Raw genomic sequence first — 57,671 nt, 5'->3', positions numbered from 1 at the left:
CCGCACCAACCAGATTAATCCGATAACCGAAGCGTGGGGCCTTTGCCCTTCCCTGATTTGAAACAGAAGCAGTCATGATTATCGCAGCCTCGGATTAGAAAGGATAGCAATCAGATCCGCTATCGTGATGAGCAGGAGATAGCCAAAGCAGAAGATCATCGCGCAGGTCTGGATCAGAGGCAGGTCGCGCGTTGCAACCGCATCAAGCATGAGCTTGGCTATGCCGGGATAATTGAAGATGGTTTCGACAATAATCACGCCACCCAGCAGATAGGACAGCGACAGAGCAACCGCATTGACGATGGGACCGAGAGCATTGGGGAGCGCATGGACAACAACCATTCGGCTACGCGAAGCACCTTTGAGCAATGCCATTTCAACATAAGGGGTGTTGAGTGTCTCAAGGACTGCTGCGCGAGTCATACGGATCATCTGTGCCGAGATCACAAAACTCAGCGTGATGACCGGCATCGCAAAAACCTTGAGAAGCCCCCAGAACGATGTAACTTCATTGGCCATGGAAAGCGCTGGTAACCAGCCAAGATAGACCGCAAACACAATCACTGCGATGGTAGCAACCATGAACTCTGGCACTGAGATAACCGAAATTGTGATGATGGATACAACACGGTCATAAAACGTGCCGCGCATGATTGCCGCTGTAATACCAAGAAACAATGCAATGGGCACTGATATTGCAGCTGTAATACCCGCGAGCTTCAAAGAATTTACGAGTCGATTGCCGATGAGATCCGAAATCGGCACGTTGTTGACGTATGACACACCAAGATCGCCGCGCAGCAAATTACCGAGCCAGTAGAGAAACCGCAAAAAAGCTGGCTGATCGAGGTTCATCGCATGACGAAGTCCGGCAACGGCCTCAGGTGTAGCCGCCTGCCCCAGAAGAATTTCAGCCACATCACCAGGAAGCATCGCTGTTGCAAAGAAAATCGTAAACGCAACAATCAGAAGCGTAACAAAAGCAACGACAAGGCGTTTGGCGACGAGATTCAGCAGAGGCGACTTCATGGTCATGCGCAGCCCAATAATGGGGGGAAACGATCAGTTCGGGCAAAAACTATACTTTCGCCCGAACCCGAAAAGCGAGACTACCTGACGAAAGGTCAGGCTTCCAGCCATGCATGCTCGGCAAATGTATAACCCATCATGCCACCCAGCGGATTTGGCTCAAGACCATTCAGCTTCGGCGAGATCGCATCAACATTGGACATAAAGACAGGAATGACCGTTCCGGCTTCATTGGAAATCATAGCCTGCATATCACCATAGATTGCCTTGCGCTTTGCTTCATCAAGCGAACCACGGGCTTCGAGCAGCATTGAGTCAAACTTCTCCGACTTGTACTGGCTTTCATTCCATGGCGCATCCGCCTTGTAGAGCAGTGAGAACAAGATATCCGGTGTTGGGCGGGCATTGATGTTGCCGTAATGGACCGGATCTTTTAGCCAATGGTTTGACCAATAACCATCCGACGGCACACGATCGATAGTGATTTTCTGGCCGATTGTCGAAGCTGCCTGCTGGAGAACCATGGCATAATCGAGCGATGACGATGCCGCTTCTGCCGCAGTGATGCGGATTTCCTGATTAAGCATACCGGCTTTTTCAAGCAGCGACTTTGCACGTTCTGGATCAAACTCGCGCTGCTTCAGCTCTGCATTGTGATATTTGCTGGTAGCTGGAACCGGATGATCATTCGCAATTTCAGCAAGACCGCGTAGTACGGATTTCTGGATAACTTCGCGATTGGTCAGATATTTCAGCGCTTCAGCCACGCCAGCCTTATCGCCCGGTGTAAGGTCTAGACGAACATTAAGATTGGTATAGGTACCGAGCTTCGAGATGAAGAGCTTGGCAGCTGGGTTGTTTTCAAGCACGCGCAGCGAGCGAGGGTTGAGGTTTGCACCAAGGTGAATATCGCCCGATAGCACCGCATTCATACGTGCACTTTCGTCGGAAATTGCAAAGAACTCAAACGAGTCGAGATGCGGGCCGTTGTTCTTCCAGTAGTTCTCGTTACGCGCAGCCATTGAGCGCACGCCCGGCTGGAATTCCTTGCATACAAATGGACCTGTGCCATTACCCTTGGAGAAATCGGTCGTGCCATCTGCAACGATCATGAAATGATGCATCGCGAGAATTGTTGGCAAATCGGCATTGGCGCTTTCAAGCGTAATTTCTGCCGTCGTGTCATCAATCTTCTTGACACTCTTGATCTGCTTGGCAAGCGCATTCACCTTGGAACCAACGGCTGGATCAAGGTGGCGATTAAGCGAGAAAACGACGTCGTCTGCCGTTAGTGACTTGCCGTCATGGAAGGTCACCCCCTTGCGCAGCTTGACTGTCCAGACCTTTGCATCTGGGCTTTCCACGCTTTCGGCCAGTTCCATCTCAGTTTCGCCCTGACCATTCAGAAATGTCAGGCGGTTATAGAATGCGCAGCAGCGAACATAATCGGTCGCATTGGAGGCCTTCGCAGGGTCAAGCGTATCGGCAGTGGAAGCGCTGAAACCAGCCGCCTTGATGAAACCGCCTTTAACCGGGGTCGCAGCATGTGCGGAGGTTGCGCGACCTAGAATCGTCGAACCCGCCGCAACCGCTACTCCACCCATAAGCATCATCTGCAACAATTCACGCCGGGTTGCCCCGCGACGAATTGCATCTTCAATCATCCGGTCGTCGGAAGAAGTCCAGTTGGTTATCTTCTCGCTCATGGCAGTTCCCCTTATTATAATTGCATCTGGTGCTCCGGTTTATAGTCACCGGTTTCACCTTGGCTTCATTGCAGTTTCAGAATTACGGTCGTTAACAACACCTCTTTGCAGTGTGAGTTAAAAAAGACTTTGAGGAGAGCGAACAAAACCAGCATTTGGCCGGTAATTATTCGATAATCTCAACCCAATCCCGTGGATTTGCCTTTTATCCTCACCATTGGCAGTTCTGACAGTGTGTTACAAAGATGCGGGTAAATTGCGCTGAATTGGTGAAAAGCAACAGCATAATATTGCGAATATCATAAAGTTACGAAATTCTTGCTTGCAGCTGAGCTGCTGCTCTTCAAACTCATCCCTTCATCGCTATACGCACATCCTCATCAGCAAGCGTCTGATCAAGCGTTATGCGCGTGCGCTCGATGATTGCGTCGATATCATCATCAGTGCAGCAAAGCGGCGGTGCATAGCCAAGAACGCCATTCGCAAAGGCGCGAATGACAAGACCATTATCCCATGCACGATCAAAAATGCGACGTGCCGGATCAACTGCTGCCGGAAGCGGTGTCTTCTTATCCTTGTCTGTTACAAGCTCGATTGCTGCAAGCATGCCACGACCACGTATATCGCCAACCAGCGGATGATCTGCCAAAGCATGCAAACCAGCCATAAGACGCTGACCAGCCTTGCGACCATTTTCAAGCAACCCACCTTCATAAAGACGCAAACATTCAAGGCCAACTGCTGCACTTACGGGGTGTGCCGAATAGGTATAGCCGTGACCGACTGCGGACTTGCCTGCGCCATCTGCGATTGTGTTGTAGACGTGATCGGACATGAATACAGCACCCATCGGCACATAGCCCGATGTCAAACCTTTGGCAGCCGTGATGAAATCCGGCACAACATCATCTTCCGAACAGGCGAAAAGCGGACCAGTACGGCCAAAGCCGGTGATCACTTCATCGACGATGAACAGAACATTATATTTCTTGCAAACTTCATGCATCGCCTTGAGCCAGCCGGCTGGCGGCACGAGCACACCGCCCGATCCCTGAATAGGCTCAACATAAAATGCCGCAACACGTTCAGCACCAAGCTCTTCGATTTTAGCACGAAGCGCTTCAACCGATGCATTGATGATTGCCTGCGGATCGGAGCCAACCGGATTGCGATAGGCATAATGCGATGGAATTTTATGCTGCCAGTCATATGGAACACCAAAGCCCGCATGAAATGCCGGAAGTGCAGTCAGACCAGAACCAGCTGTCGAGGAGCCATGATAACCATATTCAACCGAAATAAATTGGTCTTTCTGCGGCGTACCCTTCGCATGGTAATAATAGCGAATGAAGCGGATTGTGCTGTCGATCGCATCCGAACCGCCAAGCGTGAAATAGACGTGGTTGAGATCACCCGGCGCACGATCTGCCAGTTCAGCCGCCAATCGAATGGCAGGCTCTGAACCAAGGCCAAAATAGCCTGTCGCATATGGAAGCTCTTGCAACTGCTTTGTTGCCGCTTCCACGATACTATCCTGACCATAGCCAACATTTACGCACCAAAGACCGGCAAAACCATCAAGCAGCTTATGGCCCGATGCATCGGTTACAGTCGCCCCTTTGCCCGACTTGAGCACACGGACACCAGCGGCTTCGTGGCTGCGGAATGATGATACCGGATGCACCAGATGGGCGCGATCAAGTTCGATCAGCGAATTGCTCAGCATAATATTCTCCAAATCAACCTAGTGCCTGATTTACAAGCGCATATGTGCGGTATTCAGTGCCGCTTTGTTCATCAATTGGTCCAACAGCGCGGCGCATCGGTATTCCGCCACCAACATGCACCAGTCCGCGTTCGGTCAACCAATCGGCAAGACCTGTTGCAATATTCGTATCCACGCGGACAAACTCACCCGTATGTTTTGAGAGTAGAAAATCGATCAACGTACACGCATCATCAATAGTCTTTGCGACCACGGGGCCAATAACAAGACCACGACCAAAGGGGCGAATGCCGGCAAATGCCTCAACTTTATTATTCTTGCGAATGACTGCAAACTGCGCACTCTCATTTAACAACTGCATGATATTCGACCGATTGTGGCCAGTCGCCGCATGATCCAGTTCAATCAAACTTGGAAAATCATTGCTTTGTGCCCAGGATATATCGCCCTGTGCATCCACCTTTGCAGCAATACCCTGATGCTGAATAATTTCACCAGTCTTAACAAAGCCTAGCTTTTCATAAAGCGGCAAACCATCCTGTGTGGCAACAAGCAAACATGTACGCCCGCTTGCAGCATCAAGGGCTGCCTGCATCAGCTTGCGACCAAGCCCGCGTCCACGCATCGCTTCATCAACAATAACCATATTGACGGCTGCAACATCATCGCCCAATGGCGTTGACATCGCGGTGCCAACAACATGTCCACTTTCCAGTGCAACGACACCATTGCTGAGCGTGAGCACAAAGGCCCAGTCTTCTCGACGATGTGGCCAGCCTGCCTGTTGAGACAAAGCAACAGCACCATCAAGATGATCAGATGTCATCGTTTCAAGAGTGATTGGCGATGCAGTCATGACTGTTTCCGAGCACGGTTCTTCATTGACTCAGATTAGAATGAGGCTCGCAGCAGTTCATCCCGACCAGCATCCATATACCGATGGTTTTCACTGTCCTTTGACACCGCCGCCGCATCTTATGCCGCGAGGTATGACGAACCACTGCTCAAACCAATAGTCTACCCCTACTCCAAGGCCAGCCTGACGAAACTCTCTGCCAAAGCTTCGTTGAGATACGAAACAATCTGCTTTGCGCGGATAGGAATGCAGTGATTAGTCTATTCGCGGCTCATTATGATGTATGACAATGGCACAGCAGTGCCTGCACGCCTTGGAAGGATCAAATCATGGCCCAGTTCAGACCAAAATACATCACCTTCGATTGCTACGGCACGCTGACCAATTTTCAGATGGCGGAAGCCGCACGCGATCTTTACGGCGAACAGCTGAATGAAGAACAGATGCAGCAGTTTATCAAGAATTTTGCCGCTTATCGCCTGGATGAAATCCTCGGTGACTGGAAGCCTTATAATGAAGTCGTGCACAATGCGATTGAACGCACCTGCAAGAAGAACAACGTAACCTTCAAAGCTGAAGATGCACGCACAGTCTATGAACGCGTACCAACTTGGGGACCGCATGCAGACGTGCCGGCCGGTCTTTCCAAGGTCGCCAAGGAAATCCCGCTCGTCATTCTTTCAAACGCGATGAACGAGCAGATCCACCACAATGTCGACAAGCTCGGCGCACCATTTCATGCCGTTTATACAGCGCAGCAGGCACAAGCATATAAGCCACGCTTCAAAGCGTTTGAATATATGCTCGATCAGCTCAACGCCAATCCGGAAGACATTCTGCATGTCTCCTCATCGTTCCGCTATGACCTGATGTCGGCGCATGATCTTGGTATCAGGAACAAGGTCTGGGTCAATCGCGGTCACGAGCCAGCGAACCCCTATTACGGCTATACCGAAATCAAGGATATTTCTGGTCTGGCCGGCGTCGTTGGACTGTAAATAAGGCTTAGCAAGATGCAATTTAAACCCTACTGGCACGATACGACACCGCCTTTCACTGCTGGCGAAAAGAACCCACCAGAAGGGCATTATGATATTGCCATTATCGGCGGTGGTTTCACCGGCCTTTCAGCTGCATTGCATCTTGCCAAAGCAGGCAGCCGTGTCGCGGTGTTTGAAACAGGGCTTGTCGGCTCCGGCGCTTCAGGGCGCAATGGGGGACACCTCAACAATGGCCTCGCGCACAGCTATATCGATGCAAAACAACAGCTTGGCGCAGAACGTGCCAAGGCTCTTTACAAAGCTTTTGATCATTCCGTCGATACGATAGAACGCATCGTCGCCGAAGAAAATATCGACTGCTCATTCCGTCGTGCGGGCAAGCTGAAACTTGCTTCCAAGCCTGCACATTTCGACAGTCTTGCACGCAATTTTGAAGCCATCCATGCAGAGGTCGACTCCGACACCGCCTTGTTGCGCGCCGATCAGCTCTCGGGCGAAGTCGGCTCATATGATTTTCACGGAGCTATGCTTTCCAAAAAAAGCGCCATGATGCATATGGGGCGTTATGTGACTGGTTTAGCTGCGGCAGCGGCGCGTCATGGTGCATTGATTTTTGAAAACACAACAGTTCAGGAGCGCAAAAAGCTCGGTAACCAGCACCAGATCGTCACATCACGCGGCACGGTGACTGCAGACGCTATAATTCTGGCAACCGGCGCCTATACGACAGACAGTTTTTCCTATTTCCGCAAACGCATCATTCCGGTTGGCAGCTTTATCATTGCAACCCGACCGCTGACAGGCAGCGAAATTGCTGACACCATGCCCGGCAATCGCACCTATGTCACGTCGATGAATATCGGCAATTATTTCCGGCTTGCACCGGATAATCGTATGATTTTCGGCGGCCGCGCTCGCTTTTCAACAACCTCGGACCAGCGCTCCGACAACAAAAGCGGCGCAATTTTACGCGTAAACCTCGTCAAAATGTTCCCGCATCTTGCTAAGGTAGAAATCGATTATTGCTGGGGTGGGCTTGTCGATATGACCCGGGACCGCTATCCGCGTGCAGGTTTTGCCGATGGCGTCTGGTATGCGATGGGCTATTCCGGCCATGGCGCACAAATGTCCACGCAGATGGGGATTTATCTCGCAGACGCAATCCTCGGACGCAGCGACAACAGTCCAATCTCCGGCCTCGAATGGCCAACTATTCCCGGTTATTCCGGCAAGCCTTGGTTTCTGCCTATGGTGGGTTTCTATTACAAAATGCTCGACAAGTTTCAGTAATAGTAAAAAGGGCGGTTTAACCGCCCTTTTCTTTCGTCTTAAAGCCCGCCAACATGCAGCGTTTTAACTTCCAGATATTCCTCAATACCCAGTTTTGAACCCTCACGGCCCAGCCCAGACTGTTTGACGCCGCCAAAAGGCGCAACTTCGGTTGAAATCAGACCCGTGTTAAGCCCAACCATGCCGAATTCCAGCGCTTCAGCCACACGCCATGACCGTTTGAGGTTCTCGGTAAAGAAATACGCGGCCAGACCAAAAGGCGTTGCGTTGGCAATTTCAATCGCTTCCTCTTCCGTCTCAAATCGGAAAAGTGGCGCAACAGGGCCAAAGGTTTCTTCCGATGCAAGCAGCATATCCGTTGTAGCATCACCCAGCACAATCGGACGCGCATATTGCCGACCTTCCGGCATGCTTTCGCTTTGTGCAAGAATTTTTGCACCGCGCCCCAAAGCATCGCTCACATGGCGTTCGATCTTTTCGATCGCTGCGTGATTGATCATAGGACCAATCGCGACACCTTCATCTGTACCGGCACCAACTTTCATTTTTAAAACGCGAGCCGAGAGCTTTTCTGCGAAAGCATCGTAAATGCCTGCCTGCACCAGAATACGGTTTGAGCAAACGCAGGTCTGGCCACCATTGCGGAATTTTGAAGCAATCGCGCCTTCCACAGCCTGATCAAGATCAGCATCGTCAAATATGATAAATGGTGCATTGCCGCCAAGTTCAAGACTCAAACGCTTAATGCTGTCGGCAGCACCCTTCATCAGAAGCGAACCAACGCGTGTTGAACCCGTAAACGAAATTTTGCGCACGGTTTCATTAGCCATCAATTCATTGCCAATTTCGCTTGGCATGCCGGTAACGATGTTTATGACACCGGCAGGAATGCCTGCCCTCTCAGCAAGAACACCAAGTGCCAGCGCTGAAAACGGTGTAAATTCAGACGGCTTGATCACAACTGTACAGCCTGCCGCAAGCGCTGGAGCAACCTTACGGGTAATCATCGCGTTCGGAAAGTTCCATGGTGTGATTATCGCGCAAACACCAACGGCTTCTTTTAACACCAGAATGCGGCGATCAGCCGTTGGCGAAGGGATGCTGCCTCCATCAATGCGACGCGCTTCTTCAGCGAACCATTTAACAAAGGATGCACCATAGCGAATTTCACCCAGTGCTTCATTGAGTGGTTTTCCCTGCTCCAATGTGAGCAAAAGAGCAAGATCCTGTTCATGCTCGACCATCAGTGCAAACCAGCTCTCAAGCAACGCTGCACGCTCGGCATGCGTTTTCTTTTTCCATGGCTTGAAAGCTTTCGCTGCAGCATTAATTGCCGCGCGGGTTTCCTTGCCGCCCATATCCGGGATCGTGCCCAAAGTGCTAAGGCTTGCAGGATTGGTAACATCAACAGTTGCGCCAGATGTGGCATCCTGCCAGACGCCACCAATAAGTCCCTGTTGGCGGAAAAGTGCGTGATCTTTCAAAGTATGCATGACTTCCTCTTTATGCCAGAGCTGTGAGCACGGCCTGCGTAATTGCATCCGTCTTGTCTTTACCCGCGACAGTTCCAATACTCTGAGCCGTCACCGTTTCAATTGCTGTCATCACATCTTTTGCAGCCTGATGCTCGCCAAGATGCTCAAGCATCATTGCGCCCGACCAGATCGCTGCAATAGGATTGGCAATGCCAAAATGCGCAATGTCAGGCGCTGAACCATGAACCGGCTCAAACATGGAAGGTGCTGTGCGATCAGGATTAATGTTGGCAGATGCCGCATAGCCTAGACCGCCCTGAATGGCTGCCCCCAGATCAGTCAGAATATCACCAAAGAGGTTTGAAGCCACGATCACGTCAAGGCTTTCCGGCGCCATAACCATACGTGCTGCCATAGCATCAATATGATAATGCGAGACTTCGACATCAGGATATTCCTTGGCAACATCCTTTGTCACTTCGTCCCAGAAAACCATCGAATATTTCTGAGCATTCGATTTTGTTACCGAAGCAAGCTTCTTACGGCGTGCCCGTGCCTGTTCAAAACCAAAGCGGATGATGCGTTCAACGCCCGTTCGGGTAAAAATCGCAGTTTCTACCGCGACCTCATTTTTCGTGCCCGAATGCACACGTCCACCAGCACCCGAATATTCGCCCTCGGTATTCTCACGAACACAAATAATATCAAACCCTTCAGAACGAAGCGGACCGGTTACACCCGGCAACAGGCGATGCGGGCGGATATTGGCATATTGTACAAAGGCTTTGCGGATCGGCAGCAGTAATCCGTGCAGGGATACTGAATCTGGTACTTCCGCAGGCCAGCCAATGGCACCGAGATAAATCGCATCAAACTTACGCAGCGTCTCGATGCCATCTGCTGGCATCATCGCGCCGGTCTCAAGATAATATTCGCATGACCACGGAAAGCTGGTGCCTTCCAGCGAGAATCCATTGCGTTTTGACGCCTGTTGCAAAACCAGCCACGTGGAATCAGTTACGCTTTTGCCGATACCGTCACCCGGAATGAGTGCAATCGAATAGGTTTTCATTGCTTGTTCCCTTAAAAACGCATCCTGAAAAGTGTGAGGACAAGATGCGCGTTAAAATGAATATCTAAAGATCTATGAGCACGCTTTTGGATTTGCGGTTCGCAAGATAGGCGTCGCGCCCGAGATCTTTACCAATTCCTGAGCTTTTATAGCCACCAGTCGGCAGGATATGATCCCTCGAACGCCCATAGCGATTGACCCAGATAGTGCCTGCCTGCAGAGCCTTGGTGACACGAAGCGCACGAGACAGATCCCGCGTAAAAAGACCTGCCGCCAACCCATAGGTCGGATGATCGGCGAGAGTTAATGCCTCATCTTCGTCTCTGAATGTCTGAAGTGTCAGCACAGGCCCGAAGATTTCTTCGGTCACAGCGGGAGAGTTTTCATCGACACCGCGAAGTAAAGTTGGCTCATAAAAATAGCCTTCACGATCCATCCGCTTGCCACCAACAACACTTTGTGCGCCAAGGTTGACAGCCTTCTGCACAATTTCGTCAATGCGGCACATCTGGCGCTCGGAGATGATCGGAGAATATTGGGTATTCTCATCCCACGTCACACCCGGCTTGATATTCGCCATATGACGCGCAATGGCTTCGCTCAATGCATCGGCAATTTCTTCTGCAACAATCAGACGCGAACCAGCAACACATGCCTGTCCGGCATTGCTGAGAATTCCGCGCGTAATAGCGGCTGCTGCCAATTCGAGATCCGCATCGGCAAACACCACTTGCGGACTTTTTCCGCCAAGCTCAAGCGTCATGGGCTTGATGCCGGTGCGTGCAATATTCGCCATGATCGCCGCCCCTGCTGCCGTCGACCCGGTAAAGCTCACTTTGGAAATATCATAATGACCTGTAATGGCATTGCCAGTCGTTGGCCCATCCCCAAGAACAATATTGATAAGGCCTGCGGGAATGCCGGCTTTTACAGCGAGTTCAGCAATTAAAAGCGTGGTGAAAGGCGTGATTTCAGACGGTTTGAGCACCACAGCATTGCCTGCGGCCAATGCCGGTCCGAGCTTCCAGCCAGCCATAGAGATCGGAAAGTTCCACGGTGTAATCGCACCAATCACACCATAAGGCTCGCTCAGCGTCATGCCAAATGTGCTGGCGCTGGTCGGCACAACTTCGCTGCCTTCCTTGTCAGCAAACTCTGCAAAAAAGCGGATTTGCTCCGCGGTGACAGCAATATCGCCTTCGATAAGATGTGCGATTGGACGCGTCGATGAAACAGCTTCCATGCGCGCCAACGTCAACGCTTCCTGCTCGATCAGGTCGGCCCAACGATGCATCGCATTAAGTCGTTCGCGTGGACGGCTATCAGCCCAGCCGCTTGTTTTCAAACTGGCCTTGGCATTTTCTACGGCACGATCAACCAGCGCATCATCAGCAATCGGACAATCGCCATAGGCTTTACCGTCCGATGGCCGGTGCATTTCCATTGCGCCCGCTGCATCGACACGCTCCCCGCCAATATAATGATAAAACGGCAGTTTAAGCGTTTCAGGATCAAAGCTTAATGTCATCGCGCACCTCGCACTTTCTATGGTGAAAGATTAGAGCCGGACGCGCCGCATTATTGATTGAGAATAACCCGGCTGACGGTTTTGAATCGCGTCAGACGGGTTTAAAGCGGCGGATTATTCTGGATACTCAATGCTTATTCATAAACGCAGAGATAAACCTTACGTACAGTTTCAATTGTTCGCCATACACCGACAAAACCCGGCTTCATGACAAAGCTGTCACCTGCGCGATAAGTCTTGGTTTCGCCGCCCTTCTCTTCAATTTCAACAAGACCCGACAAAATATGGCAAAACTCTAATGTTGTGCCCTTGATCGAGTGAGTTTCGCCCGGTGTCGCTTCCCAAACGCCTGTCAGAACCTTGTCATTCTTCGACGCATCCTGCGCCCAGGTCTTAAAGGATGGCGTGCCAGAAATCAGGCGATCTTCGGTCGGCAGTGCCTCTTTCGGCGCGAAATCTGGATTGGGATCGATAGTAATCAGAAGTGACATAGCATTCCTCTTTGGTTAATAACCGAGTGTGCGATCGATCAGGCCAATCAGTTTTTCACCAGCCAAATGACGCTGAATATTTTCAATGACGGATTTCGCAGCCGTATGCGGTTGCGTGACAGATGCAATATGCGGCGTAATCAGTACTTTGGGATGCGACCACAGCGGATGCCCGGATGGAAGCGGTTCGGGATCAGTCACATCGATCATAGCCGCTGCGAGATGACCGCTATCAAGCGCATTAATAAGTGCGCTTGGATCAAGCTGCGGTCCGCGTCCCGTATGCAACAAGCGTGCGCCCTTCGGCAGCAAGGCAAACAAGTCTGCATTCAGAATGCCGCGCGTTTCATCGGTCAGCGGCAGCAAGCAAATCAGAATATCCGTCTGGCGCAGGAAGCTCGCAAACTGGTCTTCCCCGTAAAAGCAGGTAACACCTTCAATGTCTTTCTGGCTGCGACTCCAGCCTGAAAGTGGAAACTGAAATGGCTTAAGGCGTTTGATTGCAGCTTGTGCAAGCATACCCAGCCCTAAAAAACCAATTCGTCGTTCCGACGCCTGTGTGGTTGCAATGACCTGCCATGTTTCTGACTGTTGCTGTTGGCGATATGCGATTGCGTCACGATGAAGAGTCAGTACTCCAAGCGCCACATATTCCTGCATCATACGAATGATGCCGTCCTCAACCATACGAACAAGTTTCACATGCTCAGGCACACTGCCGGGCTTGAACTGATCAACGCCCGCACCAATGGAGAAAAGGACTTCGAGATTCCGATATCGCGCAATATCGTCTGGTGCGACCCAGCTGATTAGATAGCGGATTTTATCTGGATCAATTTCATCTCCGGCCTGAAAAAACTCAACATCAGGCAGTGCTTTTGCAAACGCCTCACGGAAAACGGCGCCGCGGACTGCATCAGAATTGAAGAGAAACGCCATAATTGTTTCCAATTAACAGGTAAGGCGTGCAGCAAGATTTTCGATCATCTTCTGGCACGCATGCAACTCATTGATTTCGATATATTCGTTGGGGCGATGGGCGCGGCTGATATCACCGGGACCGCAGATAATTGCATCAATGCCTGCTTGCTGGAACAGTCCCGCCTCCGTGCCATAGCTCACAGCAGCAAGCGTATCCTGCCCCGTCAGCTCGACCATCAAGCGAGAAAGTGCACAGTCCTTTGAGAGGGAAAGAGCAGGATAAGAGCTTAATTCATGCCATATCACCTCAAACCCGCGATCACGCAGAGCGAATAATTCTGCTTTTACAGGCTCCAGCAATTCGGTTGGTGATATGCCGGAAATTGCACGCACCTCAATGTCGGCTGTGCAACGATCAGGAATGATATTGACCGCCTGTCCGCCAGAGATGACGCCAAATTGCAACGACGAATAAGACGGCTCAAAATTGGTATCGAACGGACCAGCTTCAAGCGTTTGGCCATAAGCCGTTGCTTTTGCAATCACACAAGCCATGGCGTGGACAGCATTCAACCCGAGATCAGGGCGCGATGAATGGCCCGAGCGCCCAATGACTTCCAGCCGCGCAGCAGCTTTGCCTTTATGCACGCGCACAGCTTGCATGCGGCTTGGCTCACCGATAATGGCGCCCAGCGGCTTGGCACAAAGATCAGGAATCGCTGCAAGCAAATGCGGCACACCACGACAACCGGCTTCTTCATCGTAGGAAAAGGCCAGATGAACAGGCCGTTTCAACGAACTTGAGGCAAACATCGGCAGAGCAGCAAGCGCACAAGCCAGAAAGCCCTTCATGTCTGTCGTGCCGCGCCCATAAAGTCTGTTGCCATCTTTTTGTAGCTTAAACGGATCAGTCACCCATTCTGCTTCTCCGGCGGGAACCACATCTGTGTGGCCAGAAAGAATGTAACCCGGCACATCGCGGGGACCGATAGTGATAAAAAGATTTGCTCTGTCACCTTCAGGTCCGGGCAAAACCGATACGTCAGCGCCCGCAGACTTGGCGTAAGAACTGATCCATCCAACAATCGCATCATTGGGTTTACCGACAACGGATGGAAAGCCGATCAGAGCTGCGAGAATTTCTTCGACGTTCATAAATACCACATTCAAAGTCAGACCTTCAGATTTCTATCAGAATATGGTGTTGGTGCAGTGTTCCGTGCCGAATATGCTGCTGCTTCAAACAAAGATTGCGAATAGCGGCGATCAAGCAGCGAATTATGCGGAGGTATTTGTGAAAGGATGCGGCAAAATACGCCTGCCGAACGCATTGCATTGCGTGGCAGGATCAAAAACACTGGATCTTGAGGGCTGAAAGTCCGCAGGTTGAGCTTGGCAGCGGGTAGGAATCGGATTGGCTGATATGCAAAAATCAGTACGGCTGAAATCTTTTGAATTGATCGCGCATGACATAGCGGATGTAGACAAGAGCCTGCTTCATGGCCTTTCGATGGGTGTTCGGTGGCCACATCGTCCCAATGACTGGGATCTCATGTTGAAAACCGGGCAAGGGTTGGTTGCTATTGACGGAATCGGCCGGGTATTCGGTAGCGCTATGTGGTTTCCATATGGTGACGATTTCGCAACCATTGGCATGGTCATCACCTCCCCTCGTACACAAGCACAGGGCAATGGTCGCTGGTTGATGGAACAGGTGATGGAGCGATGCAAAGGGCGCAATCTTAGCCTCAATGCGACCCAAGCCGCTTATAATCTCTATCTATCGCTTGGCTTTACCGATGAAGCGACAGTTTATCAGCATCAGGGAGAAGTCGGACTTGAGCTTCCAGCCATACCAGAGCCCAATGGCAAGCTTGTAGCCCTTTCAGCAGAAGAGCTCGAAACTATCTCCGAGCTCGACTGCAAGGCTTTTGGCACAAACCGCATGCATTTGCTTCAACTCATCTGTGACACGGCTGAAATCTATGGCTTGATGAGAAATGGGCAAATGGTCGGTTATTCCTTCTGCCGCGAATTTGGACGCGGGAAAGTTCTGGGCCCCATCGTCGCAAGCAATGACGAAGACGCCATTCAATTAACCGCAGTCCACTTGAAAAATCTGAAAGGCAAGTTTGTGCGCGTTGATACGCGTGAAAAAACTGGCGCATTCGCCGACTTCCTAGTGCAATGCCGCCTCGGTATGCACAGCACGGTAACAACCATGTCAAAGGGCAAACCGTTTTTAAACAGACAGACTGACAAACCTTGGATCTACGGGCTATCGGCCCATGGCTGGGGCTGATTTCCCGTTCAGGTAGCTTGACTAGACTGCAAGGCCTCTTCAAGCCCCAGCGATGGATACATTGCTATAATAGCACTGATGTCATCCATCAACTCAGTGATGAGCCAATCCCGAACCTGCGCCACGATAGGGCGAACAGGCTTGTCTCGCAGACGAACCAGATGACATTTACGATGGGCTGGTAAAAGCCGATTTTGGGCTGGGATCAATGCGCTTGTCCGTAACCAGTGCGCTACAACATTCAGCCAACCAATTGCCACTCCTTGCCCCAGCAATGCGGCCTGAACAACAATGGCATAATCAGAGAACAGCATTTCATCATGAGCTGCTCGACCACGTGCGGGCAGAAAAAAATCCGGCCAGTTCGGCTGCGCTTCACTCAAATTGATAAGTGTTGTCACAGGCTGATCATGTTCTCTTTGATAGGTGGGGCTACAAATAGGCACAAGAATTTCGGGCATAACGAAAGTGGCTTCGTGATTATCATCGCCACCTTCCACAAACCTCATACCGAGATCAACGTCGTTCACTGGCCCTGCCAGTGGTCCCATGATTAACTCAAACCGCAAATCAACGCCGGGAAAAGTCTTCTTAAAAGCGGCCATGCGCGGCATCACCCAATGCGTTGTGAAGCCAGTTGAAAGCGAGAGCGTTACCGTTTGAACACCCTGTTTGCGGTCGCTGATTTCTCTTAATGCCTGTTCAATGCCAGCGAACCCTCGGTCAATGGCATCGTGCAAAATTTTACCATACTCCGTCAGCGTGACACCACTCGTCGTGCGGATGAAAAGCTGCACATCCAGATGCTCTTCAAGGCGCCCGATCATACGACTGATAGCAGCAGGCGTCACATTGAGTTCTTGTGCCGTTTTGGAAAAATTTCCGTGCCTTGCTGCTGCCTCTAGTGTGAAAAGGCCGTTCATGGAAGGAAGAGTACGTCGCAAAATCGTCATTACATTTTGTAACATCGTATCAAGCTTTTTTCAATTGCGCCTTTCGCCGTTATTTGTTCTCCTACTAATCAAGAAAGGAGAAAATCCTTCACCGTCGTCAGGGGAACAAAACATTTGTAAGCGCTTAATACCAAAGTGGTTACGCGCAAAACTCATGTTTAGCTCTTCCATTGAATGCAGCATGTCGAGCCTGACAATATTTGATCAGTCGATAAAATATTTAGTGGAATCAAATGACTGAAACCAAAAAATCGACAAGTGTTGGAGTTTCCATTCGTAGGGCGACGAAGACCTATGGAGCTTTCTGTGCACTTGATTCAGTCAGCCTTGATGTTGCACCCGGTGAATTTGTTTCAATCCTGGGTCCATCTGGCTCTGGCAAAACAACATTTCTTGGCATTCTTGGTGGATTCGTTCAGCCAACATCCGGATCCATCTGGTTAGGTGATCGCGATATTACATTAGAGCCACCGCACAAACGTGACATTGGCATTGTTTTCCAGAACTATGCCCTGTTTCCGCATATGAATGTCGCCGATAATATCACATTTCCACTGCGCGCGCGCCGAATGCCAAAATCAGGTTGGCCGGAAAAACTGCGCGATGCATTGGCAATGGTTGAACTGTCAGGACTTGAAGGACGCAAGATTGACGAGTTATCGGGGGGGCAGAGACAACGCGTTGCTCTTGCACGAGCAATGATCTTCGAGCCACGCCTCATCTTAATGGATGAGCCACTTTCGGCACTCGACAAACAGCTTCGTGAAAATATGCAGATCGAGCTCAAACAGTTGCATCGCAAGCTTGGTGCAACAATTGTCTATGTGACACATGACCAGCGGGAAGCTCTCACGATGAGTGATCGTGTTGCCATTATGAACAAGGGCAAAATCGTACAGATTGACACGCCAGAAATGTTACACGACAGGCCAATAAACTCATTCGTCGCAGGCTTTATCGGTGAAGCCACGCTTCTACCAGTCACAAGAAATGGTAACAATAGTGTAAGCCTAGCAGGCACAACGCTTCGATCAACTTACCCGATTCCGCACGGCGAAAACCTCTATCTCGCACTGCATTCCGAAAAGCTGACTGTCAACGATCACCCCGGAAGCGATCACATAAATCGTCTGCGGGGTACGGTCATCGATGCGCTTTATCAAGGTGAAAGCATCCGAGTTTTCATGCAGTTACCGTCTGGTGAAAAACTGAGTTTCCGACTGCCGTCTAATCATGCAGGGAGAGCAAAGTTACGCGCTCCAGGTGAAGAAATTGATATTGCACTTCACCCGGAAGACACGGTGATTGTGCCACAAACCAACTAACGATCACGCATGAGTATTATGAGGAAAACAGCAATGAAGATCACAGATTTTAAAGTGATGACATTTGACGTCGTGGGCACTTTGATCGACTTTGAAAGCGGCGTTTTAAATGCAACACGCAAAATTGGTGGTGAAAAAGCTGCCAAACTGACGGACGATGAAATTTTCGGTCCGTACATTCGTGGGCGCGATAAGTTCTACGGCCGTTCTTCGTCGGCAATGAAAGACGTTTATCTTCACATGGCAACAGAACTCGGCATCAACAACGACCAAGCTTCAGCGGATCTATTCCAGTTCGCTATCCTGCATCATCCCGCTTTTGAGGATTCAATTGCAGCACTCAAGCGTCTTCGCAAAAACTTCCGCCTCGTCGCCATGACCAATGCAGACCGCACCACGTTCTCAGCCTACTCAGAAACGCTCGAAAACCCGTTTCATGACAGCGTGACCTGCGATGAAACCGGATATGCAAAGCCAGATCCGAATTTTTTTACTTATAACAAAGGTCGCCAATCGGCTTTCGGCTTCAAGCCATCGGAAATCCTCCACGTAGCCCAGAGCCAATACCATGATATAGGGATTGCTAAAGAGCTTGGCTATACAACATGTTGGATCGAACGCCGTCAGGGGCAAAAAGGTTTTGGCGGCACACCGACGCCAAAAGGCGTAACAAAGCCGGATTTTCACTTTTCAACACTCAAACAACTTGCAGACGCAATTGATGCTGAACTCCTTTCAGTTTCAGTCGCAAACGCGGCATAAGACCGGAGCGTCACCCGCCATGAGGATACGCCCTCCCTTCAATGACATCAATTCCCTATGGCAGGCAACAGCCGTTGAACGCCCACAATTTTCAACGGTTGCAGGCGGAGATCAATATGATGTCGCAATCATCGGAGGCGGTTATACGGGTCTGTCAACAGCACGATATCTGGCACGCAAAGGCCTGTCAGTCATCGTGCTGGAAGCAAGTCGTATCGGATGGGGAGCAAGCGGGCGCAATGGCGGGGTCGTTTCTGCAAAATTCCGATTGGCATATCGCGATATTGCCAATCGTTTTGGCATTGATGTCGCGCGGCGTATGCACAACATCAGCATTGAAGCCGTAGAACATGTCGGCGAAATGGTCAGCGATTATTCCATTGAAGGCGCTAATTATCACGCCACAGGCTCTTTACGTTGTGCGCACAACCAGGTTTCATTTGATGCCATCAAGGCGGAATGCGCCTGGCTGAATGAAGCGCTCGGCGACACAGCCTGTTCGATGCAATCTGCTGAACAAGTGGCGTATGAAACAGGCTCCGATGACTTCTTTGGAGGTATGCTCAACACTCACGGCGGCGTTATTCACCCACTCAACTTTGTCTTGGGATTGGCGCGCGGTGTACAGTCCGATGGCATCTCAATCTGTGAAAATACGCCAGTAATGAGCATAAATCGCCAATCAAACATCGTTATTGTCGAAACACAGAATGCTGCCATTCGTGCAAAGACGGTCGTCATTGCGACCAACTCTTATTCTGATTTGACTGGTGCTACTACGCCCGTAAAAAAGACAATCATCCCGTTCCGATCGGCAATGATCGCAACACAACAACTGACAGGCACAGCAGGTGAAAAACTTCTTAAAAATGGGCGCAGCTATACCGAAACCCGGCGCATGATGCGCTGGTTCCGCAAGTCCGGCGACCGACTTATTTATGGCGGGCGCGGTGCGTTTGGAAAAACAGATTCAGAAGCAGCATTCGCTGCTTTGCAAAAAGCGATGGTGAAACAATTTCCTGAACTTCAGTCCGTTCAAGTCACGCATCGCTGGTCAGGACTTGTTGCCATGACACTCGATAGTCTTCCCCATGTCGGACGTCTCAATGACAGAATTATATATGCGCTAGGTTATAATGGAACAGGCGTCGCCATGTCGTCATATATTGGCAAGCATTTAGCTGAAATTGTCACCGGTAACCGTGTTGATCTTGGTTTGCTCACACAATTACCGCTTACACAAATTCCTTTTTATGGTTTGCACGCACCAGCCGTTCGTATGGTAGCAGGCTGGTATCAGTTTCTCGACGCAATCGGTCGTTGAGGGAGATCAACGCTGCGCGCCGGAGCAGCTTCTTTATCAAGCCGGTAGACAAGAATGGACTCTAAAAGTCCACATAGAGGAGAACAAACATGCGCATACCAACTCTCGCATTCCTCCTGTCCTCAGCGACTTTTACTACTGGTATCAGCCAGGCATCTGCTAAGCAGATCACTTTCGTTTCACAAGGTGGCGCCTATCAGGAAGCACAGACCAAGGCCATTCTAGAGCCAGTTGCGGAACAGCTCGGCATCACGATCAATCAGGATAGTTCGCCAGATGCATGGCCCGTGATCAAAACACAGACTGAAACCGGAAAACCAGTTTGGGATGTCATTGATACACCTACAAAGGACTGCATTCGCGGTGGCGAACAAGGAATGATCGAAAAGCTCGATTTCTCTAAACTGCCGAATGTCAAAGATATGCCTGACGAATATAAGTCGCCATATTCGGTCGCTTATGAATTTTACTCGAGCGTGCTTGCCTATAATAAAGACACGTTTGGAGATAATGCACCAAAGACATGGGTCGATTTCTGGGACGTCAAGAAATTTCCCGGCACTCGCGCCTTACGCAATCACCCATTGGCAACGCTGGAAGCTGCTCTGATTGCAGATGGCGTTCCACTTGACAAACTCTATCCACTCGATGTTGATCGTGCTTTCAAAAAGCTAGAAAAAATCAAGCCATTTGTCACCGTCTGGTGGACATCCGGTGCCCAATCGGCACAACTTCTAGCCGATGGCGAAGTGGATATGACAATGGCATGGAATGGTCGTGTTTCCGCTGTGATCAAAGAAGGCTTGCCTATCGGCTACACCTTCAATCAAGGCTTCCTGCAATACACATCGCTTTGCATTCTGAAAGGTGCGCCTAATCTCGATACCGGAGTGAAATTTATTAACGCAGCGCTTGATCCTGTAATCCAGGCCAACTTCCCTGCTTATATCGATTATGGCCCAGCAAATCCGGCCGCTTATAAAACAGGCAAAATCTCACCTGAACGCGCGGCAGAAATGCCAAGTTCACCGGATAACGCAGCTAAACAGGTTCTCGTTTCCGATAAATGGTGGAGTTCCCCAGCTGGTGAAGATGCCCAGAAGCGCTGGGCCGAATTTATCCAGAAATAACATCAGCAAGCGCGCATGTTACTATTGCGTGTGCGCTTCTCGTAGTTGAGCGATACAGCATTTAACGGTGATATTGATGAGCAGTCTGGCCTTAAATCCAAGTGAGCTTTATCGACGCAAAGAAATGCGACTGATGCTGTTTCTTCTGGCGCCCGCGTTGGCAGTCGTCACAGCTTTACTGATCGTGCCGCTTGGCTGGCTCGCATGGCAATCCATCTGGCAAGATGGCGGCTTTACTGCGGTTCACTATCAGCGTTTTCTTACCGACAACGTCTATTGGATGACATTTCTGCAAACTTTTAAAATTGCATTTATAGTCACGATAGCAGCCCTTCTGCTCGGTTACCCGATTGCTTATCTTGCGGCAACCGTCCCGCACAAATGGAGCATCTTCATTCTGGCAATGGTCATTTTACCATTCTGGACCAGCGTACTCGTGCGTGCTTATGCATGGCTGATCCTTTTGCAACGAACCGGGCTGGTTAACTCGGCCCTAAAGTCGCTTGGGTTGATTGATGCTCCACTGCTTCTAGTAAATAACGAATTTGGAACAGTCGTGGCAACAATCCATATTCTGCTACCGTTTATGGTCCTACCACTTTACGCAACCATGCAGAAAATACCGCGTGAACTTTCAATGGCTGGTTCAAGCCTCGGCGGTACACCTTTCTATGTTTTTACGCGGGTTTTTCTGCCCCTATCCCTGCCGGGAATGATTGCGGGCATGGTACTGGTCTTTGTACTTACACTCGGCTTCTACATTACGCCAGAGCTGCTTGGCGGTGGACGGACCTATATGGTTTCAATGCTCGTTTCCCGCAACATCGAGGTTTATCATGAATGGGGTGCTGCATCGTCAATCAGCGTTATACTATTAATCTGTGTGTTCCTGATCTTCCGTTTGACCAGCCTGGTGATCCCTTTTGAACGCATTATGGGGACGAAGTAAGACCATGTCAGTTTCTCGCGCAATTCTCATCACAGTCGTTTCTCTTATCCTGATCTGGCTGATCATCCCGATCCTGATTATTGTACCCATGTCTTTTTCAGGAACACGATTTCTAACCTTTCCGCCACCAAGCTGGTCGTTTCGCTGGTATGAAGCCTATCTTGCAAGCAGCGCATGGATGCAAGCAACCAAGGTTAGTCTGATAGTTGCAATAGCAAGCGCGATCCTTGCGACAATTATAGGAACCGCAGCAGCTTACGCGCTCAATCTGACTTCCTCCCGACTCGTCCGCAGTATGCAGGTAGTCTTGCTGCTTCCACTTGTTGTGCCAATCGTTATCACTGCGGTTGGCGTGTTCTTTGTCTTTGCGAAAGTCGGATTGCTGGCAACACTTTCAGGTCTCATCCTTGCCAACGTGATGCTCGGCCTTCCTTATGTCGTTACGTCAGTATTAGTCGGCTTGCGCAAATTCGATCCGACACAAGAAATGGTAGCTCGTAGCCTTGGCATGAACCGCTTTAGAGCCTTCTTTGCGGTCACGCTGCCACAAATCAAACCAAGCATTATCTCAGGCCTGCTGTTCGCATTCATTTCAGCTATCGATGAAACCGTCGTATCGCTGTTTATTTCCGGTGGGCAATATCAGACGCTTACAAAGCGCATGTTCACAGCGCTACGTGATGAGATTGATCCAACCATTGCATCGATCAGTTCTCTCCTGACCGCCGTATCCTTTATAGTCGTCATGCTCGCTGCCTTGAGTAGCGGCCGCCAGCGCAAGGAGCATGCGCTAGCATGATTGCCGATCACCTCATACTTGGCGGCGGTTCTGCGGGTTGCGTTCTGGCTGCTCGGCTTTCAGAAGACCCAAACCGGCGCGTGATACTTGTCGAGGCAGGCCGTGACATCAGTGCATCTGATATGCCCGATGCCATTCGCAGCCGTTATCCAGGACGCGCTTATCTCGACACAAACAACATCTGGGCGAAACTTAAGGCATTTATGGGTGCTTTTAGTCATAATGACGATAAGCGCGCCTCGCGCAGCTATGAACAAGCTAAAATTCTTGGTGGAGGCTCAGCAATTAATGCACTGATGGCTAATCGTGGTGCACCTGCGGACTACGACGAGTGGGAAAGGCTCGGTGCCCATGGGTGGGACTGGGAAAGTTGTCTTCCATACTTTCGTAAGATTGAATCAGATCGTGATTTTTCTGGCCCTCTACATGGCAAAGATGGGCCAATTTTAATCCGCCGCATTGATGATAAGCGCATATCGCCATTCGTTGATCGGGTGATGCGCACAATAGACAGAAATGGCTGGTCTATCGGTGAGGATCAAAATGGTGAATGGCGCGATGGAACCTATCGCGGGGCTATCGCCGTCAGCGATCAGGGTGAACGACTACCAACTTCTGTCGCGTATCTCACCGACGATGTCCGCAAACGGCCCAATCTGAAAATCATGAGCAGCTTTACAGCCGTAAAGATCATGTTTGACGGCAAAAAAGTTACCGGCGCGATTGTCAGAAGCACGGCACAAAACACCCCCGACATCACGCTCAATGCATATGAGGTCATTGTTTCGGCAGGTGCAATTCATTCACCTGCCCTGCTGATGCGTTCCGGAATCGGCCCCGGTCAACATCTGAAAAACCTTGAAATTCCTGTCGTCCATGCGCTTGCAGGCGTGGGACAAAACCTGATGGAACATCCTTCCATCGCGGTGGCTGCCTATTTGCCACCAGCAGCCCGTAACCGGGACGCATTTGAACACCATGAACAAGCAATCTGGCGCTATTCGTCGTACCTAGCTGGTGCGCCATCTGGTGATATGCATGCAGCGATTCTTGCTCGCTCTGGATGGCACTGCGTGGGTAATCGCATTGGCAGTCTGTTCTTCTGGGTCAACAAATCCTATTCTCGCGGCGCCATTTCACTATCATCTTCCAATGTAGACGTAGAACCAGATGTCGATTTTAGCATGTTGAGCGACGAGCGCGATCTTATCCGATTGAAAGATGCTGTACGAAAAGGTGCCGCAATCCTGTCTGATCCAAACATGCGTGATTTTGCTGGCACGGTTTTCCCCTCAAGCTACACGCCACGTGTGGCAAGTGTTGCCAAGCCCGGAGCATGGAACGCATTTCAACGCGGCACGCTTTCAGCCATGCTGGATGCGACAGGACCATTACGAACAGCACTCGTTCATGCTGCCATTACATCTGGTGTCAGCATCAGATCGCTCTTGGAAGATGATACGGAACTTACAAATTTTGTTCGCCAGCATGTCGGCGGCACATGGCACCCATCCGGCACATGCCGCATGGGTGCAACCGATGATCCATTTTCTGTCACAGACGCGCAAGGTAGAGTTCACGGCATTCAAAGGCTTCGCGTTTGCGATGCATCACTCATGCCTGCAATTCCTTGTGCTAACACCAATATGCCAACGATAATGATCGCGGAAAAGATATCAGATGAAATAAGAAAATGAGGCCATATTGGCGATTTTAAATCCCCTTCAGAATATAAGTTCTGGAATACACGTTTGAGTGACAGAATAGACAGCGTAAACCAGCTAAAAACTTCGGAGAAGCAATTTCTTCTTAAAAAAACAGATTATAATCCGAAAATATCATATGTAAAACTAAACAAATAAAAGCCGAATATAGAGATGCCTTGCACCTTCAGCCAAATGACGTAACGCCACAATCCAATACGAGTGGTTACGGTCTTTAGGCGACAGACGATAGCGTTATCCAACTGGGGTCTGGGAAACATTTCGACATCTAGCAGCAGCGCAAATTTACAAAAGAGTTCAAACGCGAAACCGTTCGGATTTTAACCCCGAACGAGGAAGCATTGCATCAGTTGCCAACAACCTAGAGCCGGGCATAATCGCCAAAGCGTCAGCCACCACCTGGCACAGTCTGATCAACCTTGTCCATTTTCGATCATTCCGGCTGAGCCCATTTCAACTCAAAAGAGCAACTGAACGACTGGACGCAGTTATATAATGAGTTCGATACCAGCGAGCATGATAACGGTATTGTAAGCCAGATACCATTGAACACACAGAAGAATGACGGACTTATTAAAATGGCGGGCTTTAAACATCTAAAATACTCAGCTGATAAAAAGCTTGCAAAATAACCCAGCTATATCCGGAAGAAAGCCGCCTGACCCGCCAGCGCATCGGCCGCCCGCTTAAAGATCACCGCGTCGGGGACTGAAAGGCGGTGCGCCGCCTGACGCAGGATGGCACAGGACCGTTCAGGCGCCGTTGCCAGGCGCTGCAACCGTCCGAGAGCAGTTTCCAATACTCGCCGCTCGCCACGGGTGATGTCAGACCGGGCCAAGAGTTCATGGCTGTGTATCACTGCATGACCAAGATCGAGAAGAGCGAGGCAACCGTCCAGCACCGGCAAGTCATTGCGCCCTGAGCGCTCGGCCATACGCACCAGCCGCAACATCCGGTGATAGAGCCGCGCCCGCCAGAGGCTTCGGCGGCCAAGTGCGCCGGGATCGGCAGCGAGATCCTGCACGTCATGCACCATCATGGTCATCAGCGTGGCAATACGGCGCTGCAATCCGGCAGGATAGATCATCCGATAGGCGAACATCGCAATGACGGGTGCGGCCACGATCGACAGGCCGATCAACACCGAACTGCCAAAACTGCCGACAAGCGGCCACGACGGCTGCAACATCAACAGAAGAACCATATTATAGTCGAGGCTCCTGGTCACCGTCCTGCGGTGTCCGGCCAGCAAGGCACCCAGCAGGATGAAGGGCATGGTCAAAGCAATCATTCCCGCCTCCGTCTCTGCCAGCGGCCAAACCAGCCAGCGGCAGGACAACGCACCTATCACACCAAGCCCCTGCCCCATGAACACTGAACGCATCATGGTCGCCGGGCTGTCAAAGGTCGAGAACATCGAAAGCATCAACGAGAGGCCGAGCAGTATATAAGCCCCCGCGCTCCAGCCGGTGACAAGCCAAAGCGCACCGGACATGCCGATCGTGGCCATAGCGCGCAGCATCGCTTCACGTGCGCCGATCCAGTCGCGATGCAGCACCACCGGCTCAGGAGCACCCGTTGGCGCGGCCTCTGCACGCTCCCAGTCGCCGAGCTGTGCAGCCAGCGGCCCCAGAACGCCAGCCAGGTCGGAACCGGGCACCGCCGCCCGCCCCCGCTCCATCGCTTCACGGGCGGCGGCGAGATCAGCGCTGTGCAGTGCGATGACGGCCTGCTCGAGTTGCTCCACACACGCTTCCGACTGGTCAGGCGCCGCACTGCGCAGTCGTATTAGAACCGGGATCATCGCGCCCAGAAGTCGCCGCGTCTGACGCGCCTCGCGGCGTGCGCGCAAGGATCCGGCCCCGTGCTGATCCAGTATCTCTTCGATCATCGACATATCCGCGAGCAGACGTTGTGCAGCATGGTGTTCAGCTCCATCGCCCCTGCAATGATCAACCAAAGCCTGCATCAGATCCGCCAGGACCTCGCGCACACGCACCTGCAGCATTGTGCCCGCCGAAGCAGGTGCGAACAGCAGGCCGACAAGCAGAGCAACAACCACACCGGTCAGCACGGTCGCCATCCGGTCGGCGCCCAGATGCAGCACCCTTTCCGGATGGCCCGTGTCGATTAGCGCCACCATAGCGGCGGTGATCCCGGCCATAATCGTGCCATAGGAAACGAAACCGCGCTGAAGATTGCCGATCCCCGCGCATAGGCCCACCCAAAGAGCGAGCCCTGCAACCAGCAGCCCCGGGTGGATGTTTGAGGCCAGCACCAGCAGGATGCCCACAATCGTGCCGCTGATCGTTCCCGCGAATCGGAAGAAGCTTTTTTCAAGCAACTGTCCCCGTGTCGGCTGCGAGGCGGCCCAGACCGTCATACCCGCCCATTGCGGATGTTCAAGCCCAAGAAGCCAGGCGATCATGAAAGCCAGACATGCAGCCAGCGCAGTCCGCCCGGCATAGGCCAGACGCGGTAGATCAAACCCATAACGTGCGAGCCTGGAAATGCTCATTTCGATGCCCCGGGCCGAAGGGTCTCGATTCGCTGTGCGATCCTGTCAAGGACGCGCAACAGGTCGGCAATTTCGTCATCCGAACTGTCCGAGAGCAACTCGGCTTCGGCGGCAAGCAACAGCCGACGGATGCGTGTCACTTCGGCTTTTCCCGCCGGGGTCAGATGCAGGCGTCTTGCACGACGGTCATTGGAATCGACCCGACGTTCGACCAGACCGCGCGCACAAAGAATGTCGAGCAGTCGCACGAGGCTTGAAGTATCCAGCCCGATGCGGGCGGCCAGCTCGGTCTGGGTGATGCCGTCTTCAACCCCGTCCAGATGGACCAGCGGCGTCCACGTTGCATCGGAGAGACCGGATTTTGCCAGACGATCATCGACAAAGCGTCGCCAGCGGCGGGCCAGAACAACGAAGCGGAACCCGAATTCATCACGGGGGTACATGGCAGGGCGGGAGAAGGGATCATCTGTTGACATGTGTGCTACATAGCCAAAATATAATTTGAATACAAATGATTGTTATCAAAATAATTATCGGCAATTAGAGTGCGTTGCACGCTATCGGGACATGGGCCTGCGCAAGAAGACAAGCCGGCGCAGCTTGTTCAGGTGAAACGGCGTCCGCACCAAAAGTGGAATATTCAACTACAAATCAGAAAGCACATTCAGTTTTCTTAAGCCAAAAAAGCAATAACCCGCCGCAGTTGCGGAGGGTTATTAAGTCTTGCGATCATTCGCATAGACCTTATTCGGGCAAAGTGAAGGCCATCAGATAGTCGCCAGCTGCCGAATGCGCTGCACCCCCAACCGAGAGCACGACATATTCCTTGCCGTTCTCGGGCGAGATGAAGACCATCGGCGTAGCACTCGCACCGACCGGCAGCGGAACCTTCACGAGTTCCTCGCCGGTCGCGGCATCATAGGCACGCAGATAGAAATCCTGCGTCCCGGCGAAGAACACGATCCCTCCGGCTGTGACCGAGGTACCGGCATAGGTCGGCATTCCAAGCGTCAATGGCAGGCCTAGCTTGATATTCAGCGGGCCAAGCTGTTCGGCTGTGCCTCCGGGCATTTGCCAGGCGATGGAACGAGTATCGAGGTCGATTGCCGTGACCGTGCCGAGAGGCGGTTGCTGGCAGGGCACACCAAGCGGCGAATACCAGTTGCCGTTTTCAATGGCATAGGGCGTGCCGTCCATCGGAGCGAGTCCGTGACCATCTGCCGAAGGGGTACGGGTTTCCAGTGCCTTGTCGTATTCAGGCCTTGTCATCATCCGTTTCACATCGCCCAGTCGGATATCATTGACGAACAACCGGCGATTGAGCGGATCGTAAGACGCACTGCCCCAGTTCTGGCCACCCAGAACCCCTGGACTGCTGAGGGTCCAGTCAAGGCCGGGTAAGGTGAAGTCGCCGTCATAACGCATCTGCTTATAGCTGATGCGGCACAATAGCTGATCGAACATCGTCATGCCCCAGGAAGAAGCCTCGGTAAAGCGCTCCGAATTGATCACCGGCATATCGACACTGTAGGGCTGCGTCGGCGATACGCGGTTCTCTGGAACGGTACCCGTCGTCGGCACCGGCAGCTCTTCTACCTTGCTGATGGGCGTCCCGTCGCGCCGGTCCAGCGCAAATATCTGCCCACGCTTGGTAAAGATCAGAACAGCGGGAACCATCTCGCCCGCATCGTTTTTCATATCAAGCAATGCAGGCTGTGACGGTATGTCATAATCCCACAAATCATCATGCACGGTCTGGAAAGACCATTTCGGTTTGCCGGTGTTTACGTCGAGCGCCACCAGCGCCGCGTTGTACTCAAGCGAGTGTTCAGGGCGCTTGGCATTGTAATAATCAGTGCCGGCATTACCCATCGGGGCATAGACCACGCCAAGCGCCGGATCGAAGGCCGCATGGGTCCACATGTTCGGCGTACCGGCGGTGTATTCTCCATCATTCAGCGGGTCGCGCGCCACATCAGGGTTGCCGGGATCCCAGGTCCAGACCAGGGTACCGGTCAGCGCATCGAATGCACGGATCGCACCGGAAGGCTCGCTGAGGTTTTGGTTATCCGAAACCCAACCGCCGACGATGATCTTGTCTCCGGCGACCAGCGGGGCCGAGTTCTGGTAGTAATATCCCGGACCCATCACGCCCATATTCGCACGAAGATCAACTTCTCCATTGGTGCCGAACTGCGGGCAAAGCGCACCGGTCTCGGCATCCAACTCATAGAGGCGGCCATCAACGGTATTGCCGACAATCCGCTTCGCGCATATTTCGCCTGATACAGCGGCGGTGTTTTCATAATAACCAAGTCCCCGGCAACGCGCCCAGGTGTAGGATTTGGCCTTAGCCTCATAGAGCCATTTTCGCTCACCCGTGGTGGCATTGATCGCGTGAACGGCATTCTCTGGCGTGCAGGCGTAGAGCGTATTGCCAATCTGGAGCGGAGTGTTCTGATCGACCGAGTTCGCATTCGAGAAGTCGCGGCCAGTCCGGTAGGTCCAGGCGACCTTCAGATCCTTGACGTTGTCACGGTTGATCTGGGTAAAGGGCGAAAAGCGGATACCCATCGTGTCGCGGCTATAGGCCGTCCAGTCGATCGGCTTGTTGTCGGACTGGGCGATCTTGTAATCATCGCCGTTGGTAGCGGCGACATAGGGAACGTTGATGAAGGCACGAGCAAAAACCGCGGCAAAGCAGACAGCGCCGAGGGCTGCAGCGCCCAAACAGGCCTTTCCTGCCTTGTCCCTGAAAGAGGCGAACAGAAGAGCGGCCACAATAGCAAAGCCAAGCGGCACCATCAGGCGCGCCAGCCAGCCCCAATAAGCACCGATCCCATGGACTTCCCATGCCGACCACAGAACCGTGATCAGTAATACCGCGCTGATCAGCCAGACCGAGCGACGATCCTGCTTCCACATCAGCCAGACTGCGACAACATAGATGATGCCGACCAGCAGGTAATAAGGAGACCCACCAAGGAACAGCAGCCTGCCCCCCAAAACAACCAGATAGATCCCTGCAACAGCAAGGATTATCGAGAATGCGCGTCGCAAATTCTCCATCACGCTCCTCCTTTCTTTCAAAGCTGAGTTACGCCGGATGGAGGGAACACAAAACCGCTCCTGCCGTCCGGTATGTGTCTGAACGCATAGCGCCGACAGCCGACTTTCTGTAGAGAATGATATGCAGAAGTACGTTCAGGGCCGGAAGACGATAGTCGAAGCCGGAAGAAAAGATTGATATGCGGCAACATGAAGTATCGGACAGGCTGTCATATCTTCGGTTGCGGCAAATCCACCGTGTGAGTGTGGACGGTCCTACACCAAGGTCTTCAGCAACTTCACGTCGCGTCCGACCGCTCGTCTCGGCCAGACGGACAGCCTTACGTTCAAATTCCTCCTAAAGGCAATCGCTTCGTCATAAAGGTTTCCTTTCATCTTATGAAAACCTCTCCGCTTGTCCGAAGCAAATCCAGCCAATGGACGGGCGCGAGAAGTCATCCAGCCACTGCGCCAAGCATCAAGAGAAGAAAATTCGTCGCCTACTATAAAGCGGTATGAGCCTTCATTTGGTCCACGCCACAATTGCAGCCATTTTCATGACCTTTAATGAAAAAAGGAAGATCAATGAAACTCGATCAAAAAACATTTTACTGTTATGATTGCCATATCCATTGAAATTATCATTTTGTCGATGATCATAAAAGCCGCTTTGCCCCTTAACGCGATATATTTGCGCTTAAAAATCCCTGACGCGGCTTATCTCGACGATGGAATCGGATGGAGGGACATGGTCCGCAAAGACCGATTAGCAAATGATGACCGCGCGCCATTCAAGGTTTTTGCGGAGCCCGCGGATAATTACGTCCATAGATATGGCCGCTCTTAAACCCCTGATTTTTTCGACATAACCACTCTAATGAAGAGAATTCGTAATGGATCATTTGTTTTTTAGTGAATAATCAATATCCATTGCCTGATCGCGATCCAGCTTGATACGGATAATGGAAGGGTGCTTCATAAGTATTTTTCCGGCTCCCATATCCCCGCGCAGATTTTGCAGCTTTCCGAATAGCTGCCGTGGTATTAATGCTGGAGGCAGTGAATACACTTGGTCATATGAAATGACTGGATGAACACCAGCTTTTGTGATGATTTTTTTTAAATGTTTGTGTGTGATGTTTGGCATATCGCCTAGTACCAGTAAGGCGTGGCTCGCTCCACGTTTTTTAACATACTGAAGTCCGGCTTTTAATGTCTGGCTTTGAGTGGACGTGCTTTTAGGGAACAGGGAGCGTAAACGAGTTTTCGTAAATAAGCCTGCTACTGAAGGGTTACGTGCTACCACAACTCCGAATGCAAATGGTACGCCCTGAAGCGATGCCGCAACATGTGATGCCAGCGGTTTACCGGAATAATGCGATAGTAGCTTATCACGTGCACCGAAGCGACGTGACTGGCCAGCAGCAAGAACTATGACAGCAATTTTTGCAGTTCCGCTCATTGTACTGATGTTGTTTCTTGATTTTTCGCGGTCATTTTTTCCACGTTTCCCAAAATATGTGCCAGCACTGAAACGCCAAGTGTTTGCGCATCGCGGGTGGATGGAATTAGCCCCAGAGGAAAGGTAAGCCGCTCAATATCATTTTCAGAACAGCTGTGTGCACGCAAAGTCTCGCAGCGTGATGTATGTGCACGCAGGCTACCCTGTGCTCCTATAAAAAAAGCCGGGCTGCCTAATGCCGTTTTCAAAATTTCAGGCTCACGATCATGATCATGATCATGAAAGAACGTCACAATTGCACTACGGTCATCAATTAAAACATTAGAAGGCCAGTTATTGGTGACAAGTGGCGTGGCCCACGAAAATCGTGTTAGCACATCCGGGTCAGGAGAAAAAAGTTCCACCTTGCAACCTGCTGCCATCGCCAGTTCTGCAAAGCAGATCGTTTCCATCCCTGTTCCAAAAACCAGAACTCTGATCTGAGGCAGGATAGTCAGGTGCAGTCCCATTCCCGTTGGATAAGGAGCCAGCAATCCATCTTCCTGTAGGGTCAGCATCGCGGGTCTGCGTGCCTTTAGATTGGTTGCAATGGAGTTAAGCAGTATTTTATCCGGAAATGGAAATATCTGAATGTCAAGTGCACCGCCGCAAGGCAACGGAACATCCCAATAAGGTGAGCCTTTACCGTAGCGTACGCGCATGGTTTGGCCAGTTTCCATGGCTTTACGAGCATTTAGCGCGACATTCTTATCGATGCATCCCGAGGACAGATTACCCCAACTCCGGCCTGCTGCATCAATGACCATAGCGGCACCACAGCGACGATAGGACGGGCCTTCAACCGCAACAATAATGGCTAGAGCACATGTTTCTGTTGATATGGCCGGCATGAAAGGAAAATCATTCTCATTGATTGTCGCAGTACATACCGGGTATTGCGTTTGTGCCGGGTCAATTGTCTCAGATCGTTTCATGAACTGTACCGTTGATTTGAGTCATGCGCATCATCATTCCTGTTCCAGAGCCTGCTTGATCTTATCGGGCGTCACAGGAAGACGATAAAAGCGTTTACCGATTGCATGCGTAATGGCATTGCCAGTCGCTGCAACAATCGGAATCATCACTACTTCAGCCAAGCCTTTGGGCGGAGAAGTCTGCGACAAAGGGTCGAGATATTCAGCAGTTTGAGTCCAGACTGCGACGTCCTTGCTGCGTGGGAGTGTATAACGGTTGAAATTCCAGGTGCCATTTCCCGGTCCGTCTTCATAAAGCGGTAGCTCTTCCATCAGGGCATGGCCAATTCCCATGGCCAGACCGCCCTGTTGCTGCCCGGAAACCAGTTCGGGAACAATAATATTCCCCGGGTCAAGAATACTGTGGTGCTTCATGATTTCAACTTCGCCGGTGAATGTATTTACATTGAGTTCGACGATACAGGCCGCTGGCGTATAGGTTGTGACACCGGCATTGTTGCGTTGAACGGGTGGGAAATTCACGCTCTCACGTTTGATGAAATCATATCCAGCCGTTGTCATGCGGTTTTTCAGTTCCGCCGGGGCGCCATCACCATAACGAAGGGCTAAAAGATCAATGGGCAGTTCGCGCAGACCAATACCGGGTATATCGAATTTAGCTGTTGCCCATTCCCAGCGACTGAAACAATGGATGGAAACTCCCGTGACTAACCCCATTTTATGGGCTTTGCGTGCGAGGCGCTCAAAGGAAAGCGTTTCCATTCCGCCTCCACCAATACCACCTGCCACAACACGCAGATCGCTCAATGTGACAACACCGCTGGCAATTTGCCCACCGGATGCGCCTTCACTCCAGATCGCTTTCGCAGCGGGCCAAAGGGTATTTTCAAAAAGAAAACGTGCGGCTTGTTGTGTTCCGAAGCCGAGAAAATAAGCGCTGTTGGATGCACTCATTGGCGGGAGTGTGTTGGGCACCCAATATGGGTCTTTTTGTAGCTCGTCCTGCTGTTCTTGCGTGGTGGTGTAAGGAGACCAGTTGCTGACCATTGGTAATTCAGGGAAATCAGTCACTCCGAATTCAACGACATCCGGCACTTTTCCCAACAGGTTTCGTACCATTACCTGCTGTGCAGTTGTCGCTCCGGTACCGATTTCCTGCACGCAATGGCGCATGGTCAGTTTGCCATTTGCGTCAAATTCAAGCGCGAGTGCAGAGGTATCAGCCCCGGATCCATAATCTTTTTGAACCTGTGCAACGCCAACACCATAGGCACGCCCTGGATTGACTTTATCATAGTCGGATTTTGCTTTTTCACGGTTGAGCCATATTGGATTTTTCGCCACCCGTTCGAGCATTTCGACATTGCGCAAATCGCCTAAAGGTTGCGCACCTTGCGTATTTTCATCACCGGCACGCATGGCATTGCGAAGACGAAGTTCAATCGGATCAATACCTAGCTCGGTTGCGATTTCATCGACCATCAGTTCTGTAATACTCATCACCTGAATGGTGCCATAGCCACGCATTGAACCCGCTTCCACGGCGGATGTTGCAAGGGCGATGGATGTCAGATCCGACTTCGGGAAATAGTAGATTGACTGTGCAGCCGTTGCCGCAACCTGCGCCACCGAGAATGAGAAATTGGCTCGTCCGCCGCCATTACAATTATAAAAACCTTTCATGATCTCGAATTTGCCGGTTTTGCGATCGGCAACGATACAGACATCCATCTCAATGGAGTGCCGCTTCAATCCAAGCTGGAACTGTTCATAGCGGTCATTTGCCAGACGCACTGGCAATCCGCCCCCATAAAAACAGGCCGCAATCGCATAAAATGGATAGATCGAGTGATCTTTTGATCCATAACCAACGGTTGTTCCGGTCAAGAGTTTGATCGTTTCAACGGGGAAACGTTTATTGTCCTTGACCATAACTGCTGCAACACGTGCAACTTCGTAAGGTGACTGAGCGGCAACAATCAGATGCAGCGTTTTTGACTTTTCATCATACCATGCATTGCCGTTATCCGGCTCCATGGCACTTGGATCGATGGATTGTGAAAAGCCCTGCCGCCTCAGAACAAACTTGCTGTTGTCCTTGCCTGCGTCTTCAATGGCTTTTTCGATCTCATCAGCTGCGTTCATACCGCGTCGCATCGGCTCATAAGTTTCGCGTGCGACCTCTAGTGGATCACGTACCCCGCCGCCGCCGCGGTGCTTGGTCAACACGGATGCCGGAACAAAAACACCAGTCGAGCTATCTGAGGGCCATGTGGGGGTATCGCCATCAAAGCCGCCAAATATAACGGCATCCTGTATCGGTGAGTAAACCGATGACGCGGATGGCATGTCGCCTCCGATACGCACATAGCGCGCCGCACCATAATTGGCTGGTGGTTTCAGTCCGGTTTCAGTTCCATATTTCACAACTTTGGTTTCAAAACGCAAAAGACGCTTCGCGGCTTCAAAGCGGTCAAAATCATGATAGACGAGCAATGCGACCGGTTGGCCCAGCAAGGGTGCTGTCTGTCCTTTCGGCAATAGAATGTTTTTACCGTAAAACTCGTCAGCCAGTCCTTCGGGCTGAGGTGCGGATATGCCGTCTGCTGCAAAATCTTCATGCAGAACCAGACGGTCCGGCTGAAGATCAGGGCCTAAAATGCCAAGATCAACGCCCTCAAATGACCGTTTTGCATCGGTCGCCTTGATAAAAAACGCATGTGCCTGTTCTTTTGGCCAACCTTCGAGATCACGTGCACGATAATCTCGGGAAAAAGTCTTTTCGCCGGTGACTTTACGAATGGCATCCCATCTGAAACGAGCATGACCATCGGCACCCATCCAGTCTGATGAGCTTGGCCCTGAGTGAACTTCCAATGCTCGAGCTGAAGGCAGCTTTCCAAGCATGACAGTAATACCGGCAATTGTTCCCAGCTTCATGAAATTGCGACGTGAAATATTTGAACTCATCATTCCCCCCGGGGGTTGATCCAATTATGACTGAAATAAAAATACGCGCTCATTCATCATTCAAATTATGAAGCCGGACCAAGTTACCTTGGTCCGGCTTATTACTTTCAATCAACGGCGCTTTCCTGAGCGCTGACCTGCTCGGTTGTAATAGCTGTTGTCTGTCCGCCCCATTCCGCTCTGATCCAGCTGATGAGCGCTGCGATTTCAGGGTCCTCAATGACATGTGCAAATGGTGGCATCGCATACATGCGCTGGCCATTGGTAAATGTCTGTGTCGGAATACCGTTGAGCACAACCTTGATCAAGGTTTGCGGATTATCCATTGCAAGCGTGGCATTGCCCTTCATAGCAGGTGCTACATTCGGGATGCCTTCACCATTTACACCATGACACCCTGAACAGGCAGAAATATAGGCCAGACGGCCTGTATCCATGGTACTTCCTGGTTGCGGATTGTGTGCTTCAGGCATGGGTGCTGGCGGCGGTGCTGCCCGCGCAATATTGCCGTCTTCATCTGTCAACAGATAGGTTGCGACCGCTTTCACGTCTTCCGGTTCCATGACGCTGGTTGAGAAATGCGTCACCGTATTCATACCAGCAAAGGATGTACCTTGAGGTGCAATGCCTGTTGAAAGGTACTGGCTCAATGTTTCCACATCAAAACCGTGCTTGGTGAGGGCTGCCGGAGTAATATTAGGAATGGCCATTCCATCCACTTCGCCACCTTGTAGCGAGCGGAAAAAATCAACACCCATCATAATATTGCGCGGTGAATGACATGCGCCGCAGTGAGCAAGACCTTCAACGAGATAGGCGCCACGGTTCCATTCGGCGGAGCGCAACTCATTATGCGGAACCTCTCTGTTGGGGAAATTCAGCATTGTCCAGAAATTCATGAATGGTCGCACTGGCAGCATGAACACTCCAGTATTATTCTTGTTGGCAACCGGAATAGGGGGGATGCTCATCATATAGGCATAAAGAGCGTCCAGATCATCGGGCGTGGTGATATGTGTGTAGACATAGGGCATGGCCGGATAAAGATTGCCTTTGCCAGCAGCAATCCCATCCCGCAGTGCACGATGAAAATCAGCACGCGAATAATTGCCGATACCGTATTGCTTATCCGGTGTAATATTCGTCGAGTATACCGTACCAAAAGGGGTTGCAATCGGTACGCCACCGGCAGCCATAGGGCCTTCCGGCAGAGAATGGCAACCGAAACAATCCCCAGCCAGTGCAAGCTCGCGTCCACGCGGAATAAGGCTCTGCATTTGTTCAGGTGATAAAGCCTGCTGGGCTTGCGGTGCTACACTGTTTTCACGAAAAAGACCAAACAGGATGGGTAGCGCAATCAATGCTCCCAGCACGATGATGGCTAAGATCGAGTTTCGCAATCTATGGCTTTTCATCGCTGTTCCCCCTATCCGATGACGCAGCCGGGTGTGGCAAGTGCCACATCGCGAATAGCTTCGTAATAGCGCACATAGCCTGTGCAGCGGCAAATATGGACATCGAGTGCTTCTTCAATGGCAGTTTCAAGCTCTGCACGCTTGACGGGCTGACGCTTGAGCTGATCGATAAAAACCGTCGCTCCTGCAACAAATCCCGGTGTGCAATAGCCACACTGGAACGAGAAATTATCGATGAAAGCCTGCTGGATCGGTGTCAGTTGGATGACTTTACCATCGGCATCGGTTTCAGCCTGACCTTCGATTGTAATAATTGATTTTCCGTTGAAGAAATGGGCATCATAGATGCATGTCCGGCTTTCAGTTCGCGTGCCGTCTTTTTGCACTTCGACAATCGTGCAGGCATGACAGATACCCTGTCCGCAGCCAAAATGTGTGCCCGTTAGATTAAGATATTCATGAAGAAAATCAATCATCGGCATTCCAACCGGAACGTCGACTGGACCGATTGCCTTGCCATTTATGGTCAGGGAAAGTGGGCGTTTTTCGATGCTCATGATAAGGCCCTTTTTATTTTTTCCGGGGTGATCGGAAATTCATAGAAACGTTTTCCAGTAGCGTGTGTAATCGCATTACTGGTTGCCGGCAGGATCGGGATCATCCCCAGTTCCGCCATACCTTTTGGTGGTGATGTTTCTGAAAGTGGTGGCAGATAATCGGTTGTCTGATTCCAAACCGCGACATCTTTGGCGCGCGGCAGCGTATAACGGTTGAAGTTCCATGTGCCATTGCCAGGTCCATCTTCATAAAGTGGCATTTCTTCCATCAGCGCATGACCGATGCCCATTGCGGTGCCACCTTGTATCTGGCCGGAAACAAGCTGCGGTACGACCACCGTGCCCGGTGCCATAATCATGTGATGACGCATAATCTGAACATGCCCCGTGAATGTATTCACATTCAATTCGACAAGACATGCAGCCGGCGTAACGGTAGTGGGATCCGCGCCACCGCGTTTTGTCGGTGGATAATAAGCAATCTTACGTTTGATGAAATCATAGCCTGCCGTGGTCATGCGGCTTTTCAGCTCATCAGAAGCGCCATCCCCATATTTGACGGCAATCGCATCAAGCGGCAGATTTCGCTCGCCGACAGTTGGAATATCAAACTCCGCACGCGACCATTGCCAGCTGCTATAGGCATGAACGGCAACGCCAGTAATCAATCCCATTTCATGGGCTTTATTCGCAAGGCGTTCAAACGGGATCGGCGTCATGCCGCCACCGCCAATGCCATCAGACCCGACACGAATATCGGAGAGTTCGACATTCAGGCTTGCAATGGCTCCGCCACCAACACCCTCGCTCCATAATGCTTTGGCTGCTGGCCACAGGCTGTTTTCCAGCAAAAAACGGCCAGCCTGTCGCGTGCCGAAACCGATATAATAAACACCGCTCGACGAACTCATGTCCGGTATCAGCGCTGGCGTCCAATAAGGATCGGTTTTTGACAGCTCATCCTGCTTCTTCTGGTCGGCATAGCTTGTGTGAAGGGGCAGTTGCTCAAATTCCGTGACGCCGAAATCCACGACATCAGGCGCTTTGCCGAGTGCCTGCCAGATCATGACCTGTTGTGCTGTTGTGCCACCAGTGCCAATCTCCTGCACGCAATGGCGCATAGTCAGCTTGCCATTGGCATCAAATTCCAGAACCAAGGCTGTGGGAACACCACTTGAACCATAAACCTGTTGAACCTGTGAGAAACCAACACCGTAAAGTTTGCCGGGATTGGCCGCTTCAAATTCAGCTTTGGCTGTTTCACGGTTTTGCCAGATTGGGTGTTTTTCTGCGAGGTCGAGCATTTCAACATTGCGTGGATCGCCCGCAATAATACCGCCTTGCGTATTCGGATAGCCTTCCAGAATGGCGTTGCGGCGGCGTAGCTCAATAGGATCAATTTTCAACTCATTGGCCAGCTCATCGACAATCAGTTCGGTGATAGCCATGGATTGCAGCGAACCAAAACCACGCATCGAACCCGCTTCAACAGCAGGGGTTGCCATGGCGAGAGCTGTCAAATCAGACTTTGGAAAATAATAGATCGATTGCGCACCGCGTGCTGCCACATGCGAAACCGCAACGGACAGATTTTCTCGTCCGCCGCCGTTACAGTTATAAAATCCTTTGAGAATTTCAAATTTTCCAGTCTTGCGGTCAGCCGTAATCGATACATCCATTTCAACGGAATGGCGTTTCATACCCATCTGGAATTGTTCATAGCGATCATTAGCCATGCGCACGGCAAGGCCTTCGCCATAAAAACATGCTGCCATCGCGTAGAACGGAAAGACCGAATAGTCTTTTGATCCATAACCAACTGTCGACCCTGTTAGCAGAACGATATTTTCAACCGGAAACAGCTTGTTGTTTTTGGCAAGCATTGCCACTGCATTGACAATACCTGTCGGCGATTGTGTCGCCGTCATGACATGCATGGTTTTTGTCGATGCATCATACCAGGCATTGCAATTGTCTGGTTCTAGTGCACATGGATCGATGGATTGAGAAAAGCCGTGACGCTCAAGCACGATTTTGTCCGGGTTGTTGCGCGCGGCTTCAACCTCGTCAGAAATGCTCTTCGCATAGTCCATTGCTATGCCTTGGGTATCAGGCTTTTCTTCGGCCCGATGCAAGGCTTCAATAAAGCCACCGCCACGATCCTTGCGGATGATTGGCGGAAGAGCTATTGCCTTATCAGGCGCATAGGGGGGCCAGACAGGGGTATTGCCGTCAAATCCACCTTTAATGCCAGCATCCTGATAGGGCGAAAACACCGATGGATCATAGGGTGTTTCACCGCCGATACGCACATAACGCGCAGCGCCATAATTTGCAGGAGGCTTGGGGCCAGTTTCTTTGCCATAGATAACGACATTATCTTCAAAACGCAGACGGCGTTTTGCGGCATCAAACCGATCAAAATCCTTGTAAATCAGGATCGCAACAGGGTGTCCAAGAATGGGAGGAGTTTCACCTTTGGGCACAAGAATATTATAGCCGTAGAAACCTTTGCCCATATTGGTGTCTTGCGGAATGTTCAGCCCGTCGCGGCTCAAGTCTTCCTGTAACAACAATTTGTCAGGTTGGAGATCTGTACCCAATACCGACAAATCCACACCTTCAAAAGTCCGGTCTGCTCTTGTCGCCTTAATCATGAAAGCATTGCTTTGTTGCTTTGGCCAACCCGGAATATCGCGAGCACGATAATCTCGTGCGAAGTTCTTTTGTCCGCTTACTTTTCGAACGCCATCCCAGCGAAAGCGTGCTTTTCCGTCTTTGCTGATCCAATCGGTGGATGTTGGACCTGAATGTACTTCCAAAGCCTCTGCGGTCGGAACGCGTCCAAGCATTACCGTGATGCCTGCAAAGGTGCCAAGCTTGATAAAATTCCGACGTGAAATACCCGAAGCCATTGGCTGTTCTCCTCAAAGCAAAATTCAGCACCTTGAAAGGTGATCTGAAAGAATGCCTCATAAAAATAATGACCGGAGGCGGAGCCGCTGCCCGTATTGATGGAAAAATATCACATCAACTTCCTCACACAGCCCATACGAAGCGGTGCACCGTATGGTATTTTCAGAGTTTAAGACGCAGTCTCAATATTCGAGTTGTCTTTGTGGTGCTCTTGATTTCTGCGTATCTGCCTCATTGCTTTTTTGCAGGGCTGCCTCTTCCTGTTCTTCAAACAGGATACCGCCAAGTGCTGCAACAAGGATCATGAAGCCTGTTCCCAGAAGCCATGAAAGATACCAAGGGCCATAGTCACCCAGGATGATGGCAACAAGAATCGCAATTACAGCTATGATGATCGCAAGCACAAAACGCCAGAATATACTCATCCCGCTCTCCTTAAAATGCGTGGTGCGACGTTTCGACATGATCGGGGTCGACCTTGCCGCGCATCACCCAGAAAGCCCAGCTCGTATAGATGACGATCAGAGGCATGAAAACGATTGTAAAGCCAAGCATCCATAGTAGTGTCAGCTCACTTGAGCCGGAATTCCAGACTGTCAGACTATGTGATGGGTTGGTGCTTGATGGCATCATGAACGGGAACATGGCAACGCCAGCAGTGCCGATAACGCCAATCCAGGCAATGGCTCCCAGCCACCATCCAAGCAATGCTTTGCGTGCAGCAAGTGCCACAAGACCAAGCAAAATGCCGAAATAAGTCAGTGCCGGAATAATCCACAATGCGGAATATTCGTGGAAGTTGGATAAAAGGGCACCTGGTGTCCGCTCGACAACCTGATGCAGCGGGGTTTGTGGAACGCCGGGGTTTGGTCCCTGTACGATCTGATAACCGTCCATGCCCGACACCCAGAAGCCACCAATCGTGAACAGGATCAATGCCAATATGCCACCAAACAGCGACGCCTTGCGTGCGCGATCCGCCAGATTGCCGACCCCGCCGCTCATCAGTATCGCACCGCCCATATAGATTGATAACGAAACAGACAGTAGACCACAAAGGATTGCAAACGGATTGAACAGTTCAATGAAGCTGCCAGTGTAATAGGATGTCATGCGCCAATCGAAATTAAATGGCACCCCTTGAATGATATTGCCAAAAGCCGCGCCAAACACCAACATGGGCACAAAACCGGAAATGAACAATGTCCAGTCCCACGCATTTCTCCAGCGTGTAGAGGGCAGCTTGCTGCGATATTCAAAGCCCAGCGGCCTGACGATCATACTAAACAACAGGACCAGCATTACGATGTAAAAGCCGGAGAATGCTGTCGCATAGACCAAGGGCCATGCGGCAAAGATTGCACCGCCACCAAGAATAAACCAGACCTGATTACCATCCCAATGTGGCCCGATAATATTGAGCGCAACGCGCCGTTCTGTATCTGATCGACCAACATAGCGTAGCAATGTGCCCACGCCCATATCCATGCCGACCATTATGCCAAGTCCCATCAGCAGAACGCCAAGCAGCAACCACCAGATAAGCTGAAGTACGAGATAAATATCCATAACAGGATCTCCCGATTAATAAGCCGCAGCCGGAGCTGGCGCAGTTGCAGGATCTGTTTCCTCCAGTGCTTCTGGTCCCTTGCGGATGAAATGCAGCATGAGGAACAGCTCAACGATAGCGAAGATTGTGTAGAGCAGGATGAAGCCCGACAAGGATACAATCATATAAGTAACTGTATGGGTGGATGCAGAAAGCCATGTCGGCAGAACTTCATAGACCGTCCACGGTTGTCGTCCGACCTCAGCTACCAACCAACCCATTTCACACGCAATGAACGGCACGGGAATCATCCAGACGGAGGCTCGCAGGAACCACCGATAATGATGGACTGAATTGGACAGCGTCAGAATGAACGACAGGACGAAGTAACCCAGCATCAACAGGCCAAGCCCCACCATGGCGCGAAATGCCCAGAAGACGATCCAGACTTCAGGAATGGTGTCTTTGGCGGCCTTGTCGATCTCGGCATCTGTTATACGTGTCATGTCACCATCAGGTGCATAACGCTGAACAAGGAAGCCATAGCCCAGATCATCCTTGTGCAAATCAAACTTGGCCAGCGCTGCAGCATCTGTCGGGTTTGCACTGAGTACCTGCATGGCCTCAATGGCCGGAATTCCGTTTCGGATACGCGTTTTGGCACGTTCTTCCAATACATCGGCTGCCGGCACAGTCCCATCAAGAGAATGGGTTACGAGAATAGACAGCATGGCCGGTATTTTGATAGCGAACAGGTTTTGCTGCTCGCTTTGTGAAGGAAAAGCTATCGCATTGAAAGACATCGGTGCTTCTTCAGTTTTCCAAAGCGCTTCCATCGCCACAAGCTTGGTTGGCTGTGCATGGGCACCAACGAAGCCGAGCGCATCGCCGAGGGTAAGTACACCACCTGTTCCAAGAACGCCGAATAGAGCCGCAATACGGAATGAGCGCTTGGCAATATCCATATGACGGTTGCGAAGCATGTAGAATGCACTGATGCCGCAGACGAAAATTGCCGCCGTGACATAGCCCGCAAGCACTGTATGCACAAACTTTGCCTGAGCATCTGGATTGAAGAACATGTCGAAGAAACTGCTCAATTCCATGCGCATGGTGACAGGGTTGAAATCTGCACCTTTAGGGCTTTGCATGAAGCTGTTTGCAACAAGAATCCATAAAGCCGACAGGTTCGAACCAAGGGCCACCAGATAAGTGACAATCAGATGCTGCATTTTGGTGAGGCGATCCCAGCCGAAAACCATCAGCCCCAGGAATGTCGATTCCATGAAAAAGGCCATCAAACCTTCAATGGCTAGCGCTGTACCAAAAGCGTCACCTACAAAACTGGAATAAAATGACCAGTTCATACCGAACTGGAATTCCATGGTGAGGCCGGTTGCGACACCAAGTGCAAAGTTAATTAGCAGCAATTTTGCCCAAAACTGGGTCATGCGACGATAAACTTCGCGGCCCGTTGTTACATAAACGGTCTCCATAATGGCAACTAGAATGGTCAAACCCAAAGTTAAAGGGACAAAGAGAAAATGATATAGTGCCGTTGCGGCAAACTGAATTCGTGAAAGATCGACTACTAGATCATTAACCACGATTAATCCCCTATACTACGTATGATCTATCGCAAAGCCCCGTAAGCTCTATCTCTGACTAATTGAGGGTTCGAGAAATAGAGAATAATTTTTTAAGACCTATTTATGTATATGGAATATCTATTTCTAATCAAAATATAATTTTAGATGCTTCTAAAAGCCGCACCTTAAAAAGGTGTATTCTGTGTCTGTTACATAAACTATACTAAATAACTCATAATAACACTCGCTTCACTATCAATCGTCGAATGATTTAAGACTTTACGAACGTGATGGTTCAAGCAGGCTGCTAGCATTGTTACATTAACGAGAATGCCAACGTAACGCATCATTTGACGCATCTGTTATGCGGGTTTCAGGCAGGTGATTTCACATCACGTGTCCGAGGGGGTATTGCCAAGTTGTTTGAGGTAGGCCGCACGAATGCGTTAGCGCATTCATTTGCGATTGCCGTATGGTGTCCCGAGTTAGCCAGCATATTGAGAACGGCGACGTTTGATAACGGTGGCAATCGCAATGCCAAGGGGAATCAGAGCTACGAGAACGGCAATAATGGCCCGTACCGCACCGATCCGATAATTGTCAGTCGCCATCAAACCGATCACGATTCCCGCGCCGAGCGATCCCCCGCCTGTCACAAGTATAATGAGGGTTTTCAGATCACTCGGCCTGTTCAGCTTCGCGGCAAGTACATGGCGAAGAAACAGAGTTGCGGCCATGCCTATTGCAATGATCAGGAACACGATCATGATGAAGCGAAACCAGTTCGGCCCGACACCACCAAAAAGGAAGAAACCGACCAACCCCACGATTGCAAAGCCGAACGCGCCGACCCCGATCACCGCAAGACCAATGGCACCGAAGCCCCAGGGTGATGTCCACTCCTTGGCATCCTCATGTTTTGGCTGTGACGTCGCCGCCAGTTTGCGTGGCCGTTCTCTGAGACCCGCAGCAATCAAAAGAGCGGGAGCCACCAGAGCGAGAATTGCCCCATAATAGGGAAAGATCAGGAACCGGAACTGATCCACGAGACGGCTTCCCATCAAGCCGCGCATTTCGTCACGCGCCTGTCTGATGTCCGCGCCGATAGAGCCACCCGTGAAAGACCAAACCAACACACCCGCGAAGGTTACAAATGCAATCTGGTCAGCGATCTTGCGATAAGGGCCAACTACGGGGAGGATCCTCGTTACGGTCGCGGCAGCAAACGCCAAGACAGGTATCAGAAGCCACCACCCTACATATGTCCAACCCGATACCGTGGCATTATCGAATAACCCCAGCCTCACAAGTTGGCTGTTTCGCGGTAGCTGAAACATAACAACCGGAACAACCGCGATCAGCGCAAGGCACAGCGTTGCCAATGCCGGTAAACCAGCCGGTGAAGACGCAAAGCGTCTGATCAGCTTCCCAAGGGAAACCTGTTCTGTTTGATCATTCATGCTGCCTACCCCCTCCTGTGGGCGAAATATAAAAATGACCGAGTGAGACTGATCTCTTTACAAATCGGGAGAAGCAGACGGCGTGGCTTGTTGGCGCGCGGTTGTAGCGTCGGCTCTAACCTTGGTGTCTGCTACAAAGGCTTCCAGATCGAGCCGGAAATCACGGGCAACAGCCCCGAAATTAACAATACGTTCTTTGTTCCTGGAATCCGGCGTATACCAGATCGACAGAACCGCATCGCAATAGATCGACTTCATTTCGGCCAGATGCTTTTTGGCCCGTTCAAGGCGTTGAGCCGTGCTGTCCATAGTTGCAAAAAAATTCCCCCTATCCGCGTCGTAGCAGGGAACATCGGCCACTTTTCCGTTTTTGATGGGATAGATCATCTGCATGGCACGCCGTTGAAAGATGCTATCACGTTCGTGCTTGATCGGTTCGCCATACTTCTCAGTAGCTGCGGCGACAAATTCTTCGATGACCGGCTTTTGCTCGTCTTTGGAAATTGAAACAATGCGCGTGAAAGACTTGATCAGATTGCCCGTGTGCCACGGGGTTGCGATGAGGGAATATTGCTCGCGGGTGTCCCAAATTGCGCCGATGGCAAAGCTCGTGCCTACATAATCTTCCCGCTCTGAGCCGCCTTGGCTGTCAGTCCACGTTCCCATGCGGAGCTTATAATCAGGGTCATACTCCATCATACTGGTGCGGATATCTTTCTCAAGGCTGATACCCTTGATATCGAACCCCAATCCGGCAAATGACGACTTCCATTCCTGCTCTGCCCGAGCGGGCGAGAACATTGTCAGGCTCATCATTACGACCGCACTAACGGCCAATACGCTAATCTTCTTCATCGCGGTCACGCCACCCCTTTCATGATCGTCTGTCTGTACAAGTGGGCTTATGTAGCTTTAATTTTTTCGCAAGTCGGTGCGCCGTCCTCATCCAGTCCAACCGGAGTGGAATGCTAATTTCATAGTCCGCTATGCGGGAGCGGTCAGCGCGAAATCGTGGAAGAAACAGAAGTTACGGAAAAAACTCTAAAATTGTCATGCAAGATCAATTACATGACGCTATAGTCCTTGCGGGTAACGCATATGGGGGCATGATGTTAACGACAAAGGATTGGGCTGAGTATCAGCAATGGCATGAACTTCTGGACGCGCTCTGCACCAAAGAAGGCCACCTCGACAATATGGCTTTAGCCGATGCGTTATGCGCCACAAGTAAAAATCAGACGCAAGCGGCGTTCGATGCAGCAGTGAAGAATCTGCGAAACTGGCGTATGGGCATTCACATACCACAACGAAAAAACTTCATACTGCTCGGTAAAATCCTCAAAGTTGACCGGGATAATGCTCTGCGCGACGCATGGAACCGCCTATATAGTCAGGCGAAGGTAAAGCCTTCGACCGATGATATAGTGACAGGTATGGACGATGAAACGCCCCCCCCAGCAAGCTCGGCCAAGTCGGTTTCCAAGCAGATCCTAATTGCCGGCGGTGTTGCCGCCGCGCTTGTCACAGGTGTTTTTGTCATCGATCTATCGGGCAGTGAGAAGGTCGAGGACACTGATCCAGTAGCAAGCTATGAAGGTATCGTCGCAGATTATGTGCGCAATGTTTCGGCCAAGGTCGGGGATTCCCTTATCATCCACGGAGCACGTGGGAACGAGTGCGGCGATGCTCCGACATGGGAGAGTGCCAAGCTCCTGTTACCCGAACTGGTAACGGGAACCTTGACGGATGGCGGCGTCGGAACTCGAAACAGCCGTCAGTGCGGTGGGCGTATTCCAGCCCGTGCGATCATGTTCACTGCGACAAAACCCGGCACAGAACAAATCAGCCTATATGGCGATGATATAGTGATCCGCGTGACAGAGTAGGATATCCTTTTTATCTGTTTACAACAGACCACCTTTGCATATGCAAAGCCATTGCCACTTCGAATAACGCGTTCAGCTGGTAATGAAACGTCCACTTCAATACCGAAGACCTCACAGTTAAAATCATCCAGAACATTCAATAATCGGACTCACATTAGTCGATCAACAAACTACCGATCTGTTCATTTTCATTGGCCAGTTGCCGGCTGTTACGATAGCACGTCTCACTGACATCTAGGTGCGGTATGCCACTCCTTGGTATAAATAGTATTTGGATGAATGCATTACATCAGCTAAAGGAGAGAAGCACATCCAGTGGCGCCCCTTACGCTGCTTGGACTTTTGCCTTTCACAAAGACTTTAAACGCGTCGCAACGGAATTGCTGATTGCCTTTTCCCATCAAGGAAGGCTATGCCCGACATAATAAATATGAAGGAGCAGAAATGCGGCTTGGCGGACGCCTTCAGGCGGCGATAGAGATTTTAAACGATATTGAGGTGGTCAAACGCCCGGCTTCCGATGCGCTGAAGGATTGGGGTGCGTCGCATCGCTTTGCCGGTGCAGGGGATCGCGCTGTCATTGGTAATATTGTTTATGACGCGCTGCGCCGCAAATTGTCTATTGCGTGGCGTATGGACAGTGATGATGCGCGGGCTTTGGCCTATGGTGCACTGGTTTGCGAAGGTGATATGGATTTCGCAACGATTGATGCAACGCTTGATGGCGATAAATTTGCGCCTGAAGCGCTGGATGCGGCACCGCGCGAAGCTTGGCGCAGCCGTGATCTTGCTGATGCTCCTTTAAATATCCGGGCCGATGTACCTCAATGGTGCATTCCTTCACTGGTGGAAATGTTCGGTGAGCGCTGGGTAGAAGAGGCTGCGGCACTTGCCACGCGACCGCCGGTCGATCTTCGGGTTAATTTGCTTAAAACCAAGCCAGAAGCTGTTCTTGAAGCCTTGGAAAAAGCCGGTGTTGTGCAAGCACCATTGCTCAGTCAGGCTTTGCGTATTCCTCCAATAGAAGCACTGGGTCGTCATCCCAATGTGCAGACAGATCAGGCATTTCTTGATGGCTGGTTTGAAGTGCAGGATCTCGGCTCCCAGCTTGCAGCTTTGTTTGCAGGTAGCAAGCCGGGTGAACAGGTGCTGGATTATTGTGCGGGTGCTGGCGGCAAGACACTTGCACTGGCTGCCGCCATGGGAAACAGTGGTCAGGTTCACGCTTATGATGCGGAACGTGCACGTCTTTCACCGATGCATGATCGTTTGCAGCGGGCAGGTGTACGTAATACACAGATCCATAGCAATCTTGATGCCTTGGCACCATTGATCGGACGGATGGACCTTGTCCTCACCGATGCCCCATGTACGGGTTCCGGTACATGGCGACGCCGGCCCGATGCCAAATGGCGCCTTAACGAGCAACAGCTTGAACGTCGCGTGCAGGACCAGCAGGAGGTTCTCGAAGCCGCTCAACATTATGTCAAGCCGGGTGGGCGTCTGGTCTATGTGACCTGCTCACTTTTTGCAGAAGAAAATACACGCCAGATTGAGCGTTTTCTTGCGGAGCACAGTGACTTTACCGAAGCAGCACCCCGTGATCTCTGGGATTCAATCGTCACAGATGCAGGTACTCTGTCACCGGTATTTTCTACCCGGGGCAGTGTATTTTCTCCATTATCCACGGATACGGACGGTTTTTACGTAAGCGTGTTGCAAAGACAGAGCTAAGATAGCGATGCTGCATATCCGGGTTTTGTGCGGAAGAAGCATTATTAGTCTGTTGCCAGACAGAGGCCGAACGAGTGATCAAAACCATTGCGGGTAAACGTCTTCTTTATGTCATGGCGACAGAAGCCGAATATGGTCCTTATCTGGGTTCACTCTTTTCGCCTCTGATGATTGGTGTGGGACCAGTTGAGGCATCCGTTAACCTGACCCGTATTTTGGCAGATTATGAAAAACAAGGCGAATTGCCTGATCTGGTTATCTCGATTGGTTCCGCCGGATCCGCAACACTCTCACAAACGGATGTGTTTCAGGTTTCAATGGTTGGCTATCGTGATATGGACGCTTCAGCGCTGGGTTTTGAAAAAGGGCGTACGCCTTTTCTTGATCTGCCTAAAGTTGTTGATTTGCCCCTCCTTATTCCTGGCTTGCCACGCGCCTCGCTTTCAACGGGCGCGAATATTGTTTCCGGCCAAGCCTATGAAGCGATTGAAGCCGATATGGTCGATATGGAAACTTACGCCTGTTTGCGTGCCTGTCAGATGTTTGGTGTTGAATTGATTGGACTGCGCGGCATTTCAGACGGTGTGCAAGAACTCAATCACCTTAATGACTGGACAGAATATCTTGATGTCATTGATGAGAAGCTTGCCACGGCTGTGAAGGCACTGGAATCTGCGATTGCTGATGGCGCTGTGGTGTTTACTGACAAGGATATGTCAGGATAAGTTTGTTTTATTGGTTTGTTTGTTAAAACGTGGCACTTCGTCCATTGCATTTTTGCTGTTTTTTATCTAGATGCTCGGCATGAGCACCACGGCACATCCTGACACTATTCTTATCATTGACTTTGGCAGCCAGGTTACGCAGCTGATTGCACGCCGCGTACGTGAGACCGGAGTTTATTCCGAAATCGTTCCGTTTCAATCTGCGGAAGATGCCTATAGGCGTATCAACCCGAAGGCAGTTATCCTGTCGGGCAGTCCGCATTCAACAACGGACATCGGTAGTCCGCGTGCGCCGCAAGCGATTTTCGAGGCTGGTATTCCTGTTCTCGGTATCTGCTATGGCGAGCAGACCATGTGCGCCCAGCTGGGTGGCAAGGTTGAAAGCGGCCATGACCGTGAGTTTGGTCGCGCTTTCCTTGAAGTGCAGGAAGACAGTGCACTGTTTGCTGGCGTATGGGCCAAGGGCACCCGCCATCAGGTCTGGATGAGCCATGGTGACCGCGTAACGGCGCTTCCTGAAGGCTTCAAGGTCATTGGCACATCACCCAATGCACCTTTCGCGGCCATTTCGGATGAGAAGCGTAAATATTTTGCAGTCCAGTTCCACCCCGAGGTTGTGCATACGCCTGATGGTGCGAAGCTGCTTCAAAACTTCGTTCACAATATTGTCGGTATCAAGCCAGACTGGACTATGTCAGCCTATCGCGAGCAGGCTGTCGAAGCCATTCGCAAACAGGTCGGCAAAGGCAAGGTTATCTGTGCACTATCGGGTGGCGTTGACTCTTCTGTTGCGGCCCTTCTGATCCATGAAGCGGTTGGCGATCAGCTGATCTGTATCCTTGTTGATCATGGCTTGATGCGCAAGAACGAGGCGGCCGATGTGGTGGCCATGTTCAAGGAGCATTATAATCTTCCGCTGATTCTTGTGAATGCACAGGACAGGTTCATTGATGCGCTTGAAGGCGAAAGTGACCCGGAAAAAAAGCGCAAGACCATTGGTCGTCTATTCATTGAAGTATTTGAGGAAGAAGCCAACAAACTTGGTGGCGCAGACTTCCTTGCACAGGGAACACTTTATCCAGACGTTATCGAAAGCGTTTCCTTTACCGGTGGCCCTTCTGTGACGATCAAGTCGCACCATAATGTTGGTGGTCTGCCAGAGCGCATGAATATGCAGTTGGTTGAGCCTTTGCGCGAACTCTTCAAGGATGAAGTGCGCGTATTGGGCAAGGAACTCGGTCTGCCTGACAGTTTTATCGGTCGCCATCCATTCCCTGGTCCGGGTCTTGCAATCCGCTGCCCGGGCGGAATTACGCGCGAAAAGCTTGAAATCCTACGCGAAGCCGATGCGGTTTATCTTGATGAAATCCGCAAAGCAGGTCTTTATGATACAATCTGGCAGGCTTTTGCAGTTTTACTGCCCGTTCAGACTGTTGGCGTGATGGGCGATGGCCGCACTTATGAGTTTGTCTGTGCATTGCGTGCCGTGACTTCGGTCGATGGCATGACCGCAGATTTCTACCACTATGATATGAACTTCCTCGGCAATGCAGCGACCCGTATAATCAATGAAGTCCGCGGCATTAACCGAGTTGTTTATGATGTGACCTCGAAGCCTCCGGGTACCATTGAGTGGGAATAATTTGGCGTCTGGTAAAGACCGGCACCAAAGAGCATGAAATAGCAGCTAAGCCCGCGTAATTGCGGGCTTTTTTGTTTTTTGGTGCTGCACAGTCTGGCACGTCCAAGAAGAAATTTTTCATGGCATGAAAAATGGTATTTCGTAGCCCGATGTCATGCTATCAGCGCAATACCATGACGGCCAAATCCCCGGCATCATGGTATTTTCAGAGCGTTGAAAGGCAGTGTCGTGCTGACTGATACCAAGCTGCGCAACCTGAAAACGCAGGCCGCGCTCTACAAAGTGAATGACCGCGATGGACTATATGTTGTGGGAACTCCTGCGGATTCGATCTCTTTTCGCTATAACTACGCCATCCACAGACAACGTTACCTTAACCCGCATGTCAACATTTACCGCGATGAGGGATGTTGATCGGACCTCGTTGTCCGCTTTGCCGCCGTCATCGTTTTTCATCTGATATTATCGCTGAAGCTGTCTGGCTGCACTTCCATTTTCCATTGAGCTTTCGAATGATCGAGGACATGCTAGCTTATCAGGATCATCGCTACCCACAACACAATGCGCGAATGGACTGAGAAGTTTGGAGGCGGCTATGCCAATAAAATACGTCGCCGCACGCCCAGATTTGGTGATCAATGACATCTAGATGAATAAGTGATATTAATCAAAGGTGAGAAACACATTCTTTGACGGACTGTTAATCAGCATGGCTTTGTGTTGGAAGCCCTGATGCGAAAACGCCACGATACCAAGGCTGCCAAATTTCCCAAGAAACAAATTCAGTTCCGTCGTTCACCGTGATTTACGCCCAGCCTCAACCAACATGTGGCGTACAACTGCATGTCTGTAGTTCAGGTTAAAATACCATTCGCTATTCAAGCACACCATCAATCGGGTTAAGGTAATGATGCCCGGCCATCTAAGCCTCCGTTACACACGGCAAACTGTTGACGAAAGGGCTATTATCACGAAAAAACTCAATGGTTTTCGATTAACAGCGCGGCTATCAGACTTTGAAAAAGAATAAGCATTTAATCGTGTCAACTCAACGGTCAGTCGACGCTTTCCTGTAAATTCTATAGAGTGTTAGAACCCTGCAAGTGCCCCCCCATCCACAGCAAGTGTCTGACCGGTTATATAAGATGCTGCAGGTGACGATAGATAGACACTTGCCCAGCCAATATCTTCAGCGGTCCCAATCGTACCCATTTGAATTCTCGAGAGTGCCTTGGCTTTCCTTGCCTCATCCGCACCAGTCGCACCCCGATACAAGGGCGTGTCAATCCAGCCCGGTGCAATTGCATTGACGCGTACGCCCTGGGGAGCAAATTCAGCAGAAAGACCTCTGACAACGCCGAGTAGAGCAGATTTTGCCGCTGAATAGCCAATCACATATGGGAGCCCCATGTAAGATGCCATTGAAGCTGTAAACAAAACCGACCCATGCCCCCTTCCAGCCTGCGCTGTAATAATAGGTCGCGTGAACTCGAGTGCTCCCCGAAGATGAACATCGAGGATTGAATCGATATCTTCACAAGTTGTTTCGCTGAAAGGTTTTCGGATCGTGTTGCCAGCATTGTTTACTAGAATGTCAATTCCATTATAGCGTGCGTCTATAGTTCGAGCCGCTTCAGATAAAGACTTAATGTCGGCAAGATCAACTACTTCAGCACTGGATCCGGGGATTGAGAGGACCGCGCTATCGAGTACATTTTGGCGTCTCCCAACCACGACAACCTCTGCACCTGCCTGTGCCATGGCCTGCGCGATCGCAAACCCAATTCCTGAGCCCCCACCTGTTATAAGTGCTTTCTTTCCATGCAACCCAAACGTTTTCTCGATCTCATTCATTTCTGCACAACCATAATTTTAAGGGAATCCGGATTGTCGGCCCAGTAATCGAATGCCGTATCTGCTTCTTCAAAGGGAATTTGTTTCGATATCAGCTTGTCCGCTTGATTGCCAATCTGCTCTAAAAACTGAATGACAGCCCGAAAATCGTCAATTGTAGCATTTCGAGACCCCATAATATCCAACTCTTTTAAATTAAAGAGCGCAGTATTGTAGGTTACCGGCAATTTTGAGTAACCGACGTAGACAACCCTGCCAGCGTAACTTGCAATGTCAATGCACTGGGTAAAGGTATCTGGTATTCCGACAGCTTCGAATGCGACATCGACACCAAAATCATTTGTCAGTTCAGATATCCGCTGAACGACGTCGACAGAACCCGGGTCTAGCGTCTCGCTTGCACCAAACTCGCGAGAAACGGAACGTTTATGTTCGCTAAAATCGACGGCTATTACTTCTGCACCCCGGGCAATTGCTCCGATCAGAATCCCCAAACCGATCATCCCACAGCCCAGGACTGCGACGCGATCGCCTTTTTTAACCTGCCCCCGAGCCACCGCATGAAATCCAACCGCAAGCGGCTCAACCAGCGCCAGATACCTAGGGTCAAGGGCGTCATTAACGATAATTTTCTCGGAAGAAACAACAAACTCCTCTGTCATTGCTCCTTCTTGCTGAACGCCTAGGGTTCTATTGTAGCGGCAGGCATTTGTACGTCCTTTCTTACAAGAAGCGCACTCCCCACAGTTGGTGTAAGGAACAACGACGACCCGTTGCCCAACTCGGTATTCAGACGAAGCCGACGCGCCAATCTCGATGATTTGGCCACCAATTTCATGTCCTGGTATACGAGGAAGTGTTACGAGCGGATTACGGCCTCTATAGGTATTAAGGTCTGTACCACAAAGCCCAACATGCTTAACAGCAATTCGAATATCATCGTGCCCCAATTCCGGGCTTGGTATCTCGCCAAGCCGTGAAGAACCTTCAGCATCTATAATGAGTGCTTTCATCAAGATATTTTCCGAGATCATTACAGAAGAAAATAAACTCCTGGCTCAAAATTTTCCAATGCTAAGAGCCAGGACGCAGAGGGGATCAGTTATCAAACTTTCCTGCAACAAGATCATCCGGCAATGAAGCGCCGTGATAAGTTTGGTAGATTTTATTTAGTTCACCATTTTTTAGGTTATTCATAACCCAATCATTGACCCAGTTTTTTAGTGCTGGCTCATTTTTTCTCAGGCCCACAGCAAGCGGAAACACTTTCAGCGGGAATTGTGACTCAATCTGGTTATTTGGATTGGCTTCATTCACAGGAATCAGCAGAGAAGCTGCCACAGCATACACATCCTGCTGACCACTGATGACCGCATTTGTCGTCGAAGCATTGTCATCATATCGAACAACGCGTGCACCTTCGATGTTTTTTTCTTTGAGCGCCTCGGTAATCAGTGTGTCATTGGTTGACCCGCGTGTGACCGCAATATCCTTACCTGCAAGTGATTCCAATGTAGGAAGTTTTTGCCCTTTCGTAGTTGCTACCACGACCTGGCTGACAGCATAAGGATAGGAGAAGTCAACCTGTTTCTTACGCTCCTCAGTAATCGAAAAACTTGCGATGACGACATCGACCTTTCCGGTCATCAAAAACTGAATCCTGTTAGCAGGAGCTATCGACACAACCTCCAGTTCCACGCCAAGGTCTTTCGCCAATAGTCTGGCAGTATCCACATCGGATCCCACCTGCTTCATTTCCCCATTCACCATTCCAAAAGGAGCCTGACCCAGATCAATACCAACCTTGATTGAGCTTCGGTTCTTAATATTTGCTAGCGTGTCTGCGCTGGCTGAGAATGAAAAAGCACCAGCTGCAGCACAAAAAAGTAGGGTTAGCGTTGTTTTTCTTAACATTAAAGTTCCTCCCGTTGAAGCCTGTAAGGCGCCCCGATCATAGTCGTCCTTTAAATGACAATGGCCTCGAACGAATGGCTATGATCTCAATAACGATGAAGGCGCTCCTCAGGCCTTCTCGCTTGCAATCCCATATAATGGACATGTAAATCATATTTTGAACAAATCCACATGTCAATGGAAAATGGGTGCGACATTTACAAAGCGAGATAGCGTCCTATATAATGAGATATAGTATATCTTTGCGGCCCAGAATATCCAGATTTCTCTTTCTAATCATTTCAGATTATCTGCTTTAACGCGCAATATATCCAAGTTCGCGCGATATCGACAAAGCACACGCGGTTACCAACGGAACCAAGTTGTGCATACGCTCTTTTGACATATAAGGAGTTGTGCTCGCTACGCTCAGCCCCGCCACTATATTAGAACGGGCATCACGAACGGGAGCCGCAACACAACGGATTGAGGCTTCATTCTCCTCAAATTCCATCGTGTAACCAAGCTCTTTATAAGAGCGCATTGATTCCCGAAACTCATGCCACTGTAAAAATCCAGGAGGCGGCACCTCAGCCTGAATGACTTCGCTGTTTGCGAGAGAATATAAACGCGCCCATTCCTCTTCAGCCAGATCCAGCATCATAGCTTTACCAGTCCCGGTGGTCGCGACAGGCTTATGCAATCCAACCCGGGATCGCATTTCCAAGCCCTTTACGCCTGAAATCTTATCAATATAAAGCACACTATCACCATCGCGTACGCTAAGATGAATTGTATCGCCCGTCTGCTGTCCGAGTTTTTCTATATGTTTTCTGGCCAGCGAGGTTAAAGGCATTTGTTCTAATGCCTGTGCACCCAATTCTATTAATTTCGACCCAAGTACATAGCCACGACCGTCGACATGCCTCAAAAATCCGCTGCGCTGAAGAAAATGAACAATACGATGCGTTGTGCTACGACTTGTTCCCAGTTTTGATCCGATAGTAACGAGATCGCTCGCCCCATATGCAACAGCATCGAGTACAGTAAGAGCACGTGCCAGAACTTGAGTCCCCTGTACAGCCTGTTCATCGCGTTTCATCATTATTCGCCTCTATCCTAAACTATGGAACAAATGCACATAATTTGCTTCTTTAGTCAATCTATAGCCAGGCGTTGCAATGCATTTTATCCCATATAGTGGTCAGTAATTTTACATGTTGCGCACACGTTTTTTTGATGTTACTCCAAAACAGCTTTTGTAAATTGGAGGAGTTCCAAAAGTGCCCAATCTGAAAAACACTGATTTCAGTATAAAACCGTGCCCATTGGTTGAAAGACAAAATCTGCTCACAAGTGGTCACTTAAATGACCTATGAGTTTGATTTTAGCTTTCTGCACGAATATTGGCCTGACCTACTGCACGGACTCTGGCTAACAATCAAATTGTCTGCACTGACAATCGTATTGGGCTTTTTCGCAGGCACGCTTCTGGCCATTGGACGGACTTCGAAAAACGTCCTTATTTGTAAGAGTTGTGGGGTTTATGTTGAGCTAATCCGCAATACTCCATTACTCGTTCAAATGTTTCTGATTTATTTTGGTTTAGCTTCGCTTGGTTTTCGCTTTTCGGCACAGTTCTGCGCCGTGCTATCGATTGTGATTAATGTTAGCGCATACACCTGCGAAATCATGCGAGCAGGCATAGAATCGATCCGTAAAGGGCAGCTGGAGGCGTCGGAATGTCTCGGATTTACCCGATTTCAGTCGCTGCTTATGATAGTCCTGCCGCCAGCGACAGAACGCGTTTATCCGGCACTGACCAGCCAATTCATTCTCATTATGCTGACAACAAGTGTTGTGTCCCAAATCTCGGCGGAAGAGCTTACCTCGATTGCAGCAAGTATTGACTCGCTCACCTTCCGCTCTTTTGAAACATACCTCGTGGTTGCGGCAATATATATCGCCTTGTCAATCGTCGTCAGATGGCTGTTCTGGCTGATCTCTCAGTTTGTATTCCCACGTCTCCGACGTCTTGGCACACCATTGTGAGGGGCGTGACATGTTAACATCATTTCAGATCCAGGCATTATTCATCGGGGCCCTATGGACTTTTGGCTTGGCGCTCGTCGCATTTAGCGGCGGAGGTTTGCTCGGTCTTATCGTGGCAGTTGCCCGAGTTTCGTCCAACCGCATCATTGCACTCATCGCTTCCGTATATGTCTTGATTGTTCAGGGAACGCCACTTCTCATTCAGATGATGCTGGCTTACTTTGGCCTCTCTATTTTAGGTTATGACCTCCCGCCTTTTGCGGCTGCAAGTCTCGCAATTGTCATTTATGCCAGCGCATATTTTGGCGAAATCTGGCGTGGTGGAATCTTATCGGTCCCTAAAACGCAATGGGAAGCTGCAGAGTGTCTGGCCCTTCACCCAATCTATCGATTCTGGCTCGTAATAGTTCCTCAGGCATTACGGCTTTCGACCCCGCCTACTGTCGGGTTCATGGTGCAGATTGTTAAAAATACTTCGCTTGCCTCAGTGATCGGCGTGGCCGACCTCACCTATACAAGCAAGCTGATCAACAATTCGACGTTCCAACCATTCACAGTGTTTATGTTGGTCGCTGCTCTCTATTTTATGATGTGCTATCCACTTGCATGGTGGAGCCGTAAGCTCGAGGATCGCCTCAATGTCTCCAATCGTTAAACTAACCGATGTTTCAAAATCATTTGGAACTGTTAAAGTTTTGCACAGTGTCTCTTTTGAAGTTAACGCCGGGCAGGTAGTTGCCCTTATCGGCCGAAGTGGCTCTGGAAAAAGCACAGCATTGCGCTGCATCAATGGACTGGAGAAAATTAATGGTGGCGAAGTCGCGGTCTGCGATCATCATCTGCACCAGGACGTATCTAAAAAACAACTGAGAAAGCTCCATCTCGACGTTGGAATGGTGTTCCAGAGCTATAACCTGTTCCCTCATCTCACTGTGGGACAGAATATCATGCTTGCTCCACGTTTTGTTAAAAGCACTCCCCGAAAAGAGTGAATAGCCCCTAGATTTGTAGACACCTTGTGACTTAAAAAAGAGGCAAGGAGCTTACGATGGGTAAAGCTAATT

General features: G+C 50.6%; 47 protein-coding genes and 3 pseudogenes (1 of these 50 running past the window's edge). 19 read left to right on the top strand and 31 right to left on the bottom strand.

The features are described 5' to 3' along the window. From FHY56_RS14830 to FHY56_RS14810, 5 genes are all read right to left on the bottom strand, one after another. On the bottom strand, positions 1-76 hold the 5' portion of the coding sequence (locus tag FHY56_RS14830; protein WP_376889789.1) for an ABC transporter permease. 782 nt of this gene lie to the left of the window's left edge; only the first 76 of its 858 coding nucleotides appear in the window; its start codon is at positions 74-76; its stop codon lies beyond the left edge, outside the window. Positions 77-78: 2 nt separating this feature from the next. Continuing rightward, on the bottom strand, positions 79-1,029 hold the full coding sequence (locus FHY56_RS14825) for an ABC transporter permease (protein WP_140905936.1): 951 nt from the start codon (positions 1,027-1,029) through the stop codon (positions 79-81). A 95-nt stretch (positions 1,030-1,124) separates the two neighbouring features. Then, positions 1,125-2,735, bottom strand: coding sequence for an ABC transporter substrate-binding protein (locus FHY56_RS14820; RefSeq protein WP_140905935.1), 1,611 nt, complete (start codon positions 2,733-2,735; stop codon positions 1,125-1,127). 349 nt (positions 2,736-3,084) lie between these two features. Beyond that, positions 3,085-4,461, bottom strand: a complete 1,377-nt coding sequence (locus tag FHY56_RS14815; RefSeq protein WP_140905934.1) for an aspartate aminotransferase family protein — start codon at positions 4,459-4,461, stop codon at positions 3,085-3,087. Positions 4,462-4,474: 13 nt separating this feature from the next. Further along, entirely contained in the window at positions 4,475-5,317 is an 843-nt protein-coding gene (locus tag FHY56_RS14810; RefSeq protein WP_140905933.1) for a GNAT family N-acetyltransferase, read from the bottom strand. Between the two features lie 329 nt (positions 5,318-5,646). Here FHY56_RS14810 and FHY56_RS14805 point away from each other — a divergent pair, with 329 nt between their 5' ends. Together FHY56_RS14805 and FHY56_RS14800 are read left to right on the top strand one after the other, a co-directional pair. Beyond that, entirely contained in the window at positions 5,647-6,315 is a 669-nt protein-coding gene (locus FHY56_RS14805; protein WP_140905932.1) for a haloacid dehalogenase type II, read from the top strand. Between the two features lie 15 nt (positions 6,316-6,330). Continuing rightward, a complete protein-coding gene (locus FHY56_RS14800) occupies positions 6,331-7,608 on the top strand; it encodes an NAD(P)/FAD-dependent oxidoreductase (RefSeq protein ID WP_140905931.1) in 1,278 nt (425 codons plus the stop codon). 38 nt (positions 7,609-7,646) lie between these two features. On the opposite strand, the gene FHY56_RS14795 is transcribed toward FHY56_RS14800, so the two are convergent. The 6 genes from FHY56_RS14795 to argE all read right to left on the bottom strand — a co-directional run bounded on the left by FHY56_RS14795 (position 7,647) and on the right by argE (position 14,250). Continuing rightward, positions 7,647-9,101 (bottom strand): NAD-dependent succinate-semialdehyde dehydrogenase, encoded by a 1,455-nt coding sequence (locus FHY56_RS14795; RefSeq protein WP_140905930.1) that lies wholly within the window; start codon positions 9,099-9,101, stop codon positions 7,647-7,649. A gap of 10 nt (positions 9,102-9,111) precedes the next feature. Next, complete coding sequence (locus tag FHY56_RS14790; protein ID WP_140905929.1) at positions 9,112-10,155, bottom strand: tartrate dehydrogenase; 1,044 nt, start codon at positions 10,153-10,155, stop codon at positions 9,112-9,114. A 64-nt stretch (positions 10,156-10,219) separates the two neighbouring features. Beyond that, positions 10,220-11,683, bottom strand: a complete 1,464-nt coding sequence (locus FHY56_RS14785; RefSeq protein WP_140905928.1) for an aldehyde dehydrogenase family protein — start codon at positions 11,681-11,683, stop codon at positions 10,220-10,222. 134 nt (positions 11,684-11,817) lie between these two features. Continuing rightward, positions 11,818-12,174, bottom strand: a complete 357-nt coding sequence (locus FHY56_RS14780) for a cupin domain-containing protein (RefSeq protein WP_140905927.1) — start codon at positions 12,172-12,174, stop codon at positions 11,818-11,820. Between the two features lie 15 nt (positions 12,175-12,189). Beyond that, positions 12,190-13,113, bottom strand: a complete 924-nt coding sequence (locus tag FHY56_RS14775) for a 2-hydroxyacid dehydrogenase (RefSeq protein ID WP_140905926.1) — start codon at positions 13,111-13,113, stop codon at positions 12,190-12,192. A 12-nt stretch (positions 13,114-13,125) separates the two neighbouring features. Then, on the bottom strand, positions 13,126-14,250 hold the full coding sequence (gene argE / locus FHY56_RS14770; protein WP_140905925.1) for an acetylornithine deacetylase: 1,125 nt from the start codon (positions 14,248-14,250) through the stop codon (positions 13,126-13,128). Positions 14,251-14,518: 268 nt separating this feature from the next. Between argE and FHY56_RS14765 the strand changes: the two genes are divergently transcribed. Next, positions 14,519-15,397, top strand: coding sequence for a GNAT family N-acetyltransferase (locus FHY56_RS14765; protein WP_140905924.1), 879 nt, complete (start codon positions 14,519-14,521; stop codon positions 15,395-15,397). Positions 15,398-15,405: 8 nt separating this feature from the next. Here the strand turns inward: FHY56_RS14765 and FHY56_RS14760 are convergent, their stop codons facing one another. Beyond that, complete coding sequence (locus FHY56_RS14760) at positions 15,406-16,350, bottom strand: LysR family transcriptional regulator (RefSeq protein WP_140905923.1); 945 nt, start codon at positions 16,348-16,350, stop codon at positions 15,406-15,408. Positions 16,351-16,583: 233 nt separating this feature from the next. On the opposite strand from FHY56_RS14760, the gene FHY56_RS14755 reads away from it, so the two are divergent. From FHY56_RS14755 to FHY56_RS14725, 7 genes are all read left to right on the top strand, one after another. Further along, positions 16,584-17,675, top strand: coding sequence for an ABC transporter ATP-binding protein (locus FHY56_RS14755; RefSeq protein WP_140905922.1), 1,092 nt, complete (start codon positions 16,584-16,586; stop codon positions 17,673-17,675). 33 nt (positions 17,676-17,708) lie between these two features. Continuing rightward, positions 17,709-18,437 (top strand): HAD-IA family hydrolase, encoded by a 729-nt coding sequence (locus FHY56_RS14750; RefSeq protein ID WP_140905921.1) that lies wholly within the window; start codon positions 17,709-17,711, stop codon positions 18,435-18,437. Between the two features lie 19 nt (positions 18,438-18,456). Then, positions 18,457-19,761, top strand: a complete 1,305-nt coding sequence (locus tag FHY56_RS14745) for an NAD(P)/FAD-dependent oxidoreductase (RefSeq protein WP_140905920.1) — start codon at positions 18,457-18,459, stop codon at positions 19,759-19,761. A gap of 89 nt (positions 19,762-19,850) precedes the next feature. Continuing rightward, on the top strand, positions 19,851-20,891 hold the full coding sequence (locus tag FHY56_RS14740; protein ID WP_140905919.1) for an ABC transporter substrate-binding protein: 1,041 nt from the start codon (positions 19,851-19,853) through the stop codon (positions 20,889-20,891). Positions 20,892-20,967: 76 nt separating this feature from the next. Beyond that, positions 20,968-21,840: an ABC transporter permease gene (locus FHY56_RS14735; RefSeq protein ID WP_140905918.1), complete on the top strand. Its 873-nt coding sequence runs from the start codon at positions 20,968-20,970 to the stop codon at positions 21,838-21,840. Positions 21,841-21,844: 4 nt separating this feature from the next. Next, on the top strand, positions 21,845-22,639 hold the full coding sequence (locus FHY56_RS14730) for an ABC transporter permease (protein ID WP_140905917.1): 795 nt from the start codon (positions 21,845-21,847) through the stop codon (positions 22,637-22,639). Continuing rightward, the gene (locus FHY56_RS14725; RefSeq protein ID WP_140905916.1) at positions 22,636-24,336 is read left to right on the top strand and encodes a GMC family oxidoreductase; all 1,701 of its coding nucleotides are present in this window, start codon (positions 22,636-22,638) and stop codon (positions 24,334-24,336) included. The genes FHY56_RS14730 and FHY56_RS14725 overlap by 4 nt, the downstream gene beginning before the upstream one ends. Positions 24,337-25,000: 664 nt before the next feature. Here the strand turns inward: FHY56_RS14725 and FHY56_RS14720 are convergent. From FHY56_RS14720 to FHY56_RS14650, 15 genes and pseudogenes are all read right to left on the bottom strand, one after another. Continuing rightward, on the bottom strand, positions 25,001-26,881 hold the full coding sequence (locus FHY56_RS14720; RefSeq protein WP_140905915.1) for an FUSC family protein: 1,881 nt from the start codon (positions 26,879-26,881) through the stop codon (positions 25,001-25,003). Further along, positions 26,878-27,324, bottom strand: a complete 447-nt coding sequence (locus FHY56_RS14715) for a MarR family winged helix-turn-helix transcriptional regulator (protein WP_140905914.1) — start codon at positions 27,322-27,324, stop codon at positions 26,878-26,880. The genes FHY56_RS14720 and FHY56_RS14715 overlap by 4 nt, the downstream gene beginning before the upstream one ends. A gap of 301 nt (positions 27,325-27,625) precedes the next feature. Beyond that, positions 27,626-29,950: a membrane-bound PQQ-dependent dehydrogenase, glucose/quinate/shikimate family gene (locus tag FHY56_RS14710; RefSeq protein ID WP_140905913.1), complete on the bottom strand. Its 2,325-nt coding sequence runs from the start codon at positions 29,948-29,950 to the stop codon at positions 27,626-27,628. 229 nt (positions 29,951-30,179) lie between these two features. Further along, a pseudogene (locus FHY56_RS14705) lies at positions 30,180-30,260 on the bottom strand (hypothetical protein); the annotation flags it as partial. A 567-nt stretch (positions 30,261-30,827) separates the two neighbouring features. Then, positions 30,828-31,391, bottom strand: coding sequence for a nucleotidyltransferase family protein (locus tag FHY56_RS14700; protein ID WP_140905912.1), 564 nt, complete (start codon positions 31,389-31,391; stop codon positions 30,828-30,830). Then, positions 31,388-32,281: an XdhC family protein gene (locus FHY56_RS14695; protein WP_235889513.1), complete on the bottom strand. Its 894-nt coding sequence runs from the start codon at positions 32,279-32,281 to the stop codon at positions 31,388-31,390. Before FHY56_RS14695 ends, FHY56_RS14700 begins: the two co-directional genes overlap by 4 nt. Before the next feature lie 117 nt (positions 32,282-32,398). Next, entirely contained in the window at positions 32,399-35,335 is a 2,937-nt protein-coding gene (locus FHY56_RS14690; RefSeq protein WP_140905910.1) for a xanthine dehydrogenase family protein molybdopterin-binding subunit, read from the bottom strand. Between the two features lie 107 nt (positions 35,336-35,442). Then, the gene (locus tag FHY56_RS14685) at positions 35,443-36,750 is read right to left on the bottom strand and encodes a c-type cytochrome (protein WP_140905909.1); all 1,308 of its coding nucleotides are present in this window, start codon (positions 36,748-36,750) and stop codon (positions 35,443-35,445) included. A gap of 11 nt (positions 36,751-36,761) precedes the next feature. Beyond that, positions 36,762-37,307 carry a (2Fe-2S)-binding protein gene (locus tag FHY56_RS14680; protein ID WP_140905908.1) on the bottom strand — a complete coding sequence of 182 codons (546 nt, stop codon included), beginning with the start codon at positions 37,305-37,307 and terminating at the stop codon, positions 36,762-36,764. Continuing rightward, positions 37,304-40,222, bottom strand: coding sequence for a xanthine dehydrogenase family protein molybdopterin-binding subunit (locus tag FHY56_RS14675; RefSeq protein ID WP_140905907.1), 2,919 nt, complete (start codon positions 40,220-40,222; stop codon positions 37,304-37,306). Before FHY56_RS14675 ends, FHY56_RS14680 begins: the two co-directional genes overlap by 4 nt. Positions 40,223-40,405: 183 nt before the next feature. Then, positions 40,406-40,648, bottom strand: a complete 243-nt coding sequence (locus tag FHY56_RS14670) for a hypothetical protein (protein ID WP_140905906.1) — start codon at positions 40,646-40,648, stop codon at positions 40,406-40,408. Between the two features lie 10 nt (positions 40,649-40,658). Further along, entirely contained in the window at positions 40,659-41,792 is a 1,134-nt protein-coding gene (gene cydB, locus FHY56_RS14665) for a cytochrome d ubiquinol oxidase subunit II (protein ID WP_140905905.1), read from the bottom strand. A gap of 15 nt (positions 41,793-41,807) precedes the next feature. Beyond that, positions 41,808-43,379 (bottom strand): cytochrome ubiquinol oxidase subunit I, encoded by a 1,572-nt coding sequence (locus FHY56_RS14660; RefSeq protein ID WP_140905904.1) that lies wholly within the window; start codon positions 43,377-43,379, stop codon positions 41,808-41,810. A 467-nt stretch (positions 43,380-43,846) separates the two neighbouring features. Further along, positions 43,847-44,821, bottom strand: coding sequence for a hypothetical protein (locus FHY56_RS14655; protein ID WP_140905903.1), 975 nt, complete (start codon positions 44,819-44,821; stop codon positions 43,847-43,849). 57 nt (positions 44,822-44,878) lie between these two features. Beyond that, positions 44,879-45,685, bottom strand: a complete 807-nt coding sequence (locus FHY56_RS14650) for a hypothetical protein (protein WP_140905902.1) — start codon at positions 45,683-45,685, stop codon at positions 44,879-44,881. Between the two features lie 242 nt (positions 45,686-45,927). On the opposite strand from FHY56_RS14650, the gene FHY56_RS14645 reads away from it, so the two are divergent. From FHY56_RS14645 to FHY56_RS18440, 6 genes and pseudogenes are all read left to right on the top strand, one after another. After that, positions 45,928-46,707, top strand: coding sequence for a hypothetical protein (locus tag FHY56_RS14645; RefSeq protein ID WP_140905901.1), 780 nt, complete (start codon positions 45,928-45,930; stop codon positions 46,705-46,707). A 444-nt stretch (positions 46,708-47,151) separates the two neighbouring features. Beyond that, complete coding sequence (locus FHY56_RS14640; RefSeq protein ID WP_140905963.1) at positions 47,152-48,441, top strand: RsmB/NOP family class I SAM-dependent RNA methyltransferase; 1,290 nt, start codon at positions 47,152-47,154, stop codon at positions 48,439-48,441. Positions 48,442-48,515: 74 nt separating this feature from the next. Beyond that, entirely contained in the window at positions 48,516-49,166 is a 651-nt protein-coding gene (locus tag FHY56_RS14635) for a 5'-methylthioadenosine/S-adenosylhomocysteine nucleosidase (RefSeq protein WP_140905900.1), read from the top strand. Positions 49,167-49,245: 79 nt separating this feature from the next. Beyond that, positions 49,246-50,808 carry a glutamine-hydrolyzing GMP synthase gene (gene guaA, locus FHY56_RS14630; RefSeq protein WP_140905899.1) on the top strand — a complete coding sequence of 521 codons (1,563 nt, stop codon included), beginning with the start codon at positions 49,246-49,248 and terminating at the stop codon, positions 50,806-50,808. Positions 50,809-51,036: 228 nt separating this feature from the next. Beyond that, complete coding sequence (locus FHY56_RS14625) at positions 51,037-51,222, top strand: Arm DNA-binding domain-containing protein (RefSeq protein ID WP_452101244.1); 186 nt, start codon at positions 51,037-51,039, stop codon at positions 51,220-51,222. Next, a pseudogene (locus tag FHY56_RS18440) lies at positions 51,216-51,573 on the top strand (DDE-type integrase/transposase/recombinase); the annotation flags it as partial. The gene FHY56_RS14625 and the pseudogene FHY56_RS18440, both read left to right, overlap by 7 nt. 324 nt (positions 51,574-51,897) lie before the next feature. Here FHY56_RS18440 and FHY56_RS14620 read toward each other — a convergent pair. From FHY56_RS14620 to FHY56_RS14605, 4 genes are all read right to left on the bottom strand, one after another. Then, on the bottom strand, positions 51,898-52,662 hold the full coding sequence (locus tag FHY56_RS14620) for an SDR family NAD(P)-dependent oxidoreductase (protein ID WP_140905898.1): 765 nt from the start codon (positions 52,660-52,662) through the stop codon (positions 51,898-51,900). Beyond that, positions 52,659-53,675, bottom strand: coding sequence for a zinc-binding alcohol dehydrogenase family protein (locus FHY56_RS14615; RefSeq protein WP_193556795.1), 1,017 nt, complete (start codon positions 53,673-53,675; stop codon positions 52,659-52,661). Before FHY56_RS14615 ends, FHY56_RS14620 begins: the two co-directional genes overlap by 4 nt. A gap of 85 nt (positions 53,676-53,760) precedes the next feature. Further along, positions 53,761-54,576, bottom strand: coding sequence for a transporter substrate-binding domain-containing protein (locus tag FHY56_RS14610; protein ID WP_140905896.1), 816 nt, complete (start codon positions 54,574-54,576; stop codon positions 53,761-53,763). Between the two features lie 295 nt (positions 54,577-54,871). Continuing rightward, a complete protein-coding gene (locus FHY56_RS14605; protein ID WP_235889512.1) occupies positions 54,872-55,660 on the bottom strand; it encodes an IclR family transcriptional regulator in 789 nt (262 codons plus the stop codon). 263 nt (positions 55,661-55,923) lie between these two features. On the opposite strand from FHY56_RS14605, the gene FHY56_RS14600 reads away from it, so the two are divergent. From FHY56_RS14600 to FHY56_RS14590, 3 genes and pseudogenes are all read left to right on the top strand, one after another. Next, a complete protein-coding gene (locus FHY56_RS14600; protein WP_140905895.1) occupies positions 55,924-56,607 on the top strand; it encodes an amino acid ABC transporter permease in 684 nt (227 codons plus the stop codon). Between the two features lie 10 nt (positions 56,608-56,617). Beyond that, positions 56,618-57,262: an amino acid ABC transporter permease gene (locus tag FHY56_RS14595; protein WP_140905894.1), complete on the top strand. Its 645-nt coding sequence runs from the start codon at positions 56,618-56,620 to the stop codon at positions 57,260-57,262. Then, a pseudogene (locus FHY56_RS14590) lies at positions 57,246-57,578 on the top strand (ATP-binding cassette domain-containing protein); the annotation flags it as partial. The gene FHY56_RS14595 and the pseudogene FHY56_RS14590, both read left to right, overlap by 17 nt. Between the last annotated feature and the right edge of the window lie 93 nt (positions 57,579-57,671).

The sequence above is a fragment of the Brucella gallinifaecis genome, assembly GCF_006476605.1.
Classification (GTDB): Bacteria; Pseudomonadota; Alphaproteobacteria; order Rhizobiales; family Rhizobiaceae; genus Brucella; species Brucella gallinifaecis.
The sequence above is the reverse complement of the archived record's forward strand: the minus strand, read 5'-3'. Positions and strand labels throughout refer to the sequence as shown.

Coding starts and splice junctions, on each gene's coding strand:
- FHY56_RS14825 (WP_140905936.1), bottom strand. CDS start 1,029: ATGAAGTCGCCTCTGCTGAATCTCGTCGCCAAACGCCTTGTCGTTGCT.
- FHY56_RS14820 (WP_140905935.1), bottom strand. CDS start 2,735: ATGAGCGAGAAGATAACCAACTGGACTTCTTCCGACGACCGGATGATT.
- FHY56_RS14815 (WP_140905934.1), bottom strand. CDS start 4,461: ATGCTGAGCAATTCGCTGATCGAACTTGATCGCGCCCATCTGGTGCAT.
- FHY56_RS14810 (WP_140905933.1), bottom strand. CDS start 5,317: ATGACTGCATCGCCAATCACTCTTGAAACGATGACATCTGATCATCTT.
- FHY56_RS14805 (WP_140905932.1), top strand. CDS start 5,647: ATGGCCCAGTTCAGACCAAAATACATCACCTTCGATTGCTACGGCACG.
- FHY56_RS14800 (WP_140905931.1), top strand. CDS start 6,331: ATGCAATTTAAACCCTACTGGCACGATACGACACCGCCTTTCACTGCT.
- FHY56_RS14795 (WP_140905930.1), bottom strand. CDS start 9,101: ATGCATACTTTGAAAGATCACGCACTTTTCCGCCAACAGGGACTTATT.
- FHY56_RS14790 (WP_140905929.1), bottom strand. CDS start 10,155: ATGAAAACCTATTCGATTGCACTCATTCCGGGTGACGGTATCGGCAAA.
- FHY56_RS14785 (WP_140905928.1), bottom strand. CDS start 11,683: ATGACATTAAGCTTTGATCCTGAAACGCTTAAACTGCCGTTTTATCAT.
- FHY56_RS14780 (WP_140905927.1), bottom strand. CDS start 12,174: ATGTCACTTCTGATTACTATCGATCCCAATCCAGATTTCGCGCCGAAA.
- FHY56_RS14775 (WP_140905926.1), bottom strand. CDS start 13,113: ATGGCGTTTCTCTTCAATTCTGATGCAGTCCGCGGCGCCGTTTTCCGT.
- argE (WP_140905925.1), bottom strand. CDS start 14,250: ATGAACGTCGAAGAAATTCTCGCAGCTCTGATCGGCTTTCCATCCGTT.
- FHY56_RS14765 (WP_140905924.1), top strand. CDS start 14,519: ATGCAAAAATCAGTACGGCTGAAATCTTTTGAATTGATCGCGCATGAC.
- FHY56_RS14760 (WP_140905923.1), bottom strand. CDS start 16,350: ATGACGATTTTGCGACGTACTCTTCCTTCCATGAACGGCCTTTTCACA.
- FHY56_RS14755 (WP_140905922.1), top strand. CDS start 16,584: ATGACTGAAACCAAAAAATCGACAAGTGTTGGAGTTTCCATTCGTAGG.
- FHY56_RS14750 (WP_140905921.1), top strand. CDS start 17,709: ATGAAGATCACAGATTTTAAAGTGATGACATTTGACGTCGTGGGCACT.
- FHY56_RS14745 (WP_140905920.1), top strand. CDS start 18,457: ATGAGGATACGCCCTCCCTTCAATGACATCAATTCCCTATGGCAGGCA.
- FHY56_RS14740 (WP_140905919.1), top strand. CDS start 19,851: ATGCGCATACCAACTCTCGCATTCCTCCTGTCCTCAGCGACTTTTACT.
- FHY56_RS14735 (WP_140905918.1), top strand. CDS start 20,968: ATGAGCAGTCTGGCCTTAAATCCAAGTGAGCTTTATCGACGCAAAGAA.
- FHY56_RS14730 (WP_140905917.1), top strand. CDS start 21,845: ATGTCAGTTTCTCGCGCAATTCTCATCACAGTCGTTTCTCTTATCCTG.
- FHY56_RS14725 (WP_140905916.1), top strand. CDS start 22,636: ATGATTGCCGATCACCTCATACTTGGCGGCGGTTCTGCGGGTTGCGTT.
- FHY56_RS14720 (WP_140905915.1), bottom strand. CDS start 26,881: ATGAGCATTTCCAGGCTCGCACGTTATGGGTTTGATCTACCGCGTCTG.
- FHY56_RS14715 (WP_140905914.1), bottom strand. CDS start 27,324: ATGTACCCCCGTGATGAATTCGGGTTCCGCTTCGTTGTTCTGGCCCGC.
- FHY56_RS14710 (WP_140905913.1), bottom strand. CDS start 29,950: ATGGAGAATTTGCGACGCGCATTCTCGATAATCCTTGCTGTTGCAGGG.
- FHY56_RS14700 (WP_140905912.1), bottom strand. CDS start 31,391: ATGAGCGGAACTGCAAAAATTGCTGTCATAGTTCTTGCTGCTGGCCAG.
- FHY56_RS14695 (WP_235889513.1), bottom strand. CDS start 32,281: ATGCCGGCCATATCAACAGAAACATGTGCTCTAGCCATTATTGTTGCG.
- FHY56_RS14690 (WP_140905910.1), bottom strand. CDS start 35,335: ATGAGTTCAAATATTTCACGTCGCAATTTCATGAAGCTGGGAACAATT.
- FHY56_RS14685 (WP_140905909.1), bottom strand. CDS start 36,750: ATGAAAAGCCATAGATTGCGAAACTCGATCTTAGCCATCATCGTGCTG.
- FHY56_RS14680 (WP_140905908.1), bottom strand. CDS start 37,307: ATGAGCATCGAAAAACGCCCACTTTCCCTGACCATAAATGGCAAGGCA.
- FHY56_RS14675 (WP_140905907.1), bottom strand. CDS start 40,222: ATGGCTTCGGGTATTTCACGTCGGAATTTTATCAAGCTTGGCACCTTT.
- FHY56_RS14670 (WP_140905906.1), bottom strand. CDS start 40,648: ATGAGTATATTCTGGCGTTTTGTGCTTGCGATCATCATAGCTGTAATT.
- cydB (WP_140905905.1), bottom strand. CDS start 41,792: ATGGATATTTATCTCGTACTTCAGCTTATCTGGTGGTTGCTGCTTGGC.
- FHY56_RS14655 (WP_140905903.1), bottom strand. CDS start 44,821: ATGAATGATCAAACAGAACAGGTTTCCCTTGGGAAGCTGATCAGACGC.
- FHY56_RS14645 (WP_140905901.1), top strand. CDS start 45,928: ATGATGTTAACGACAAAGGATTGGGCTGAGTATCAGCAATGGCATGAA.
- FHY56_RS14640 (WP_140905963.1), top strand. CDS start 47,152: ATGCGGCTTGGCGGACGCCTTCAGGCGGCGATAGAGATTTTAAACGAT.
- guaA (WP_140905899.1), top strand. CDS start 49,246: ATGAGCACCACGGCACATCCTGACACTATTCTTATCATTGACTTTGGC.
- FHY56_RS14620 (WP_140905898.1), bottom strand. CDS start 52,662: ATGAATGAGATCGAGAAAACGTTTGGGTTGCATGGAAAGAAAGCACTT.
- FHY56_RS14615 (WP_193556795.1), bottom strand. CDS start 53,675: ATGAAAGCACTCATTATAGATGCTGAAGGTTCTTCACGGCTTGGCGAG.
- FHY56_RS14610 (WP_140905896.1), bottom strand. CDS start 54,576: ATGTTAAGAAAAACAACGCTAACCCTACTTTTTTGTGCTGCAGCTGGT.
- FHY56_RS14605 (WP_235889512.1), bottom strand. CDS start 55,660: ATGATGAAACGCGATGAACAGGCTGTACAGGGGACTCAAGTTCTGGCA.
- FHY56_RS14600 (WP_140905895.1), top strand. CDS start 55,924: ATGACCTATGAGTTTGATTTTAGCTTTCTGCACGAATATTGGCCTGAC.
- FHY56_RS14595 (WP_140905894.1), top strand. CDS start 56,618: ATGTTAACATCATTTCAGATCCAGGCATTATTCATCGGGGCCCTATGG.